Annotated in this window: 43 protein-coding genes and 2 pseudogenes (1 of these 45 only partly in view); 21 read left to right on the top strand and 24 right to left on the bottom strand. The window is 32.8% G+C overall.

Going from position 1 to position 46,991, the window contains the following annotated elements:
• The 4 genes from DUZ96_RS13215 to uvrB all read left to right on the top strand — a co-directional run.
• Positions 1 to 106 (top strand): T9SS type B sorting domain-containing protein (locus DUZ96_RS13215; protein WP_147267033.1); only part of this gene is annotated, 106 nt, incomplete at its 5' end.
• Between the two features lie 35 nt (positions 107 to 141).
• The gene (locus DUZ96_RS01165) at positions 142 to 1,923 is read left to right on the top strand and encodes a gliding motility-associated C-terminal domain-containing protein (protein ID WP_258774283.1); all 1,782 of its coding nucleotides are present in this window, start codon (positions 142 to 144) and stop codon (positions 1,921 to 1,923) included.
• Positions 1,924 to 2,157: 234 nt separating this feature from the next.
• Positions 2,158 to 6,984 (top strand): T9SS type B sorting domain-containing protein, encoded by a 4,827-nt coding sequence (locus tag DUZ96_RS01160; protein ID WP_114299588.1) that lies wholly within the window; start codon positions 2,158 to 2,160, stop codon positions 6,982 to 6,984.
• A gap of 35 nt (positions 6,985 to 7,019) precedes the next feature.
• Positions 7,020 to 9,026, top strand: coding sequence for an excinuclease ABC subunit UvrB (gene uvrB / locus DUZ96_RS01155; protein WP_114299586.1), 2,007 nt, complete (start codon positions 7,020 to 7,022; stop codon positions 9,024 to 9,026).
• 4 nt (positions 9,027 to 9,030) lie between these two features.
• On the opposite strand, the gene DUZ96_RS01150 is transcribed toward uvrB, so the two are convergent.
• On the bottom strand, positions 9,031 to 9,432 hold the full coding sequence (locus DUZ96_RS01150; protein ID WP_114299584.1) for a TerB family tellurite resistance protein: 402 nt from the start codon (positions 9,430 to 9,432) through the stop codon (positions 9,031 to 9,033).
• 184 nt (positions 9,433 to 9,616) lie between these two features.
• On the opposite strand from DUZ96_RS01150, the gene DUZ96_RS01145 reads away from it, so the two are divergent.
• The 3 genes from DUZ96_RS01145 (at position 9,617) to DUZ96_RS01135 (ending at position 11,306) form a co-directional block, all read left to right on the top strand.
• Positions 9,617 to 10,222: an alpha/beta hydrolase gene (locus DUZ96_RS01145; RefSeq protein WP_258774282.1), complete on the top strand. Its 606-nt coding sequence runs from the start codon at positions 9,617 to 9,619 to the stop codon at positions 10,220 to 10,222.
• Positions 10,223 to 10,276: 54 nt separating this feature from the next.
• Positions 10,277 to 10,513 carry a DUF1456 family protein gene (locus tag DUZ96_RS01140; protein WP_114299582.1) on the top strand — a complete coding sequence of 79 codons (237 nt, stop codon included), beginning with the start codon at positions 10,277 to 10,279 and terminating at the stop codon, positions 10,511 to 10,513.
• 91 nt (positions 10,514 to 10,604) lie between these two features.
• Positions 10,605 to 11,306 (top strand): phosphoadenylyl-sulfate reductase, encoded by a 702-nt coding sequence (locus DUZ96_RS01135; RefSeq protein ID WP_114299580.1) that lies wholly within the window; start codon positions 10,605 to 10,607, stop codon positions 11,304 to 11,306.
• Between the two features lie 44 nt (positions 11,307 to 11,350).
• Here the strand turns inward: DUZ96_RS01135 and DUZ96_RS01130 are convergent, their stop codons facing one another.
• Positions 11,351 to 11,695: a hypothetical protein gene (locus DUZ96_RS01130; protein ID WP_114299577.1), complete on the bottom strand. Its 345-nt coding sequence runs from the start codon at positions 11,693 to 11,695 to the stop codon at positions 11,351 to 11,353.
• A 158-nt stretch (positions 11,696 to 11,853) separates the two neighbouring features.
• Positions 11,854 to 13,044 (bottom strand): ADP-forming succinate--CoA ligase subunit beta, encoded by a 1,191-nt coding sequence (gene sucC / locus DUZ96_RS01125; RefSeq protein WP_114299575.1) that lies wholly within the window; start codon positions 13,042 to 13,044, stop codon positions 11,854 to 11,856.
• A 223-nt stretch (positions 13,045 to 13,267) separates the two neighbouring features.
• On the opposite strand from sucC, the gene lysA reads away from it, so the two are divergent.
• Positions 13,268 to 14,470: a diaminopimelate decarboxylase gene (gene lysA, locus DUZ96_RS01120; RefSeq protein WP_114299573.1), complete on the top strand. Its 1,203-nt coding sequence runs from the start codon at positions 13,268 to 13,270 to the stop codon at positions 14,468 to 14,470.
• 313 nt (positions 14,471 to 14,783) lie between these two features.
• On the opposite strand, the gene DUZ96_RS01115 is transcribed toward lysA, so the two are convergent.
• Both DUZ96_RS01115 and DUZ96_RS01110 read right to left on the bottom strand, forming a co-directional pair.
• Complete coding sequence (locus DUZ96_RS01115; protein ID WP_114299571.1) at positions 14,784 to 16,187, bottom strand: M20/M25/M40 family metallo-hydrolase; 1,404 nt, start codon at positions 16,185 to 16,187, stop codon at positions 14,784 to 14,786.
• Positions 16,177 to 17,058, bottom strand: a complete 882-nt coding sequence (locus DUZ96_RS01110) for a PPK2 family polyphosphate kinase (RefSeq protein ID WP_114299569.1) — start codon at positions 17,056 to 17,058, stop codon at positions 16,177 to 16,179. Before DUZ96_RS01110 ends, DUZ96_RS01115 begins: the two co-directional genes overlap by 11 nt.
• A gap of 73 nt (positions 17,059 to 17,131) precedes the next feature.
• Here DUZ96_RS01110 and DUZ96_RS01105 point away from each other — a divergent pair, with 73 nt between their 5' ends.
• The gene (locus DUZ96_RS01105) at positions 17,132 to 18,340 is read left to right on the top strand and encodes a hypothetical protein (RefSeq protein ID WP_114299567.1); all 1,209 of its coding nucleotides are present in this window, start codon (positions 17,132 to 17,134) and stop codon (positions 18,338 to 18,340) included.
• Positions 18,341 to 18,342: 2 nt separating this feature from the next.
• Here the strand turns inward: DUZ96_RS01105 and DUZ96_RS01100 are convergent.
• From DUZ96_RS01100 to DUZ96_RS01070, 7 genes and pseudogenes are all read right to left on the bottom strand, one after another.
• A pseudogene (locus tag DUZ96_RS01100) lies at positions 18,343 to 19,505 on the bottom strand (sigma-54-dependent transcriptional regulator).
• Positions 19,506 to 19,507: 2 nt separating this feature from the next.
• On the bottom strand, positions 19,508 to 20,398 hold the full coding sequence (locus DUZ96_RS01095) for a DUF6268 family outer membrane beta-barrel protein (RefSeq protein WP_258774281.1): 891 nt from the start codon (positions 20,396 to 20,398) through the stop codon (positions 19,508 to 19,510).
• 7 nt (positions 20,399 to 20,405) lie between these two features.
• A complete protein-coding gene (locus DUZ96_RS01090) occupies positions 20,406 to 21,230 on the bottom strand; it encodes a mechanosensitive ion channel family protein (protein WP_114299564.1) in 825 nt (274 codons plus the stop codon).
• A complete protein-coding gene (locus DUZ96_RS01085) occupies positions 21,231 to 22,553 on the bottom strand; it encodes an ABC transporter permease (RefSeq protein WP_114299594.1) in 1,323 nt (440 codons plus the stop codon).
• Position 22,554: 1 nt separating this feature from the next.
• A complete protein-coding gene (locus tag DUZ96_RS01080; protein ID WP_114299562.1) occupies positions 22,555 to 23,481 on the bottom strand; it encodes an ABC transporter ATP-binding protein in 927 nt (308 codons plus the stop codon).
• Positions 23,482 to 23,725: 244 nt separating this feature from the next.
• Entirely contained in the window at positions 23,726 to 24,838 is a 1,113-nt protein-coding gene (dnaJ, locus tag DUZ96_RS01075; RefSeq protein ID WP_114299560.1) for a molecular chaperone DnaJ, read from the bottom strand.
• Positions 24,839 to 24,900: 62 nt separating this feature from the next.
• The gene (locus tag DUZ96_RS01070; protein WP_114299558.1) at positions 24,901 to 25,458 is read right to left on the bottom strand and encodes a nucleotide exchange factor GrpE; all 558 of its coding nucleotides are present in this window, start codon (positions 25,456 to 25,458) and stop codon (positions 24,901 to 24,903) included.
• 153 nt (positions 25,459 to 25,611) lie between these two features.
• Between DUZ96_RS01070 and DUZ96_RS01065 the strand changes: the two genes are divergently transcribed.
• The 4 genes from DUZ96_RS01065 (at position 25,612) to DUZ96_RS01045 (ending at position 29,002) form a co-directional block, all read left to right on the top strand.
• A complete protein-coding gene (locus DUZ96_RS01065) occupies positions 25,612 to 26,268 on the top strand; it encodes a YceI family protein (protein WP_114299556.1) in 657 nt (218 codons plus the stop codon).
• A gap of 254 nt (positions 26,269 to 26,522) precedes the next feature.
• A complete protein-coding gene (locus tag DUZ96_RS01060) occupies positions 26,523 to 27,065 on the top strand; it encodes a DUF7010 family protein (RefSeq protein WP_114299554.1) in 543 nt (180 codons plus the stop codon).
• Positions 27,066 to 27,196: 131 nt separating this feature from the next.
• A complete protein-coding gene (locus DUZ96_RS01055) occupies positions 27,197 to 27,844 on the top strand; it encodes a hypothetical protein (RefSeq protein WP_114299552.1) in 648 nt (215 codons plus the stop codon).
• Between the two features lie 363 nt (positions 27,845 to 28,207).
• Positions 28,208 to 29,002, top strand: a complete 795-nt coding sequence (locus tag DUZ96_RS01045; protein WP_114299548.1) for a DUF3050 domain-containing protein — start codon at positions 28,208 to 28,210, stop codon at positions 29,000 to 29,002.
• 203 nt (positions 29,003 to 29,205) lie between these two features.
• On the opposite strand, the gene DUZ96_RS01040 is transcribed toward DUZ96_RS01045, so the two are convergent.
• From DUZ96_RS01040 to DUZ96_RS01025, 4 genes are all read right to left on the bottom strand, one after another.
• The gene (locus DUZ96_RS01040) at positions 29,206 to 30,111 is read right to left on the bottom strand and encodes a TIGR01777 family oxidoreductase (protein WP_114299546.1); all 906 of its coding nucleotides are present in this window, start codon (positions 30,109 to 30,111) and stop codon (positions 29,206 to 29,208) included.
• A 92-nt stretch (positions 30,112 to 30,203) separates the two neighbouring features.
• Positions 30,204 to 30,887, bottom strand: coding sequence for a tRNA (5-methylaminomethyl-2-thiouridine)(34)-methyltransferase MnmD (gene mnmD, locus DUZ96_RS01035; protein ID WP_114299544.1), 684 nt, complete (start codon positions 30,885 to 30,887; stop codon positions 30,204 to 30,206).
• Positions 30,888 to 30,889: 2 nt separating this feature from the next.
• Positions 30,890 to 31,258: a hypothetical protein gene (locus DUZ96_RS01030; protein ID WP_147267042.1), complete on the bottom strand. Its 369-nt coding sequence runs from the start codon at positions 31,256 to 31,258 to the stop codon at positions 30,890 to 30,892.
• A gap of 67 nt (positions 31,259 to 31,325) precedes the next feature.
• On the bottom strand, positions 31,326 to 31,829 hold the full coding sequence (locus DUZ96_RS01025; protein WP_114299540.1) for a DUF4920 domain-containing protein: 504 nt from the start codon (positions 31,827 to 31,829) through the stop codon (positions 31,326 to 31,328).
• A gap of 117 nt (positions 31,830 to 31,946) precedes the next feature.
• Here DUZ96_RS01025 and DUZ96_RS01020 point away from each other — a divergent pair, with 117 nt between their 5' ends.
• Complete coding sequence (locus tag DUZ96_RS01020; protein WP_114299538.1) at positions 31,947 to 33,017, top strand: branched-chain amino acid aminotransferase; 1,071 nt, start codon at positions 31,947 to 31,949, stop codon at positions 33,015 to 33,017.
• 8 nt (positions 33,018 to 33,025) lie between these two features.
• On the opposite strand, the gene DUZ96_RS01015 is transcribed toward DUZ96_RS01020, so the two are convergent.
• On the bottom strand, positions 33,026 to 33,412 hold the full coding sequence (locus DUZ96_RS01015; protein ID WP_114299536.1) for a nucleoside triphosphate pyrophosphohydrolase family protein: 387 nt from the start codon (positions 33,410 to 33,412) through the stop codon (positions 33,026 to 33,028).
• 52 nt (positions 33,413 to 33,464) lie between these two features.
• On the opposite strand from DUZ96_RS01015, the gene DUZ96_RS01010 reads away from it, so the two are divergent.
• Positions 33,465 to 33,650 carry a hypothetical protein gene (locus tag DUZ96_RS01010; RefSeq protein WP_114299534.1) on the top strand — a complete coding sequence of 62 codons (186 nt, stop codon included), beginning with the start codon at positions 33,465 to 33,467 and terminating at the stop codon, positions 33,648 to 33,650.
• Positions 33,651 to 33,718: 68 nt separating this feature from the next.
• On the opposite strand, the gene DUZ96_RS01005 is transcribed toward DUZ96_RS01010, so the two are convergent.
• Positions 33,719 to 35,746, bottom strand: coding sequence for a dipeptidyl-peptidase 3 family protein (locus tag DUZ96_RS01005; protein ID WP_114299532.1), 2,028 nt, complete (start codon positions 35,744 to 35,746; stop codon positions 33,719 to 33,721).
• Positions 35,747 to 35,840: 94 nt separating this feature from the next.
• Here DUZ96_RS01005 and DUZ96_RS01000 point away from each other — a divergent pair, with 94 nt between their 5' ends.
• Together DUZ96_RS01000 and crcB are read left to right on the top strand one after the other, a co-directional pair.
• Positions 35,841 to 36,860, top strand: coding sequence for an SRPBCC family protein (locus DUZ96_RS01000; protein ID WP_114299530.1), 1,020 nt, complete (start codon positions 35,841 to 35,843; stop codon positions 36,858 to 36,860).
• Positions 36,861 to 37,226 carry a fluoride efflux transporter CrcB gene (crcB, locus tag DUZ96_RS00995; protein WP_114299528.1) on the top strand — a complete coding sequence of 122 codons (366 nt, stop codon included), beginning with the start codon at positions 36,861 to 36,863 and terminating at the stop codon, positions 37,224 to 37,226.
• 7 nt (positions 37,227 to 37,233) lie between these two features.
• Here the strand turns inward: crcB and DUZ96_RS00990 are convergent, their stop codons facing one another.
• Complete coding sequence (locus tag DUZ96_RS00990; protein WP_114299526.1) at positions 37,234 to 37,830, bottom strand: DUF1684 domain-containing protein; 597 nt, start codon at positions 37,828 to 37,830, stop codon at positions 37,234 to 37,236.
• A gap of 165 nt (positions 37,831 to 37,995) precedes the next feature.
• Here DUZ96_RS00990 and DUZ96_RS13020 point away from each other — a divergent pair.
• Positions 37,996 to 38,184, top strand: a pseudogene (locus DUZ96_RS13020) (amidohydrolase); the annotation flags it as partial.
• A 1-nt stretch (position 38,185) separates the two neighbouring features.
• On the opposite strand, the gene DUZ96_RS00980 reads toward DUZ96_RS13020, so the two are convergent.
• A complete protein-coding gene (locus DUZ96_RS00980) occupies positions 38,186 to 38,626 on the bottom strand; it encodes an Lrp/AsnC family transcriptional regulator (RefSeq protein ID WP_409010755.1) in 441 nt (146 codons plus the stop codon).
• Between the two features lie 120 nt (positions 38,627 to 38,746).
• On the opposite strand from DUZ96_RS00980, the gene DUZ96_RS00975 reads away from it, so the two are divergent.
• The gene (locus DUZ96_RS00975; protein WP_114299522.1) at positions 38,747 to 39,142 is read left to right on the top strand and encodes a hypothetical protein; all 396 of its coding nucleotides are present in this window, start codon (positions 38,747 to 38,749) and stop codon (positions 39,140 to 39,142) included.
• Between the two features lie 12 nt (positions 39,143 to 39,154).
• Here the strand turns inward: DUZ96_RS00975 and DUZ96_RS00970 are convergent, their stop codons facing one another.
• Positions 39,155 to 42,562, bottom strand: coding sequence for a methylmalonyl-CoA mutase family protein (locus tag DUZ96_RS00970; RefSeq protein WP_114299520.1), 3,408 nt, complete (start codon positions 42,560 to 42,562; stop codon positions 39,155 to 39,157).
• A gap of 144 nt (positions 42,563 to 42,706) precedes the next feature.
• Here DUZ96_RS00970 and purU point away from each other — a divergent pair, with 144 nt between their 5' ends.
• On the top strand, positions 42,707 to 43,561 hold the full coding sequence (gene purU, locus DUZ96_RS00965) for a formyltetrahydrofolate deformylase (protein WP_114299518.1): 855 nt from the start codon (positions 42,707 to 42,709) through the stop codon (positions 43,559 to 43,561).
• Positions 43,562 to 43,576: 15 nt separating this feature from the next.
• On the opposite strand, the gene DUZ96_RS00960 is transcribed toward purU, so the two are convergent.
• Positions 43,577 to 44,497, bottom strand: a complete 921-nt coding sequence (locus tag DUZ96_RS00960) for an MBL fold metallo-hydrolase (protein WP_258774280.1) — start codon at positions 44,495 to 44,497, stop codon at positions 43,577 to 43,579.
• Between the two features lie 148 nt (positions 44,498 to 44,645).
• Here DUZ96_RS00960 and DUZ96_RS13180 point away from each other — a divergent pair, with 148 nt between their 5' ends.
• Positions 44,646 to 44,861 carry a DUF4197 family protein gene (locus DUZ96_RS13180; RefSeq protein ID WP_309484642.1) on the top strand — a complete coding sequence of 72 codons (216 nt, stop codon included), beginning with the start codon at positions 44,646 to 44,648 and terminating at the stop codon, positions 44,859 to 44,861.
• Positions 44,862 to 45,461: 600 nt separating this feature from the next.
• Here the strand turns inward: DUZ96_RS13180 and pyrF are convergent.
• Positions 45,462 to 46,277, bottom strand: a complete 816-nt coding sequence (gene pyrF / locus DUZ96_RS00950; RefSeq protein ID WP_114299514.1) for an orotidine-5'-phosphate decarboxylase — start codon at positions 46,275 to 46,277, stop codon at positions 45,462 to 45,464.
• A 32-nt stretch (positions 46,278 to 46,309) separates the two neighbouring features.
• On the bottom strand, positions 46,310 to 46,991 hold the 3' portion of the coding sequence (gene prfA / locus DUZ96_RS00945) for a peptide chain release factor 1 (RefSeq protein ID WP_114299512.1). It continues 395 nt past the right edge of the window; 682 of the gene's 1,077 nt are visible here — the last part of the coding sequence; its start codon lies beyond the right edge, outside the window; it ends in the stop codon at positions 46,310 to 46,312.

Below are 46,991 nucleotides of genomic sequence, written 5' to 3'. Positions count from 1 at the left end.
GGACGGAACTTTCAACGGCAACAAAATGCCAACATCGGACTATTGGTTCAGGGTTAAACTCCAAGATGGAAGAACCTTTTCAAGTCACTTTACATTGAAGCGATAAAAAATATGTAACTTAGTTATGCCAAACTATCGTACTTGAAACAGATTCAATACATAATGATTTTGCTTTTGTTTGGTGTATCTATCCCTCTATTTGCGCAAGATGTTACACTTTTTCAACAATTTAATGGAAGGTATGATTATACAGCAATTGGAAACACATTAAACGTATTTGAAAATGGCCCAGGAACTCCATGTACCATTCAATCTTCATCGTCTGCAAGCCTAAACTTATTAACAAATCAAAATATTGTAGCAGCTTATTTATATTGGGCTGGCTCTGGTACTGGCGATTTCAATATTTTGTTAAATGGTGAAGCGATAACAGCAGAACGTACCTTCAGTGACGCTTTGGATGAAAACCGAATCTTTTTTGCTGCTTTTGCCAATATTACGGAAGTAATTATTTCACAAGGAAACTCAAATTACACTGTATCAGATTTTGATCTTTCTAGTATAATTTCACCCTATTGTCCTACAGGAACAAATTTCGGTGGGTGGGCAATTACTATCATTTATGAAGACCAAAATTTACCTTTAAATCAGCTAAATGTTTATGATGGTTTACAGAGTGTACCAACCATCCTAAATATAACATTAGACAATCTTAATGTACTAGATAATGAAGACGCAAAAATTGGATTTATTGCATGGGAAGGTGATCGTTCAATAGCGGTTAATGAACAACTCACAATCAATGATAATGTAATTAGCAACTTACCTTTAAATCCGGCTAATAATGCATTCAATGGCACAAATTCTTTTACAGGTGCAACGGACCTCTATAATATGGATATTGATGTTTATAATATCCAAGACAACATTTCTATAGGAGATACTTCTGCATCAATAACCCTTACATCTGGGCAAGATTTTGTTATGATAAATAATATTATCACTGTCCTCAATAGTCAACTACCTGATGCTACATTGATTATAGATGGTAACATAGTACAATGCGGTAATAATAGTGTAGAATTATTTTATACTGTAAATAATTTTAATAGTACGGCGATTCTACCAGCTAATACTCCCATTGCATTTTATCTAGATGGTTTATTAATTGGACAAAGTCAAACAGTAAATGACATTCAAATAAATGAAAGTGAAAGTAACTCTACAATAATAACAATACCTGAAGGAACTGATTCGGATTTAACCATAGTAGGCATTGTTGATGATGATGGCACTATGAATGGCACAATTACCGAAACTAATGAGGACAATAACATCACATTTGAGGATGTTGAATTACTCATTATTCCCGATATAATTGAATTACCTGAGTTAATTGAATGCAATGAAGGCTTTGAAATTTCAACCTTTAACTTATTTGAAGCACTGGAATCATTGGACTATAATGAGGAGGACGTTTCTTTTTTCACTGAATTAGATGATTTAGAAAATCAATCCAATGAAATTCTTATTCCTACCAATTATAATAATGTCTCAGCTCCTGATGTCATCTATGTAAGGCTATCTAGTCCTCCATGTTATGAGGTTTATCAATTCAATTTGAATATCGAAAATTGTCCGCCAACAATACCAAATGGATTTTCACCTAATGACGACAATGCCAATGATTGGTTTAATATACAAGGGCTATATGATATATTTACTGAACATGAACTCTTGATATTTAATAGATATGGTGATCTAATCTTCAAAGGTAATAATGACAAACTATGGTCTGGCGTTGTAAATAAGGGTATAAATGCGAACGGAAATATTGTACCCGTTGGCACCTACTATTATGTTCTCAATTTAAATGACCCAAATTTTGAATCTATTGTAGGTTGGGTCTATGTCAACTATTAAAACGAATAAGAATTTTTAAGATACTTTTTCCTTATTTAAATTATAAAATTGAAATAAACAGACTATTTGGCTAATAATTTCTCCCTATTTAGTGCAATATGTTAACATTTTATGTATTTCGTCGTATTTATTTGTATTTTATCTAGTTTATATCTAATTTTCCGCCTAATTAAAGGTAAAATTAAGTTTGGGACCCAAATTAATCTAATTACACTTTTAGCTTAACCGAAATATATGGACCGCATTAACCGCATTATCCTTATCTTTTTATGTACTATAAGTACAGTAAATTTTGCTCAACAAATAACTGTAGACAATTCTGTTTCACCACAAAGTTTAGTTGAAAATACTCTTATTCAAGGTTGTGTCGAGGTTTCTAATATATCATCTTCAATAAATGGAAGTGTTTCAGGTATAGGAAGCTATGGTTATTTTGAACGGGCCGGATCTTCTTTTCCATTTGAAAATGGCATTGTACTTACAACAGGTAATGCACTTTCCGCAGGAAATGGGCAAAATAATGCAGTACTTAATGAAGGTGATGATGCATGGACAACAGATATGGATCTTGAAACAGCATTAGGTATTACAGGCACATTAAATGCAACTTCAATTGAATTTGATTTTGTTTCAATATCAAATCAAATTCAATTTAATTTTATACTTGCCTCAGAAGAATACTTTGGTAATTTCCCGTGTCAATATTCGGATGGTTTTGCACTTTTGATTAGAGAAGCTGGTAGTGTGAATCCTTACACCAATATTGCATTAGTTCCTGATACATCTACTCCTATAAATACAAATACTGTACATGATCAGATCGTTGGTTTTTGTGATGCCTCAAATGATCAATACTTTGAAGGTTATAATCTTGGAGACACTAACTATAACGGAAGAACAACTGTATTAACCGCAACTGCTTCTATAGAGCCTAATATTCAATATCAGATTAAACTTGTAATTGCAGATCAAACTGATGAAAATTATGACTCTGCAGTTTTTATCGAAGGAAGTAGTTTTAATGCATCTGTTGATTTAGGTGATGATATTGAAACATGTGCTAGTAGTATATTATTAAATGGAGACATTCAAAACTCTCAGGCAACCTATAATTGGTTTTTTAATAATGCGCTTATCCCTGGTGCTAACTCAACAACATTTGAAGCTGTTCAATCAGGTAATTACCGTGTAGAAATTGAAATACCACTTCCAAATGGTGTTTGTATCATTGAAAATGATATCAATATAACATTAAGTAATACGCAGTCTTCTGAGCCAATTTCAAATTATGAAATTTGTGATGACATAAGCAATGATGGGATAGAAACTTTTGATTTAAACACAAAAGATTCTGAAGTTTTTGGATCAGTTCCTGCCGGAAACTACAGCATATCATATTACCTTTCTATTGCTGATGCCGAAAATGGAAATAATGCAATTTCAGGATTAATTCAAAATTCATCAAATCCTCAATCAATTTTTGTGAGGATTGAAGATGTTGATAATGGTTGTCTTGCTTTCTCTGGTTTTAATTTGGTAGTCAATGAATTGCCAAACATAGTTGACCCTACTCCTTTAGATGTTTGTGACGACCAGACTTCAGATGGATATACCACAATTGAATTAAGCATCAAAGACAATGAAATTACGAATGGTCAAAATAATTTAATAGTTACTTATCATAGTAATGCCAATGATGCTTCAAATGGAATTAATCCATTACCTATGCCATACGTTAATACAAATACGAATGAAACAGTTTATGTTAGTGTACAAAATCCTCAAACAGGTTGTTTAAGTACAACTTCTTTAGACATAAGTGTATTAGATAATCCTGTTATTAATACTGACGATCACTACATTGATGCATGCGATCCAGATCATGATGGGTTTTCGGAATTTGACTTAACTACAATAATTCCTGAAGTATTGGAAGGATTGACTGATGTCACTGTTACATTTTATGAAACTTATGATGACGCAATATCTGGAATAAACCCAATAAACAATAGTACTAATTATGATAATATAGATCAAAATGTTCAGATTGTTTTTATTAGAGTAGAAAGCAATGCTAGAGGTTGTGCTTCAATAACTCCAATAGAATTACACACCAATTTATTATTAACCAGAACGAATATTAGAGATTTCTCTCAATGTGATATAGGCAATGATGATTTAGAAGAATTTAATCTTATTAATATTGCAAATGGAATAATTAATGATTTGGAAGGTGTTTCAATTGAATTTTATGAATCTGAGTACGACAGGGATAATTTAATTAATTCTTTAGACCAAACAATACCTTATACACCATCTAATGTTCCACAGACTTTATATTTAAATTTAGAAAATTCAAATTGTCAAGAAATTGCCGAAATATCATTAATATTAGTTGAAGTTCAGGAATTTGATCCTATTGATAATCAAATTGTTTGTGATGAAGACCAAGACGGTTTTACTACAATTGACTTATCTCAATTTGACAATCAAGTAACTCAAGGTCAACCTAATTTTGGTGTAACTTATTACTTATCTCAAAGTGATGCAATATCCAATACTAATCCTTTACCAAACTTTTATACAAATACTGCGAATCCCTTTACGATTTATCCTAGGATTCAATCCTTGGATACGGGATGTCATGATATTAATAATTTCGAAATCACAATATTGGAAGCTCCTGTAACCAGCACTCCATCTTCAATTATTATATGCGATGATGACCAGGACGCATTTTCAATTATTAATTTAACCAATATAATTTCTGAAGTTGTAAGCGACACCAATGACCGAACAATCAGTTTTCATAATAGTCAACAAAATGCGGATAACGGAACAAATTCAATTAGCAATACTGTATCATACAATGCAGAAACAGAATCAATATTTGTAAGAGTTGAAAATACAATTACAGGTTGTCATTCAGTTGAGACGCTGTCAATAATTGTAAATACTCCTCCGGTTTTTAACCCAATTAATAATTATAAGATTTGTGAAGAAAGTAGTGATGGAATAGGCGATTTTATTTTTAATACAAGGGATACAGAAATCCTAAATGGGCAAACCGGTAAACAAGTTTTATATTATCTAAATCAGAATGATGCAGATAATCGTGTTAATGCAATTAACAAAAATTCAATCTATCAAAATACAAGCAACCCACAAACAATTTTTGCTAGAGTAGAAAACCTAACTGATCAAGATTGTTATGGTACTACAAGTTTTATAATCGAGGTAGGAACTAATCCTACTTACAATATACCTACAGATTGGTTTGTATGTGATGACATATCAAATGATGGATCTGAAACTTTCGATTTCTCTATTAAAATCAATGAAATTACTCAAGGTATTCCAGATAATTTAAATGTTACTTTTTATACTACTCAATTTAACGCTGAAAACGGAATAAATCCATTACCAGAACAATTCACAAATACAACTAATCCGCAACAGATTTATGTTCAAATAGATAATGGTACAATTTGTAATTCTATCACATCATTTGAAGTAAATGTGATTCAAGTACCTCAGGTCAGTCCTTCGCAACCTATTGTACAATGTGACGCAGATTATGATGGGTCTACCACTTTTGATTTGACAATTGCTGAATTTGATATACTAGATGTTAGACAAGATAATATTGAAATATCATATTTTAGATCATTAACCGATGTTGAAAATCATACTAATGCAATTGTAGATCCTGAAAATTTCACGAATAATAACAATCCGCAAACTATTTACTTAAAGGTTACGAATACAATCTCAAATTGTTTCGTAGCAGTACCTGTAGAATTAATTGTTTACCTCCCACCTGTAATAAATGATTTTCAGGTATATGACATTTGTGAAAATAACACTAATAGTTTTGATCTAAATGAGATAAACTCTGTTATTACTGATTCTAACTTCAATGTAGAGTTTAGTTACTATTCCAATGCAATTGATGCCGAATCAGAATCAAATCCGCTAGATACAAATTATGTTTATCAATCTAACTTTGATACAATATTTGCTAGAGCTGCATTTACAACAACACATTGTTATGCCATTTATGAGTTTAATTTAAACGTTAACCCTTCACCTACAGTTAATCATCTTAATGACTTGGTTGCATGTGATGATGATTTTGATGGACTATTAGATTTTGACCTCACTCTTCAAAATAACGATATACTTGGTCTACTTAATCCTTCTCAATATACCATAAGTTATTTTAATACCGAAGATGATGCTAATGGTAATACCTCATTTGTGGATACCGATTATATTGCGTTCGACGGTGAAGTAATCTATGTAAGGCTTGAAAATAACAATACAGGGTGTTTTACTATTGATCAATTCTCTGTTGAAATAAATCCTCTACCAGTAATAGATATTCCAGACCAAGTAATTTGTTTGGATGATCTTCCACTAATTGTATCAGCAAATACAAACGTTGGAAATGATCAATATTTATGGTCAACAGGAGAAACCACTCCAGAAATACAGATTGATAATATTGGCACGTATTGGGTAACAGTAACTACTGCCTTTGGTTGTGAAAACACACAAGTTTTTAATGTGTCTGAATCTGAAGCTGCCAATATTGAATTTACTGAAACTGTTGATTTCTCAGACCCTAATAACATTACAATTACCGTAAGTGGTATTGGAGATTATTTATATCAGTTAGATGATTTTGAGCCACAAGAATCGAACATTTTTGAAAATGTTGGGTTAGGTTATCATACCATTACTGTAATAGATCTTAACGGTTGTTCTGAAGTAACCGAAGAAGTTATTGTCATAGATACACCAAAACACATGACACCAAATAACGATGGTGATTTTGACACATGGCATATTGTTGGTATTGAAACATTACCTGGAAGTACAGTTAACATTTTTGACCGCTACGGTAAAGTTCTCAAACAACTAGGATCAAGCACTCCAGGATGGGACGGAACTTATAACGGAAATAAAATGCCTTCAAGTGACTATTGGTATATAGCTGATGTTGTACAAGACGGTGTAACCTTTCAAATTAAAGGACATTTTGCGCTTAGACGATAATTGATTTAGAGTCTTCTTTATCGTAACTTTGCGCTATGCGTTTCACAATTGAATCAGAATTTAAACCAACTGGAGATCAGCCCGAAGCTATTAAACAATTGGCTAATGGAATTAACCAAAATGAAAAATACCAAACATTACTCGGTGTAACAGGTTCTGGTAAAACTTTTACCGTTGCAAATGTTATTGAAGAGGTACAAAGACCTACATTAGTTCTGGCGCACAATAAAACATTGGCAGCACAATTATATTCGGAGTTTAAACAGTTTTTTCCAAATAATGCTGTAGAATACTTTGTTTCTTATTATGACTATTACCAACCCGAAGCATATATTCCTGTTTCCGGTGTTTATATAGAAAAAGATCTTTCTATTAATGAAGAGATCGAGAAAATGAGATTAAGCACTACTTCTTCACTCCTATCTGGACGTAGAGATGTATTGGTTGTTGCTTCTGTATCATGTCTTTATGGCATTGGAAATCCAGTTGAATTTCAAAAAAATGTTATTACTATAAAACGTGATCAGGTCATCTCAAGAACAAAATTACTTCACCAACTTGTACAAAGTTTATATTCTCGTACAGAAGCAGATTTTAAAAATGGAAACTTTAGAATTAAAGGAGATACAGTAGACGTGTTTCCAGGTTATTCTAATAATGCGTTTAGAATTCACTTTTTTGGAGATGAAATAGAAGAAATTGAAGCATTTGATGTTTTAACTAATGAGGTGATTGAGCGTTATGATAGACTAAACATATATCCAGCAAATATGTTTGTAACCTCGCCAGATGTTTTGCAAAATGCGATTATTGAAATTCAAGACGATCTAGTAAAACAGCACGATTATTTTAAAGACATAGGTAAACATCTTGAAGCAAAACGTTTAAAAGAACGTACGGAATTTGATCTAGAAATGATTAGAGAATTAGGGTACTGTTCGGGTATCGAGAATTATTCAAGATACCTAGATGGAAGAGCTCCAGGAACTCGCCCATTTTGCTTATTGGATTATTTTCCTGATGATTATTTAATGGTTGTAGACGAGAGCCATGTTACAATTTCACAAGTGCATGCCATGTATGGTGGAGACAGAAGTCGCAAAGAAAACTTAGTAGAATATGGCTTTAGACTGCCTGCTGCAATGGACAACAGACCATTGAAATTTGAAGAATTTGAAGCATTGCAAAATCAAGTTATTTATGTAAGTGCTACACCTGCTGATTATGAAATGCAAAAGACTGGCGGAGTTTATGTAGAACAGGTAATCAGACCTACAGGACTATTAGATCCTATTATTGAAGTCCGACCAAGTTTAAATCAAATTGATGATTTAATTGAGGAAATACAGAACCGTGTTGATAAAGACGAACGTACTCTGGTAACTACCCTTACAAAACGAATGGCAGAAGAGCTTGTTAAATATTTAACTAGAATATCTATAAGATGTCGCTACATACATAGCGATGTTGACACTTTAGAACGAGTAGAAATAATGCAAGATTTACGAAAAGGATTATTTGATGTCTTAGTTGGTGTTAATCTACTTAGAGAAGGTCTTGATTTACCTGAGGTTTCATTAGTTGCAATTTTAGATGCTGATAAAGAGGGGTTTTTGCGTTCAAATAGATCATTAACACAAACCGTTGGTAGAGCCGCCAGAAATTTAAATGGAATGGCAATTATGTATGCTGATAAAATTACGAATAGCATGCAAAAAACAATTGATGAAACCAATTATAGAAGAGAAAAACAAATTGCCTATAATACTGCGAATAATATCGCTCCTAAGGCATTAAACAAAAGTTTGGATAGTGCTCTTGCCAAAAATTCGGTAAGTACATATAAAACCGAATTAGATTTGAAATTAGCGTCAGAACCAGAAAGTGAATATTTAACTAAGAGTCAGTTAGAAAAAAAAATAAGGGAAAAACGTAGGCTAATGGAACAAGCTGCAAAAGCGCTTGATTTTATGGAGGCAGCGCATTTCAGAGATGAAATTACGGCTTATCAGGAAAAACTTGAAAAATTAAAGATTAAATAAAATCTTAATTATACTGCACCTTAAACAAATCTATTAAAAAGTCTGGTGGTACAATCTTGTTTGGGAAACTATCCATTAAATCCAATACTCTATTAATTGATTCATGGCTTAATCCCATGCGAAGACCAAAATTATGAATCTTTACCAATTGTTTGTTAGAAATTTTATGGTCTAGGTTCATTAATAAAACGAGTCTGTGAAATTGCACGATACGTTCACTATGAGATTTAAGATGAACATAAGTAACAGGATGTTGAAATAAATATTCAAAATCTTCTTTTGAAATATCTAGTTGCCGAGCTATACTTAGCAAAAAGTTATATTCAATAGTCTTTATATTGTCGTCCTTCTGAGCGAATGCAATCATCTCAGAAAGTAGGCTTAATTTTTCAGCTCGGTTAATCATTGTAGAGAGATTATATTAACAGGGTAAAGTTAAGGAGGTAAGAAAATTTGTTGTCGTGGATATAGTGTATCTTGTCGAAAAATTACGTGTACTTAGTCGTGTTTTTTACACGTTCATCATTTTAAATCCTAACTATAGCATGCCATTCAAGCGTTTTTTAATGTTTTTTTCTTTAGTTTTTTTGATGAAAATTAATGGTCAAAGTACTGCTTCTAAACAAGTTATCACCTTTACAATTGAAGCACCTCAACTAGATACTGCTAAAAAAATCTGGTTGTATCTAGCAAAAGATTATGAAAATTCTAAAAAAGCATATCCAGTCATTTACATGCACGATACTCAAAATTTATTTAATATTAAAACTTTATGTTTTGGAGAATGGCGAGTAGATGAATACCTAGATTCATTTACCACCAATAAAAGTACAAGCCTAGGCATAAATCATGTTGGGGAAAAGCGAATTGATGAATTGACACCTTATTCACATGAAAAGTATAGCGGTGGGAAGGGAGACTACTATTTATCGTTTATAAAAAAAATATTGAAACTACATATTCACCAAAATTATAGAATACTTTCACAGCCTAACCATACTAATTTGTTTGATTTATCTCTAGGAGGTTTGATTTCATTTTATGCAGTTATAAAATATCCCGAATCATTTAGTAAAGCAGGTATATTTTCATCGGTATTTTGGACTAACCTAGAAGTTTTTGAACTCGTTGAAAATTTAGATATCTCAAATAACATTATTACAAATTGTGAGCATAATGAAAAGTTTTGGCCCTAACATTTCAGAGAGGCATACCAATCGCTTGATAAAACTAATTAAAAATTAAAATTAATGACTAATAATGACATTTTTAAAAAACTTAGAGTAGCACACAAATTGAGAGATGATGATATTGTGAAAATTTTGGCTTTGGTTGATTTTAGAATATCAAAAAGTGAATTAAATGCATTCTTCAGAAGAGAAGATCATCCAAAATATATGGAATGTGGCGACCAAATATTAAGAAATTTTCTTAATGGATTAATCATTCATTTAAGGGGGCCAATGCCAAAAAAGCAAAAAAAGTAACCTGAAATTATGAAGTTCATAAAAATGGACTTTGAATTTTTTAATTAAGAAACTAGCATCTACATTGTAGGACCTTTAAACGGTTCAATGTATGTTTGAAACAACTAGTAATATTTCTTCAAAGCGGACTTTTACATCTCAGGAAATTGAGATTTTAAATGATGTTTATAAACCGCTCACTGCAAGGCAACGCATTGAGAAATTGTACCATGATTTTCAAATAACAGATGTAATGCTCACTAGCTCATTTGCAGCAACTTCAGCATTTCTTTTAAAACTGGTTTCTGATGTTAACCTCAAACAAGAAGTATTTTTTATTGATACTGGTTATCATTTTGAAGAAACTTTGAATTACAAAAAAACACTAGAGGAGAAATACAACTTAAATATTACTTCTATTTCGGCAATAAAAGAAGAACATGTCTTTACTACCAAAGATCAAACTTGGAGCAAAAATCCGGACTTTTGTTGTTCAATTAACAAAGTAAGGCCTCTTGATCGTATCAAAGCACAATATAATATTTGGATGTCAGGATTAATGGAATGGCAAAGTGACCATAGATCAAGCTTAAATATTTTTGAACAACGCGGAAATATATTAAAGTTTTATCCCCTTTTAGATATTTCCAAGGAACTACGGGATGCATATATTCAAGAACATCAATTGCCATTTCATCCATTAGTTGCAAAGGGATATCAGTCCATTGGTTGTACACATTGTACCGTTCCTGGTGAAGACAGAAGTGGACGATGGAACAATAACCCAAAGACCGAATGTGGTTTACATTTATAAAAAAAGCGCCTCAAATAAGGCGCTTCTTTAAATTTTACTAATTATTAATAGTTTGTATTAATTATTTTCACCGGTACCTTAAAAGACCTATTCTTACCAATTGCCTCTTTAGATAACTTCTTATAGTTTAAGCGATATTTAATGTAATTCTCTACATTTTCGTGAGTTGTATCAACATTTAATACAACCATTTCATTGTCTTCATTAATAACTAAATCTACAATGGCATAAACTTCAGAACTAATCTGTAAGTCAGGGTTCTTTAGCAATTCACCTACAGTTTGAGTAACTGTTTTTGGCTCAACTTTTTTGGTGGGGTTTGTACTTGCTGAAAGTACAGAGCTAAACGTAATTGCTACGGCTAGCACAAACATTTTTAATGCTTTCATAATTTTTCGTTTTTGTAAGATTGATACCTAATAGACTGCAAAAATTATATTATGTTACACATATTAACAGTGTTTAACTTTGATTAGCAGAACATTAACATTAGAGCAAAAAAAAGCACCTACTAAATAGGTGCTCAATATTTATAATTAAAATAGCTTTATGACAGGACTTCTTGAACTTTATCTGCAGCTTCTTGAAACTCAGTAGCACTCAAAACGTCTAAACCAGAATTATCAATCAGTTCTTTCGCAATATCTGCATTAGTACCTTGCAGTCTAACAATAATAGGCACATTGATATTTCCTAAATTTTTATATGCATCTATAACGCCTTGTGCTACTCTATCACAACGCACAATGCCTCCAAATATGTTTATTAAAATGGCTTTTACATTAGGATCTTTTAAAATAATCTTAAATGCCGCTTCAACTCTAGATGCGTCTGCAGTTCCCCCAACATCAAGAAAGTTTGCTGGCTCACCACCAGAATGCTTAATCAAATCCATTGTCGCCATTGCAAGACCAGCACCATTAACCATACATCCTACATTACCATCTAAGTCAACATAGTTTAATCCTAAAGAACCAGCTTCAACTTCAATCGGATTTTCTTCACGTAAATCTCTTAATTCAGCTAAATCTCTATGTCTGTACAAAGCATTCTCATCTAAAGTAACTTTAGAATCTACAGCCAAAATCTTGTCATCACTTGTCTTAAGGACAGGGTTTATCTCAAACAAAGAAGCATCAGACTTAACATAAGCGGTATATAAAGCGGTAACAAATTTTGTCATTTCTTTAAATGCTGTACCTGATAATCCTAAATTAAACGCAACACGCCTTGCCTGAAATGGTAGAATTCCTACTGCAGGATCAATTTCTTCCGTGAAAATTAAATGAGGTGTTTCCTCTGCAACCTGTTCAATATCCATTCCTCCTTCTGTGGAATACATTATCATATTTCTACCAACTCCACGATTCAAAAGAACTGACATATAATATTCTTCTGGTTCGCTATCACCAGGATAGTACACGTCTTCTGCAACAAGAACCTGATGAACCTTTTTACCTTCAGCAGATGTCTGAGGAGTAACTAAATTCATACCTATAATATTACCTGCTATTTCTTCTACTTCTTGTAAATTTTTAGCAAGTTTTACTCCACCGCCTTTACCACGTCCACCTGCATGAACTTGGGCTTTTATTACATGCCATGAAGTTCCTGTTTCTTTGGTTAATTGTTTTGCAACATCAACTGCCTCATTAGCGCTATGTGCTACTATACCTCGTTGTATACGTACACCAAAACTATTTAGTAATTCTTTTCCTTGATATTCGTGTAAATTCATTTGTTATCAGAAATTTATTTCGAGGCACAAAAATAAGGAACCTAAAACGTTTCTCAAATTAATTTACCTAATGATTAGTCTAGGATTTTAAAATGAATTTTTATCTATGGAATACAACAAAATAGAATGTTATATAATTAACAAAATGTTTAAATAGTGATATTTATAATCACTTTTATGTGTTTAATTAATCTATAAAATATATTTGAAAAAAACACTTTTTATGTCTGAACAACTTTTAAAAATAGCTTCTAAATTCGGGAGTCCGCTCTATGTATATGATTCAGAAACTATCATTAATCAATATAATAGACTTACTAAGGCATTTAGTAAAGTAAAAAATCTTAAGGTAAACTATGCAGTAAAAGCACTTTCAAATATATCTATATTAAAATTATTTAAATCACTAGGATCTGGTTTAGACACTGTTTCAATACAAGAGGTACAACTTGGACTAAAAGCAGGTTTCAATCCAGAAGATATAATTTATACACCCAATGGTGTTTCCTTAGAGGAAATAGAAAATGTTGCGAAACTAGGTGTTCAGATTAATATAGATAACTTATCTATTCTAGAGCAATTTGGAACTAAGCATCCAAACATACCTGTCTGCATCAGAATTAATCCTCATGTTATGGCCGGAGGCAATACCAATATTTCTGTAGGACATATTGATAGTAAATTTGGCATTTCAATTCATCAAATCCCCTTACTATTGCGTATTGTTGAAAATACCAAGATGAATATTAATGGTATTCACATGCATACAGGTAGCGACATACTAGATATTGATGTGTTCTTATATGCTAGTGAAATTTTATTTGAAACTGCAAAGCAATTCAAAAACTTAGAGTTTATAGATTTTGGATCTGGTTTTAAAGTACCTTATAAAGAAGGTGATATTGAAACCAACATTGAAGAACTTGGTAAAAAGCTGACTCATAGATTTAATGAATTTTGTAAAACCTATGGTAAAGAATTAACCTTGGCTTTTGAGCCAGGAAAGTTCCTAGTAAGTCAATCTGGTGTATTTTTAGCAAAAGTAAATGTCGTAAAACAAACAACCTCAACTGTTTTCGCTCAAATAGACTCTGGCTTTAACCATCTCATTAGACCGATGCTTTATGGTTCTCAACATGAAATTATTAATATTACTAATCCAAGCGGAAGGGAGCGTTTCTACTCTATTGTAGGTTACATTTGTGAAACTGATACGTTTGCGAACAACAGACGCATCAATGAAATTAAAGAAGGTGATATTCTTTGTTTCAAAAATGCTGGTGCATATTGTTTTACAATGGCAAGTAATTATAACTCGCGCTATAGACCTGCAGAAGTACTAATACATAATGGTAAACCTAATCTTATTAGAAAACGTGAAACTTTCGAGGACATTCTACAGAATCAAGTAGAAATTTCAATATAAAGGGTTACTATTAGCAAGTTTTATATTCCATTTCTTCGGATTTTTAAAATAATATAAACCTAAATATATTTAATCGTTTCCTTTGTAGTACGACCTTCTTCATTAGCTTTAAATTTCAAATCCTGCTAGGTAGGACTATTAGTTGTCCAATAAAACCTGAAACCCAAGACGTCAGCTATTCTTGCTGTATTGTACCTGTAGTAAATTCCTCTGAATATTTAGGGATTTCATAATAGGGTAATTGCTCTTCTGATTGACAAAGCAAAAAATTACTAAAACCTTACATGATAAAAACGAATATACTTTTCATGTTCTAATCTTTAAAATTTGATGATTTAGGCACTGGATTCACACCATACTTATCATACAAATAAACCAAGGACGTCATTGTTGCTGCGCCCAATTCTAATTCTCGTTTATTAACATGCTCAAACGTATCGTTTGATGCATGATGATGATCAAAATAGCGTTGAGAATCTGGTCTTAAACCAGCCAAAACATTAGATTCTGATCGCAACGGACCAATATCTGCACCACTACCACCTAATTCAAAATAATGGATAAGATATGGTTTAAATAATGGTTTCCAGTCGAGGATTTGACTATAATTGGCTTCATTTGTAGTAAAAGAAAATCCACGTGGCGTAAATCCTCCAGCATCACTTTCTAATGCAAAAATGTGATTCTCCCCTTTTTCCTTTGCAACTTCAGCATACTTTCTTGCTCCTCTTAAACCATTTTCTTCATTCATAAACAAAACAACCCTTATACTTCTTTTTGGTGTAATCCCACTTTCCTTCATTAATCTAAGCACATCCATTGACTGCACAACACCTGCACCATCATCGTGAGTTCCGTCTCCTAAATCCCAAGAATCTAAATGACCTCCAACCAAAATTATTTCATTTGGAAATTCAGAGCCTGTAATTTCACCTATAACATTGTATGACAAAACATCTTCAAATTGTTGGCAACTTTGCTCTAGGAAAAACTCAAGATTAGGATTCTTTTTAAGCGTCTCACTTAACTTAACCGCATCGTTAGTACTTATAGCAGCAGAAGGTATTCTTTGAGCTACTGGTAAATCACCATAACTCATACTACCTGTATGAGGGTAATCATCTTGTCTAGAACTCAAGGAGCGTACAATAGTGCCAACAGCACCATACTTTGCTGCCTCAGCCGCTCCTCTATAGCGTTCTGAAGAACAACCTCCATATGCTTGAAACGTATTAATTAACTCTGGTTGTAGGGCTCTATTAATAAAAACGATTTTACCCTCTATCTTTTCTTCGCCCAAGCCAGCTATATCCTTGTATGTGCTTACCTCAATAACTTGTGCTTTTGTCCCACCATCTGGTGTTGCTATTGAACCTCCCAAAGCACAGATATTTACTTTATGAAATCCATCAGATGATTCGAAATAAGCCATTTCTTTCTCTCCTCTCACCCACTTTGGAACCATTACTGGTTGTAGCCATACTTTATCTAATCCTAATTTCTCAAGTTCGGATTTAGTGTACTGTACAGCCAATTCGGCATTGGTAGAGCCAGATAATCGCCCTCCAATGGTATTAGATAAATAGTCTAACCACTGATAACTGTGGCCATTAGTAAGGGAGGTTGTATAAATTGTTTTGAGGACATCTTCATCTGTCTGACCGAATCCAAATGTCAATGCACCACTGATGAATAGTATTAATAGTTTAATTTTCATTTTCTAATTCTTGTTTATATAGACCAATATTTGCCTTTTCTTTGGCAGGTAATTCTGGTTCTTTAATATCCGCGTATTGTTTTAATGTATCATATAGAATTTTAGCCACAATATATCTTGCTGCTGGTTTATCATCTGCAGGTATATTAAACCATGGTGCATGTACTTTTGAGCTTCTATTTAAAACCTCTTCATAGCACATTTGATATTTATCCCACAGCTTTCGTTCCTTTAAATCATCTGAAGAAAATTTCCATTGCTTATCTGGCCTATTTAGTCTCCTTAAAAGTCTATTTTTTTGTTCGTCTTTGGATAGATTTAAAAAGAATTTGAAAATAATTGTTCCATTGTCGGCAATGTGTTTTTCAAATGCATTAATTTCTTCAAATCGTCGATCCCAAAATGCATCATTTACATCTTCTACAGAATCTATACCTGGCATATTTTCATACATCAAATAATTTGGATGTACCCTAGTTACCAAAACATTTTCATAATGCGTTCGATTAAAAATGCCAAATTTACCTCTAGCTGGTAAGGCAATATAATGCCTCCATAAATAGTCGTGCTTTAATTCTAAATCTGTAGGCTTTTTGAAACTATGGGCAACTATTCCTCTAACATTAAATTCTTTAAATACTTCTCGAATTAGACTATCCTTTCCAGCAGTATCCATGCCTTGAATACAAAACAGAACTGAATATTTTCCATACGCATACATCGCGTTTTGGATTTCGGCCAAATCCTTACTAACGTCCCGAAGTGCAGCTTTTAACTCTTTTTTATTTGATTGGATATCTACAGTAGTTGGCAGATCTTTAATGTTGATTTTAGAGGTAATTCTAAAATCATCTGTTTTGATAGTCTTCATAATTTAATTCTATCCTCTAAATATAATGAACATTTTGTAGATTTAGGGCTGGTAATATGATCTGTCCTAAACTTTGAATTACAAGTCCTTTTTATTTGCTGCAATATTAATTTTTTCTCAATTTTCATTTTCTCAAGATTTAATTTCTGACCCTAGTCTTGATGAGAATATTATTAAAAAAGCAAGTGTTGTTTCAACACATCCTTTTGGAATATTTTTTTCAAGGTGGCAAGGTAATTTTCAAACTAAACCTCTTGGAGATCAAAATATGAGTGTAAACTTAGAAAGTGGTAATGTATGGTCTCCTCTTGTGACTGCTTATATTCCAAACAACTCTGAAGATCGAAATTTTGTTAGTCAATATCCTTGGCACAATAGAGAATTCCGTGTCGATGTGGACACATTAGACGCCCAGACTTTGGAGGTACAAAATGATGGTGTAATAAAAGGTTTGCGCATTAATCTTAACCTACCTATCAATTCTAAAAGTGAGTTGAAAGTTGGTATTCGTTCATTTTTACTAACTGGAGGTAAATTTCCATTTTCTATTCTTACTAGTGATGATACTATCGAATATTTTCATGAAAATATTGCTGGTGGAGAAGACCCTTTTGACAGACAACTTTACCCCTTGAATGAGGCCCAAATAAGATATAAAGACAGAAATAATAGAGTCATGAATATTAACAAAGGTGACTTTATCTTGAGTGGATTTGAATTGAGTTACTATCGTTATCCAAAAGAAATATTGAAAGGTTTTGATTTTAATTATGGTGCCCACATTGGTATCAATACGACAAAGTATAATGCCTCCTTAGACCTAGGTGCCTCACTCAATATTATGAAAGGATTTCAATTAAAAAATAAGCGCTCATTTGATATTGGATTGAGTATAGGGAGTACTAAAAACAATCTTGTAGATTTTCAAGATGATAATATGGATTTTAGTAATAACACCTTCTTAGGGTATCTAGAAACAATAATTCAATATAGTTTTCTATCTAAAAGCAAAAAAGTCCGTCATAGCTTCGGTGCAGACTTCTATGTGCAAACTAGTTTGAACAAAAAAAGTGAATTTGATTATCTTATTCCAACTAAAAATGTAACCTCATTTAAGTCATGGAATTCTGGAACATCTAATCTTTACAATAAGAATAATTATTGGACTTTGATGTATTCATTCACAAGAAAAATGACTACCACATTCTACATTCAACAAGACTTTACCGTCAATAACAACCCAGATATTCAAACTGGAATATCAGTCTCATTTGGGATATAGTTTTATTTTGATGCAAAAGACTTAACATCTGATTCGCTAACTTCCTTACCTCCTAGAATAATTAATCGTTCAACAACATTTCGCAACTCTCTAATATTTCCTGTCCAGTCATAGTTTTGCAATAACTTAAGGGCTTCGGCAGAAAACGATTTCTTCACCGTTCCTTGCTCCTTCGAAATTTTATCAGTAAAATAATCTACCAATAATGGTATATCTTCTCTCCTATCATTTAGAGCTGGAACCTTTATTAAAATTACAGCCAATCTATGATACAAATCTTCTCTAAATTTACCCTCTTCTATTTCCTTTTTTAAGTTTTTATTAGTTGCCGCAACAACTCTAACATTTACTTTAATGTCTTTATCGCTACCAACACGTTGAATGCGACTTTCTTGTAAGGCTCGCAGTACTTTAGCCTGAGCAGAAAGACTCATGTCACCAATTTCGTCAAGAAAAATAGTACCGCCATTTGCTGCTTCAAACTTACCAGCTCTATCTTTGTTTGCAGAGGTAAAAGCACCTTTAACATGACCAAACAATTCGCTTTCAATTAATTCTGAAGGGATTGCTGCACAATTAACCTCAATCATTGGACCTTTAGAGCGGTCACTCTTTTGATGAAGCCAATGAGCAACAAGTTCTTTACCTGTACCATTTGGTCCTGTAATTAAAACTCTGGCATCTGTTGGTGCAACTTTATCAATCATTTCTTTGATATTTTCAATTGCATTACTTTCACCAATCATTTCGTAGTTTTTACTTACTTTTTTCTTAAGCCTTTTATTTTCTACAACGAGCTCTTTTCTATCTAAGGCAATCCTTACCGTATTTAAAAGCCTATTTAAATCCGGAGGCTTGGAAATATAATCGAATGCACCTAAACGCATTGTATTTACAGCGGTATCTAAATCGCCATGACCGGAGATCATAACAACTGGCGTTTCTGGCTTTATTTTCTTAATGGCTTCAAAACCTCAACACCATCCATTTTAGGCATTTTTATATCGCATAGTACCAAATCAAAATCATCCTTCTTAATCTTTTCAATTCCGGCTAAACCATCCTCAGCTTCATCAACCGTATAGGTATCATTTTCTTCAGATAGTATTTTGACTAATACTCTTCTAATTGCCGATTCATCTTCTATTATTAAAATTTTTGGCATATCTATAATTTAAATTTAATTCCTGTTCTTAAATAAAACGCATTTAATTCGTTTAATCCAAATATTTCATCTCTATCGCTATTTCGTAGTACATTGTTTAACCTAAAGGTATATCCTGAATACACATAAGCAACTAAATGTTTGGTAAAACAATATTCATACCCAAGTCCTGCAACTGCAACAGAAAGTGATATGTTATTAACCTTTTGCCCATCAACATCAATAGGTTTTTGAATGTTAGCAAAATATCCATCTAGTGTGGCAAATACTTGTAACATACTTTTATCGCTGAAAAAATACTTTAAGTTTGATTTTGGTATACCTGCATTATAAGACCATTTTTCATTTACTCTTCTATAATAACTAATAAATGGAAGTGGATAAGGCACACCAGCAGTAGTATTATACGTTATACCTAAAATAAATCTATAAGGTTTATCAATATCAGTTGCATTAGTTCTATCTCTTATTGCAAAGATCCCACCATTTAAAAACAGGTCGTCTGAAGTCATTGAGTTGGTCAATGTGGACGCAATTCTTGGGTTAATATTTATTCCAACTCTCCAATCATTTTTAACTTTAATTGTATATCCAAGACTAAAATCAATAATATGCAAAGTTTCCAAAGACCCAGTATCAAAAGGATATTCTTCTTCAAGATTTAAAATTATTCTATTATACTCTCCGCCGATAATTAAATAGTCTTTATCTTTTAGTTTAATCGGGAAATTTAAAGATGCCCTTAGTCTGGTATATTGATCTTCAGATTTACTACTAGGTATAAACGAATATTCTAACCTGACCAAATCAGTTAATTGGGCCTGCACAAAATGCATACAGCAAAATCCAAAGAAGAATTGCAAAATTATACATTTTGGAAGCCAAATTTTCATTTAATATTTATTTGTTTTTAATATGTATATCTCTTTGAGGAAATGGAATGGTAATATTATTTTCTCTAAATAAACGATCAATTTCAAATCTTATATCACTTTTAGGAAATGTGGCTTTAAAACTATCATTTAAAGTAAAAATCAACTTAAAATTTAATGAGCTGTCACCAAACTCAGTAAATACAACAAGTGGTTCAGGCACTTTAATTACATCAGGATGATTATTTGCTGCTTCTAAAAGTAGTTTTTTTACCAATTGCACATTACTACCGTATGCTACTCCAACTTGAACATTTTCTCTAGTAAGCGTTCCATTTTGTGTCCAGTTAAACAGTGAGTTTGTTAAATACAAATGATTTGGTATTACCAGAACTTTATTGTCAATTGTAACAGCTCTTGTTGTTCTAAGTTTAATTTCTTCTACTCGTCCTACCTTACCATCTAATTCTATTATATCACCAACATGAACGGATTGATCTAACAAAATAAATATACCTGAAATTATATCTTGAAAAAGTGTTTGTAATGCAAGCCCAACACCAATCAATAATGCGGCTGAAGCAGCAAAAACGCCTGTCACATTAAAGCCTATGGTATTAAGTGTAATTAATAGGAAAACAAGGTATACTATCCACTTACCATATGAAAAAACTGTATTAAATTTTGCCTTATCCTCTTTTGGTAAGTTTCTAGTTAGAATTCTTTTAATAATTTTTAATACTATCCAAGTAAGAATTATTACTAGAATTACAAACAACAATCCCTTTACACTGATGGATATATCATCAGAGAATGACAATTTATAATTAAGTATTTCTTTTATTCTAGACATCTAATATTTTAGCCATTTAAACAATTCCTTATAGGTTGCTTTTTTACCATACATTAAAATACCAACTCTATAAATTTTAGCCGCAAACCATACCGCGAAAATAAATGTACCAATTAATAACAACAGTGATAGTCCCTGTTGCCATAGTGGAACTCCAAAAGGTATGCGCATTAGCATTACTACTGGAGATGTTAATGGTATAAAAGAAAACACCGTTGATACAGTTCCGTGAGGATCTTCAATCACAGTAAAAACACCAACATAGACTGCCAAAATTAACGGCATCAAAATAGGCAACATAAATTGTTGCGTATCCGTTTCATTATCAACGGCCGCACCAATCGCAGCATAAAGTGAACTATATAAAAGATAACCACCAATAAAAAAGAAAATAAAGGCAACTACTAAATTACCTATAGGTAAATTATTTATAGCCGTTATTATATTTTCTGCCATGGCTTGCACTTCATCCGACCCTTGCGCAGACATCGCTTGATTAACTATTTCCTGTTGTGGTGTATTAACTTGGGCCATATCAATACCAAAGATGGCTGAGACTATTGTAAGCATGACACCTCCTAAAATTACCCAAATAGCAAATTGTGTTACACCTGCCAATGAGGTACCTATAATTTTACCCATCATTAATTGAATAGGCTTAACGGAAGATATAATAACTTCAATGATTCTACTGGTTTTTTCTTCAATAACGCTGCGCATAATCATATTGCCGTAAATAATTATAAACATAAACAATAAATAACCTGCAATACCACCAAATGCCAGTTTAATAATGTTATCAATTTTAGAACTTTTCTCACCATCAAAACTTTCTTGTGCAATATCAATACTTGTTTTAGAGGCGTCTATTTGCTCAAGTGAAACACCATCTTTTTGCAATTTCATCTCTTGCAACCTCTTCTCAACTTTTCTCTCTAATCCTGATATGATGGTTAAGGAAGGTGATTCTTCTGAATAAAATTTTATATTCTTACCAACATCATCTAATGATGTCACATTACCAATGTGCAGTAAACCATAGTCTTCTTTCTCCTTAACTATTTCCTTTGCGTCATCTAAATTTAATCCAGTTAGTTTTAAATAGGTTGTATTGTCAGTGCTTTCAAAAATATCTATTAAATATCCGGTTTCATCCAAGACTGAAATGGTTCGTTTTTTATCACTATTAATTTGGGATAAATAAGAAACCAATGCAATTAGGGCAATCATTATCAATGGACTCAAAAAGGTCATGATTATGAATGATTTGTTTTTAACCTTGGTTAAATATTCACGCTTTATTATGAGGGGTAAATGATTCATGTTAATTATTTTGTACGGTTTGGATAAAAATATCATTTGCCGTAGGTATTACCTCAACAAAATGGTGCACCTCAGCCTTAGAGGTTAAAAATGATAATAAGTCGTTTGGCGAAGTAGATTCGTTTATTTTAATGTTCAATTTAATATCATCATTAAGGTTTTTAAACGTCGCAGGTAAAACCTCAAATGAATTTTTAATTTCAGAAAGCACAGACTCACTTTTTGATGATTGCAGACCTATCTCAAAAGTGTTTGTTTTAAAGTTGCGCTTTATATCATTGAGCTTACCATCTAATATTTTATTGGATTTGTGCAACAAGGCAATATGGTCACACAATTCTTCAACGGATTCCATTCTGTGCGTAGAAAAAATTACGGTTGCGCCTTCGTCTCTTAACTTTAGGATTTCGTCTTTAATTAAATTGGCATTTATAGGATCAAATCCAGAAAAAGGCTCATCAAAAATCAATAATTTAGGTCGATGTAAAACTGTAACAATAAATTGAATTTTCTGGGCTTGACCTTTACTTAGCTCCTGGATCTTTTTATTCCACCAATCACCAATTTCCAGTTTCTCAAACCAATATTTCAATCTATTCTTGGCCTCGGATTTTGACATGCCTTTTAATTGGGCTAGGTAAAGTGCTTGTTCTCCAACTTTCATAGATTTATACAAACCCCTTTCCTCTGGAAGGTATCCGATATCTTTTATATGCTCTGGTTTTAAAGATTGACCATCTAAATAAACATGCCCTTCATCTGGCATGGTTATTTGATTAATAATTCTGATAAGTGTTGTTTTACCAGCTCCATTTGGACCTAATAATCCAAATATACTGCCCATTGGTACACCAATAGACACTTGATTTAGTGCTTTGAATTTTCCGAAATTTTTTGAGACGGAATCAGCAACTAATAAATTGTTCATTTAGTCTGGAGTTTATATTTAGGTTAGAAAGTAAATATATTAAATGTTAAAGAGTTTTGCATTATTAATTTAATACTAATTGATATAGAATTACTTAATCTCAAATGTGCAAACTCCATAAAAAACAAAACCCACCCTTATAACTAAATAAGGATGGGAAAAAATTGCTATGAAAAAGAAAAATTACCGCTAATTAGCATTAGCGATAATTCAAAGATAGTATTTTTTATTAAACAAGGTAATTTTACGAGAACATATCTTTTACCTTTTCAAAAAAAGATTTGTCAGAACTTTCTGGTTTAGGTTCAAAATGCTCATCATTCTTCATTTCTTCAAAAAATTCTTTTTGTTTTTTACTCAAAGTCTTTGGTGTCCAAACATTTATATGAACCAATAAATCGCCTTTACCATAACCATTAATACTTGGAATACCCTTACCTCTGAGCCTTAATATTTTTCCAGATTGAACTCCTGCATCTATTTTTATTCTAACCTTGCCTGTAACGGTATCTATTTCCTTTGATGTACCCAAAACAGCATCAGGTAAACTTACATACATATCGTAATGTAAATTATCACCCTCACGCTTCAAGGTAGGATGATCTTCCTCTTGAATTAAAACTAATAAATCACCTGAAATTCCATTACCAGGTGCATCATTACCTTTTCCGGTAACCTTAAGTTGCATACCATCTACAACACCTGTAGGAATTTTTACAGAAACTGTTTCTTCAGTAACTTTTAAACCTTGTGCATCAGCATCTGCAGGCTTTTTATCTATCACCTGACCAGCACCACCACAGGTTTGACAAGCACTTGCTGTTTGCATACGCCCAAGAATAGTATTGGTGACTCTTGTTACTTGGCCAGTACCGTTACATGTTCCACAAGTTTTATAGGTTGTACCAGGCGCCTGCTTTTTACGCTTTACTTTTATCTTCTTCTCAACACCATTTGCTACCTCTTCCAAAGAAAGTTTAACTCTTATACGTAAATTACTGCCTTTAACCACACGTTGTCTTCCACCGCCACCAAAGCCACTAAATCCGCCACCGAAAGCACCACCAAATATATCGCCAAATTGACTGAATATGTCATCCATATTCATACCGCCACCACCAAAGCCGCCTGCGCCTTCAAATGCCTGATGACCAAACTGATCGTAACGTGCTTTTTTATCTGAGTTACTCAATACCTCATAGGCCTCAGCTGCTTTCTTAAACTTCTCTTCAGCTTCCTTATCGTCCGGATTTTTATCTGGATGATATTTTAAAGCCATTTTACGATAAGCTTTTTTTATTTCTGATTCAGAAGCACCTTTGCTTATGCCTAAAATGTCGTAATAATCTTCTTTCATACTAATTACCCTAAATAATTGGGTTGTTTTTTATTCCCGTATTTTTTGGAAACATGTTGAATTTATTGCCCTATAACCACTTTTGGGAAGCGAATTACTTTGTCACCTAACTTATAACCACGTTCAATGACATCGATAATTTTCCCTTTTAAATCATCACTCGGAGCTGGAATTTGTGTCACTGCCTCATGATCATCCGCATTAAACGTGTCCCCTTGCTTAACTTCAATTTTAGATAAACCTTTTTGCTCTAAAGTAGTCACCAACTTATTGTAAATAAGCAATACTCCTTTTCTCAACTCTTCAGCTTCTTTGTCTTCTTCTATATGCATTAAGGCACGCTCAAAATCATCTAAAACCGGCAACATAGCTGTCATTACATCTTGCCCTGCAGTTTTAAATAACTCTATACGCTCTTTATTGGTACGCTTTTTATAGTTTTCAAACTCTGCGAACAAACGCATAAATTTATCCTTCTCTTCGGCCAATTGATCTTGCAATTGTTCCTCTGGAGTTTTAGTTTCTTTTTCTTGGGTTTTCACTTCAGTCTCTGCAGTTGCAGTTGCAGCTTCGTCTATTTGTGGTTCTTTAGCTTTTTTATTCTTATCTTTTTTACTCATTTTGAGTTCAATTTTTAAATCTTCGATTTAGTTGTGGCAAAAGTACTGCCATTCTAATAATAATGTCAAAATGTCATTAACATTTTTTTATAATTCTTAGTGTATAGATATAGCTACCTTTGTAATTTCAAATAAAACACCTAAAACATTAACATGAAAACATCATTTATTAAAATTTTCGCGGTTTTAGCATTAATTAGTTTTACTAGTTGTGGTAATGACAAAGCGAAAGAAGCTGAAACAAAAGCTACTGAAGAAGCTGCTGTGGCAGAACAAACTGCTATAACCTTTAATGCCAATACTGAAAACTCCATGATTGAATGGAAAGGGTTTAAGCCAACAGGCTCTCATACAGGAACAATTTCGATTTCTGAAGGTTCTGTAAGTGTAAACGAAGGTAATATTGAAAGTGGAAACTTTACAATTGAAATGGGCAGTATAGTGGTTACCGATATACCAGTAGAGGAAGAAGGAAATGCTAAATTAAGAGGCCATCTTACTAGCGCTGACTTTTTTGATGTTGAAAAATTCCCAACTGCTAAATTTGAAGTAACAGGCATCTCTGTAGTTGAAGGAAAAACAATGCTTTCAGGAAACTTAACCATGAAAGAAAAAACTAATAATATTAGTATTCCTGTGAGTACATCTATAGAAGGTGATACAATGAAATTAACAAGTGAAACATTTACCATTGATCGTTCTAAGTGGAATGTTCAATATGGTTCTAAATCTTTCTTTGATAATTTAGGTGATAAATTTATCAATGATGCCATTGAGTTAAAGGTAACTTTAGTTGCTAATAAAGCTTAATTAAAAAACTATTGTCATACAAAAAGCACTTACCAAAAAGTAAGTGCTTTTCTCTTTCATAGCAATTTCGCCGGCAATAGGCTATGGTAGTTTAGCTTAATAATCATTAAAAACAAACAGTGTTAGGCACTGCCACTAACATAGGGTAAAGCGAATAACGTCTAAAGGCTTATATTGCTTATATTTATAAATAAATAGCGCAACTCGCCTTACCCGTCTAGCCGTTGTGGTGCATTTAAGAAAAAACGAAACAAATGAAAAGAACGCTTGAAGAACAACGAATAGAATTTTCAAATCAAAAATTTCTCGCTACCCCTTTAGCAGGACTAATTGTCTGGACAATTATTGGAATTACTGGTGTGTTTTTCTCTGATTTTGTATCGGTATGGTCAATTTTTATTGGAACAGGAAGTATAGTTTATTTAGGATTATTCCTATCAAAATATACAGGTGAAAATTTTCTAGATAAAACTAAGCCTAAAAACGAATTTGATACACTTTTTCTCTTTACTGCTGGACAAGCCATTCTTGTGTATTCAATAGCTATTCCGTTTTTTCTTGTGGATTATTCTTCCTTACCAATGACAGTAGGAATTTTAACTGGATTAATGTGGATACCATTTTCTTGGATTATAAAACATTGGAGTGGCATTTTTCACGCATTGACAAGAACAATTTTGGTTCTTATTCTTTGGTATATACTGCCTGAATATAGATTTACCGCCATTCCGTTTGGAATCGTTTTGATTTATATAATCACATTAATAATTTTAAAAAAGAGGAAGAAAACTGGATAAAAACGACACCACAACACGATGTATAATGCATATCCTTCGGGATACGCACCATACAAAAACGTTGGCAAACATTTTGAAAAAACATTGCTCTATTGAACAAACCATATAAAAACCTTACCAATTAATAAAAGATGAATTTACGGAATCAATTAAAATCAAACAAAACAACATTTTTAAGGATATTTATTATTTCAACATTTTTTATTGGATGTGTTTTATTACTTAATAAATGGAAAGGAATCCCTATAGGCTCCATGACAAGAGATATAACTACTACCGCTGGAGTTGAGATATATGTGGGGTTTTTTTCTCAGGTGGGATTTTTTTTCTGGATCGCAGCGGCAACACTTTGTATGTTTACTTCCTTTATAAATCATAAAAGTCGAGGCAATATAATTTTTACAGAGTTTCTGTTTTTATTTGGACTCTTGACATTACTACTCTGTTTAGATGATATGTTTTTGTTACACGAATCAGTATTCCCATACATTTTTGGTATACCGCAAAAAGGAGTCTTTATGGTTTATGGAATTTTAATTTTTTTTATTCTTTTAAGGTATTACCAAATAATATTAAAAACAAACTACATCATTCTAGCAATGTCCTTTATTTTCTTTGCCATCTCGATTTCTCTAGATGTAATTCACCCACCAAATTTAAATCCATACCTAATGGAAGATAGTGTAAAAATGTTTGGTATAGTAAGCTGGTTTTTTTATTTCTACAGTAATGCAACATCTATAGTCTCTAACCTAACCACAGCAATTAACAGCAAATAAGAATAGTACTATTTAAATCATCTCAAAAAGGTTTAAAAAAAATAAAAAAAGAAAGAGAAAAAATAGATGTAATAATTACTGAAATAATAAAACTGTGCCTAACAATGCCTGTAAGTAATTGCTTGTTCTCGCCTACTTCTAAAAATCCTTGCGGATTTTCAGTTTGGTGTGTACTTGCAAAATTATGTGCTAAACCACGCAACTACTCATAGCCGAGACCGTTATATGCAAGCCTATAAAAAATCTGGTTTCATCCATAACATAATGAATTGTTGACAAAACAAATTTTAACAATTGAGTAATTCTATTTATTAATTGATGTTTGTATTTTTGTTTAAAATTTATTAAATATATTTAAACGGAATGCATAGGATAGCGTATATAGAAAAAGAGGTCCAAAACTTAAAAAGGGAGTTGCAAAACCACATTTTATATAAAAATTTAAATACTATTGAAGACATAAAGGTATTTATGGAAAATCACGTCTATGCTGTTTGGGACTTTATGTCATTATTAAAATCACTTCAAATTGCGTTGACAAATGTTGAAGTTCCTTGGACACCTGTGAAAAACCCAACTATTTCAAGATTCATAAATGAAATTGTACATGGAGAAGAAAGTGATATCAATGAATTAGGGGAACCAAAAAGTCATTTTGAAATGTATTTGGATGCTATGAAGCAAATCAATGCAGACACAAATGAAGTTAATCGTTTCATAAAGTTGATGGAAGCAGGTTACCCTCTGAACTATTCCTTAAATGAGACTGCAATTGACGAAAGAGTGAAAGACTTCGTAAAATTCACCTTTTCTGTAATAAACACTAATAAACCTTACCTTGTTGCTTCTGCATTTACATTCGGACGTGAAGACCTTATACCCGATATGTTCATTGAAATTATCAAAAAGGCTGATTCCGAAAACTTAAAATACAACAAACTAACCTACTATCTTCAAAGGCACATCGAGTTAGATGGGGACGAACACGGTCCGTTATCCCTTGAAATGATTTCTGAATTATGTGGTAATGATAGTACAAAATGGGCGGAAGCTTTAGTAGTTGCAAAACAATCTTTAGAAAAGAGAATTTCTCTTTGGGATGCAATCAATGACATCATTCAAAAGAAAAAGCTAGCATATAACACCGTGTATAATTAATTACTAGATCACGGCCGACTTACGAAAATTAGGCTGGAATTTCCAACTTGGTGTGTACTTGTAAAGTTAAGTGCTAACCCATGCAACTACTCATAGCCGAGACTATTGTGCGTAATAAAATCAACCTATATAATATAAACAACATATTTCTCTTTAGGGAGATTATGTTGCAGGGTAACAGATAGACTAGTTTTAATACATTGTCATAATAAAATATCAATAAGTGCAGGTTTTAAATTAGCATACTTAAAATAAAAGCCTTTTGCTTTAATTTTATCAGAACTAACACGTTGACTTTCAAAAAGGAGCATATGCATCTCACCAAGAATTAGCTTCATTAATGGTTTTGGAATATTTGGCATTATCAGCGGTCTGTGCAATACTTTTGCCACGGTCTTAGTAAGTTCGGAATTTGTAACTGCATTTGGTGCAACTCCATTATAAACACCTTCTAATTTATGTGCTACCACATGAAGAAAAATATTCGCTAAATCTGTAACATGTATCCAACTTTGCCATTGTTTACCATTTCCAAAGGCTGCACCTGCACCAAACTTAATTGGTTTTATAATTTCAGGCAAAGCACCACCTTGTCGAGCCAAAACTAATCCAATTCTAATTTTGGCTACCTTACAACCTAACTCTTTAAAACCGTCTATTGCATCTTCCCATTGTGCAACAACCATTCCTAAGAATGAATCTGAGTTTTGGTCGTATGCTTCATCATAATAATTGGTAAAACTCGAAGGATAAATTCCAATTGCACTTGCAGAGACCACATGTTTTATATTATAATTATACAACCTTATAGTATCTTGAAGCAACTGAGCAGTTTTGGTGCGACTTTCTAAGATTTCTTTTTTGTTTGATTTTGTCCATCGTTTAGAAATAGATGCACCCACCAAATTTATGATGGTTGAAACACCATCGAAGCACGAGTGGTCAATTTCATTATTGTTTGGATTCCAAAAAAAGCCTTTGTAATTAGATTCAGTTACTAGCTTTGATTTTGAAGTCGTTAAATAATGTACATTAAATCCCTTATCATGACATTGTTTTACAATCTCCCTACCAATTAAACCTGTAGCGCCTGTAATTAAGACTGTCATTCTACTTTTTTACAAAGATACTAAAGGCTCAACCTACAAGAACAGACTTTAAATTGGATTTAACGTTTAATTGCTCTAACATTTAACTCATTTCATATCGTTGAATGCTTCGTTGCTCTCAGCATTTCCCTCTTACCAGGAGGTCCAGGCAATCTTTCAACCTCAAAACCAACGGCTTGCATAGCTCGCCTAACGCTACCTTTTGCAGAGTAGGTAACTAATACACCATTTAATTTTAGTGCCTTGTACATTATTTCAAAGATTTCTTCGGACCATAAATCTGGTTGAACACGAGCACCGAAGGCATCAAAATAAACAATGTTATATTTACTAATATCGCTGATATCCTTAAAGAATTTTTGCTGCTTCTCTAATTTGAAATCTGGCGAAATATATGTAGGTTTTTCCCATTCTATATTATGCATCTCAAAAAACATGGATGCATGATCCTTTGAAATCAATTCTCCGTAATTGAGTTGCTCAATCTCTTTCGCTAAAACAGGATAAGCCTCTACTCCAACATAATCAATATTAAGGCTCTGTTTTTCACCTTCAATTAATGTCAAAAATGAATTTAATCCTGTACCAAACCCAATCTCTAATATTGAAATAGGTTTAGCCTCGAGTTTGTTCTGAGAATAAAAAAGCAAACCATGTTTAAGAAAAACATGGTTTGCTTCGTTTATCGCGCCATGAATGGAATGATATTGTTCATTCCAATCTTCAATTTGTATGGTTTTAGAACCGTCTGCCGTTGTTATTATATTCCTTTTCAAACCTACTGTATCAATAATTTTTTGATCTTAGGTATCGGTCCCATACATTCTGTTTTATGACATGCCAAACAATTATTAATGGCATGGTTAAAACGCTCCTTTAATTCTACATTAGATAAGGTGTCTGCAACAGATTTTTGAGCTTCAATAAAAACATTGATAAAGCTATTCCAAACTGGTGTTCGACCATGTCCGTTGCTCATTTCTGCTGAATGCAGTTTCATTAAATCTAAAGGCATAACAACTGGTGTTTTGCCTTTAATAATTTGTTGCTTTAACTGCACATTATAGGCATACATAGCATTCATGAAATTAGCCATTTCAGAAGGCCTATAAATTTCGTATTCTACAGTTTCCTTTTTTGGTTGCACCTCAACTTTTTCTTTGTTTTTACAACTCGATGCAAGAATTACAACCAGTAGAAAAACAACTAGAAATCTATTGTTGTAAAAGGACACCATCAGCTTCAAAATGATATTCTAACTTAGGCTCTGTAATAGCCTCAATCTTCTCTTTAGACTTACCCGCATCCTCAGCATAATGTCTTAATTCATCAACAGAAGTTTCAGCAACATAGGCTTTACCATTTATAATCACATCACCTTCTGCATTTAATGGCATGAAAAAACCATAGTCTTTAAATTTTACCATAACAGTTTTATCACCACCAGCATCTAAGGTCATCCAACATCCTTTTTTAGAACATACCTCAACAATTTTCCCTTTCATTTTAGCATTTACTGTATCACCTGCTTTTAAGCCTTTATAATGTTCCATCATGCGTTCAGTAGATAGTGCATCTACATCATTAATTTCCATTCCGAAAGAAGCATATGCCAATTCATCTTTTACAACCTCTACTTCGCTCTCTGTAGTCTTAGTTTCATTTTTACATGAAACAATCATTAAACCTATTACGAAAATCCAGATTAATTTTTTCATTTTATAAAAATTTTTATTGATTTATTGTCGCGTGGCAAATTTACGAAATTAAAGGATATATTACCTTTTTTTAAAGGTATTGATTGCGTATTTTTGCACCATAAATCGAACGTTTTTATGGCTATTACATATTCTGAAGAAATACAGTTAGAAAGAGCTAAAACAACTAAAATCGATAGTGTTGATTTTAATAATTTAGCATTCGGTAAAATATTTTCTGATCACATGTTTGTATGCGATTTTGAGGATGGTAAGTGGCAAACACCTAAGATTTTGCCATACCAACCGATTACATTACAACCTTCTTCAAAGATATTTCATTATGGCCAGTCCATTTTTGAGGGTATGAAAGCCTACAAGGATGAGAATGGTGGTGTATTCCTTTTCAGACCAATTGATAATTGCAAGCGATTAAATATTTCTGCAAAGCGCCTTGCTATGCCAGAAATACCAGAAGACTATTTTATGAATGGTTTAAAAGAATTGCTTAAAATTGAAAAGGATTGGATCCCAACTTCTGAAGGTAGTGCACTCTATATAAGACCTTTTATGTTTGCTACAAGTGAAGGATTCCATGCCTCTCCGGCAGATTCTTACAAATTAGTTATTGCATTTGCGCCATCTGGTCCATATTTTTCAGGAGATGTTAAAGTATTGATAGAAGAAAAATATTCTCGATCTGCCAATGGCGGTGTTGGTTTTGCAAAAGCAGGTGGTAATTATGCAGGTCAGTTCTATCCAACTCAATTAGCTAAAGAAAAAGGATATCAGCAAGTTATTTGGACTGATGATAATACGCATGAGTATATTGAAGAAGCTGGTGCTATGAATATTTTTGTACGTATAAAGGATACTTTATTAACCGTCCCAACTAGCGACAGAATATTAGATGGTATTACAAGAAAAAGCATCCTTAAAATTGCTGAAGATGAAGGTATTAAAACCGAGGTACGCAAGATAAAAGTATCTGAACTCATTGAGGCCTCTGAAAATGGTAGCCTTAAGGAATTATTTGGTGCTGGTACTGCCGCGGTTGTATCACCAATTTCTGGTTTTGGTTTTAAAGGCAAAAACTATGTATTACCTAAATTAGAAGAGACCTTTGGAGCTAGACTTAAGAAGCGAATTACGGATATCCAGACTAATAAAGCTGAAGACCCATTTGGTTGGCGTATTAAGGTTTGTTAAGACTAGTTTTATCTGTCTAAAATTTCTTTTATGTGTGGCTTGAAGTAATTTGGGCCTTTTAAAACTTTGCCATCCTCGCGGTAAATAGGCTCTCCATTATCACCAAGTTTGCTCATATTGCTACGCTGAATTTCTTCAAAGACCTCTTCAATTTTATATTGTAGTCCATGTTCTATAATGGTACCACACAAAATATAAAGCATATCACCTAGAGCATCCGCAACCTCAACCAAATCATTGTCATTAGCTGCTTCAAGATACTCTTCATTCTCTTCACGCATTAATTTATAACGAAGCATATTTTTTTCTATTCCCAAGTTAGCTTTAGGTGTTTCTCTATGGCCAATTTTAAAGGCCGTATGAAAGGCTTTAACAGCATTGATTTTATCTTGCATTGTCACTAGTTTATAAATTCAGTAATTATTATTTTTGCATAAAAATAAGCAGATGTTTAGTACTGGTCAATTGATTTTTGGAATATTATTTTTTATTGTATTTGTAATTGTTATCGCTTACCAGTATCGCAAGGATTTACCACTTCATAAAAGATACTATAAAGGTACTGTTTGGATCTTAATAGCCTTTATTGGCTTTATCGCTCTTATCGCTACAGTAAAGTTTATGTTTATGTAGTATAGAAATAATTAGATATAAAAAAAGCAGTTGTTTTCACAACTGCTTTTTTTATAAGAATTGAATCATTAATTCACATCTGGTAAATGATTGTATGTCTTGCTGTATTCTAACATTTGTTCTGGGAACCCTTTTGGTTGAATTACTTTTATAGCAGTAATCTCGCCTGCATCGTTGGTTTCAGGTACTAGAACCGGATTTACAAATCCACTATATGGTGCAGATGTAAATTGCTTATTTCGCTCAAGCACCTCAGCATGTATGTCTCGATCTACTTTAACGCCATAGCCTTCAACTAATGCTTCACAGGCTTCGTAATCACCCTCAGATTTAATACGCTGTGTTTCTCTTAATAACTGGCCAAATAATTCATGTAACTTATCATAATCATTAATATTGTAATAGGTCTTTCCATCTCTTGTTACCTTTTCAATGATATTTTCTTTTTTACCTTGTTCATAAACCCAAGCAGATACCCATTGTCTATTTCTCATATGAGCCTCTTCAACATCATCACCAAGGTTTAATCTAATAAGTTGTGTCATTAAGCCATTTCTGATATAACCGTCAAAAGCTGCCATACCAACTTCTTTCCAATTTTCAACAAGACCTAATTCTTCTAATTTAGAATCATATAAGTAATATAAACCAACTAAGTCGGCTCTACCCTCTTCTAATGTAGAAGCATAATTTTTTAGAGTCTCTTTTGTTTCACCAACACCTGGGTTTAATTGTCCCGAGGCATGTCCAATTACTTCATGCAATGCAGTGTGTAGTTTGTCTGCCAGTTGCCCGTGAGCTTCTTCTAATTTTAATTCTTCCTCATCATGAACAAACTCTTTTAAACGTCCTGAACTTCCTGAATTATTATATGCGTCAATAATGTTACCTAATGAAACAGATTTACTGCCAACTTCCTTTCTAATCCAATTCGCATTAGGTAGATTAACACCTATTGGTGTACTAGGAGATGCATCTCCCGCTTCTCCAGCCACAGTAACTACCTTATATGTTACACCAACAACATTTTTCTTTTTATGATCATCTATTAATGGTGAATTATCTTCAAACCATTGCGCATTTTCTGATAAAACCGCCATTTTTTGTGACATATCGAAGTCATTAATTTGCACTATAGTTTCATAAGAACCGCGATATCCTAATGGATCATTATATACCTCAATGAAACTATTAATGTAATCTACATTACCATCGGTTGCAGCCGTCCAAGCAACATTATAATCATCCCAAGTTTGAAGATCTCCTGTCATATAATACTTTATAAGTAAATCTATGGCATTTCCTTGTGCCTCATTTTCTGCTACCTCTCGAGCTTTACCTAACCATTCAATAATTTTGTCAATTGCCTGCCCATAAAGGCCTTCAGATTTATATACTCGCTCCTTTAGCACTCCATCTTCCTTAACTAATTGAGAATTTAAACCATATGATAATGGTCTGTTTGGATTAGTTGATGTCTTTGCCTTATAGAAATTAATGACATCTTCGTTTGTTACATCAGGACCATAAAAATTGACTGCAGAAAGAGCTACGTTATCAACGCCTTTTGACTGATTAACTTTTTTAGAATCTTTATCATTGAAAATCACATCGAGAGCTTCTCCTTCTAGTTTTGTATTAGTTGCAAGAAATAGTTCATTTAAATATTCTTTTGAAAAATCTGGTTTTAACTTATCATTTGAATAATGATGGTGAATTCCATTACTAAACCAAACACGCTTCAGGTAAATCTCAAAATTTTTCCAGTCATCAGTTGTTTTATCACCAGTATACTCCTTATATACATTTTCTAATGCACGTCTAATCTTAAGATTATGTCTGTAATTTTGATCCCACATAATGTCTCTACCTGCAAGACCTGCCTCAGTTAAATAGTATACTAATTTTTGTTCCTTCAACGTAAGATTTTGCCATCCAGGGATTTTATAACGTAGAATTTTAATATCAGCAAATTGCTCTACATTATAATCAAATTTTGTATCGGTTTCTTTAAAAGTTGATTCTTTTGTATCGTCCTTACACGCAACTATAACTAGTGCTAAAAGACAATATTTTAATATTGATTTAATTTTCATGAGTTAGTTGATTTTAGGTTTCCTGCAAAGGTAATACTTAAATGACATATCATAAAATTACTATCTTTGAGAAACAACTAAACTATATCAATCAATGAAAGCTTTTAAGTACATCTTATTATTGCTACTTGTATTTATTATCGGATTTTCAATTTACGTAGCTGTTCAGCCAAATGAATTTAGTTTTGATAGAAGCAGAACTATAAATGCACCGGCATCCTTATTGTATCAAAAAGTAAATGACTATAAAGAATGGCCTTCATTTTCACCCTGGATTGAACAAGAACCTGAAGCTAGCTTAACATATAGCGATAAAACAATTGGTGAAGGTGCCTTTTACTCCTGGAAAGGTGAAATCCTCGGAGAAGGTAAAATGACTACGAAAAGCACAGAAGTAAATAAGTCAATTAAACAATTAATAGAATTTACAGCACCATTTGAGGCACATTCCGATATTAATTGGACATTTGAACCAAGTGATGAAGGTACTACAGTAACTTGGGCCATGGAGGGCAAACAAGATTTTGTTTCTAAGCTGTTTACTACAATTATGGGTTCTATTGAAACTGAAACAGGGCCAAATTTTGAACGTGGTTTATTTAAATTGGATAGTTTAATAACTGAAGATATGGCGCGCTACAATATTGAAATCAACGGTATTTCTGAATATGGCGGAAGCTTCTACTTGTTTAAAACTACGAATGCAAAATCTACAAATATCAGTGCCAAAATGGGAGAAAACTTTGGTGCTGTAATGCAATTTATGGGAAGTAATGGTATTGTACCTTATGGAATGCCAATGACAGTCTATAACACAATGGAAGAGAACAATGTAATTATGAGCAATGGCCTACCAGTCAATGAAAGACATTCCATACCTGATGGATCTGATATTTCAATTGGATATATTCCAAAAACTAAAGTGCTAAAGACAACACTTTTGGGTAATTATAACTATCTTTCTAAAGCTTGGGAAGCTACTATGGATCATATAAAGGAAAATAATTTAGTTCAATCCGAATTGAAACCGTTCGAAATATATGTAACCGATCCTGGTAATTTTCCTAACCCAGCGGATTGGAAAACAGAAATCTATATTCCACTAGAAGAATAAATGAAACATATATTACTAGTTTTTTTTGGTGGAGGCATTGGAAGTGTCTTAAGATATTTAATTGGCAAATGGCTCAACAGTTCAAGTGATGGTGTACCATACGGTACTTTTATGGCAAACATTTTGGGTAGTTTATTAATTGGTGTGATATTAGGACTAGCAAGCAAAAATAATAGCCTTACTCAAAGTCAGACACTTCTATTAGCAACAGGATTTTGTGGTGGATTTACGACCTTTTCAACCTTTGCCTACGAAAACCATGTGTTTCTAAAATCAGGAGATTTTACCAGTTTTGCTTTATATACTATTGGAAGCTTTATTATAGGATTTCTAGCAGTGTTCTTAGGTATTTTTCTTGTGAAATAAATTAAGACTATTTAAACTTTTTCATTCCTGCCTCAATTTCAATATTTAAATAATTTATTCTCGGAACTATAGGGCAAGAATACTTCTCATTGTATACACAAAGTGGGTTATAAGCCTTATTAAAGTTAATTACAATAGTATCACCTTTAGGAATTCTAAGATCAATATATCGTCCACCTCCATATGAAGTAACACCATTGGTATTATCTAAAAATGGTAGGAACAAATAATCCTCATAGCCTTTTGTTTGCATGTTTTCTTCACCTTGATAAATGTTTAATTGATAAGGATTGTCCTTTATTTGAAATTTTAAAATCCCATAAACGCGCTCCTTTGATAAACGATCATCAGTAGTTTTCATGTTAAACCATTCTGAATCTGGAGTTCGTTCAAGATACGCACTAACCACAAATAGAGAATCCTCCTTAAAAAAATCTAACCCTTTAAAATTTTTTAAATCATCTGGTTTTAGCGGTGATACAGATGCATCTTTATAAATCGCATTCTTTTCTCTTTGCCATTCTGTTTCACCTTTAAGACTCTGCTTTTTTTCAGAACAACCAAATACTATAAAAACACCAATTGAAAGAAATATGTATTTCATTGAAAGCATAAATTCTATGAGTCAAAAATACAAATTATCAATTTTTATTGTAGTGTTAATTCTAACAATAAATCAAAATCGTCGGACCTTTTATTTTTATAATAACAAACTAGATGAAAAATCTCTATCTAAATTATATCCAATCTTTTAAAGGATTACCAAAAGAGATATGGCACAGGCGCTATCAAGCTAACTCAAGATAATGAAGTAGTTCGAGTTGGTGGCATAAAATATACCATTAAAGACGGCATCATTTATGATGCAAAAGAACTTCTTAAAGAGGCAAAAGAGATGGTTGATGCGGAAAAAGCGAAAACAAACTGGTACTTAAAACAACCAGGAGTAAAAAATTAATTTACGATATTATTGGTTTAATCTCACTGTGCTTAACTACATGAGATAGCACGATCTGTGTTTTAGTTTCACCGTAAATAATAAGTTGATCAATAAAGGACTCAAGGTGTTCTTGATTTTTTAACACTACTTCCATCACAATATTTTCATTACCGGTAATCCTGTAACAGTTAACTACTTCATCGTATGTTTTAACCTTTTCTAAAAAAGGCTTTAGCATTCCCATAAAAGCTCTAAGAGTTATTAAAGCCTTAAGTTGATAGCCTGATTTAAACGGAGATACAAATGTTTTATACCCTTCAATTATTTCTGCATCTTCCATTTTTTTTATACGTTCACTTACAGCAGGTGAAGACATACCTACTCTTCTACCAATTTCAGAATTTGACATTCTTGCATTTTCTTGAAGGCACTTTAATATCATTGAATTAACAGTATCCATAATTATTTAAATATTTATGAAATATTAATATATTTTTTAAAGTAAAAATACACTTTAAATTTAAAATTTAAATTAAACTATTATTATTAGTCCGTAATTTCGTGATAATTGCTATTACAAATGAATTACAACCTACCATCCCATTTATCTGATTTGCCTATCTATAGAAAGGCTATGGATATTATCATGCTATCTCGTAGCATTTCTACATATATAAACCATGATTTATCGTATTTAAACGCTGATGGTACTGAAGATTCTAATATTTATTTTTCTGGAGATATTGTACAGCAATCGTCTAGTCTTGCTCCGGAAATTATAAATGCAGAACGTGAGCGTCATTCTGATAAAAAACATAAACACTTAGAAAGTTTGGATAAATTGACTTATAAGTTGTACAGTAATTGTAAGCGATTAGAAAGTTCTAAAAGTAATGGTAGGGACTATTTACCAATCTTGCGTGGAGAACTTAAAAAATTCAGAAAGTTACAACGTAGTTGGATGCTGACTTTATAATTTAGTCGATTCCTACATATTTCTCCTGTACTGACCTCCTACTTCAAATAATGCCGAAGTAATCTGACCTAAAGAACACACCTTGCACGCTTCCATTAAAGCTTCAAATATATTCTTATTGTTTATCGCCTTATGCTGTAAATCCTTTAATAATTCATCTGTTTCATTTGCACGATGAAGATTCTTTAATGTTTGAATCTGGAATTCTTTTTCCTCCTCAGTTGCCCTAATTACTTCTGCTGGCTGAACTGTTGGCGATCCTTTGCTGCTCAAAAATGTATTAACTCCAATAATTGGAAATTGACCATTGTGCTTTAAAGTTTCATAGTATAGGCTTTCTTCTTGAATTTTTGAGCGTTGATACATGGTTTCCATAGCACCTAATACACCACCACGCTCTGTAATCCTATCAAATTCAGTCAATACTGCTTCCTCTACCAAATCTGTTAATTCTTCAATAATAAATGAACCTTGAATAGGATTTTCATTCTTTGCTAATCCTAGCTCCTTATTTATTATTAGTTGAATTGCCATTGCACGTCTAACAGACTCTTCAGTTGGTGTTGTTATGGCCTCGTCATAAGCATTTGTGTGCAATGAGTTACAGTTATCATAAATAGCATAAAGTGCTTGAAGCGTTGTTCTTATATCATTAAAATCAATCTCTTGAGCATGCAAACTACGGCCAGAAGTTTGAATATGATATTTTAACATTTGTGCCCTAGGGTTGGCGCCATATTTATATTTAAGTGCCTTTGCCCAAATGCGCCTCGCTACTCTCCCAATTACGGCATATTCTGGATCGATACCATTTGAGAAAAAGAAGGATAAATTAGGTCCGAATTTATTAATATCCATAGCTCTACTCAAGTAGTATTCTACATAAGTAAATCCATTAGAAAGTGTAAGGGCCAACTGAGTTATAGGGTTCGCGCCAGCCTCAGCTATATGGTATCCAGAAATAGACACTGAGTAGAAATTCCTAACATTGTTATTTATGAAATACTCTTGGACATCACCCATTAATCTAAGGGCAAATTCAGTAGAAAAAATACAGGTATTCTGAGCCTGATCTTCTTTTAAGATATCTGCCTGAACCGTACCTCTTACTTGGGCAATTGTCTTGACTTTAATACTTTCATATACATCTTGTGGTAAAACTTGATCACCCGTAACACCTAAAAGCATTAGACCTAAGCCATCATTGCCTTTTGGCAAATCACCGTTATATTTCGGTCTTACTTTACCCTGATATATAGTTTCAATTTTCTTCTTGATTTCTTTTTCTAAACCATTTTCCTTTATGTAAATTTCACATTGTTGATCTATGGCGGCATTCATAAAAAATCCCAGCAACATAGGTGCAGGACCATTTATAGTCATACTTACCGATGTCATAGAGTCTGCTAAATTGAAACCTGAGTAAAGTTTTTTAGCATCGTCCAAACAACAAATACTTACACCTGCATTACCAATTTTACCATAAATATCAGGTCTGTAGTCTGGGTCGTTTCCATAGAGTGTTACACTATCAAAAGCTGTAGATAATCGCTTTGCTGGCATTCCTAAGCTTACGTAGTGAAACCTTCTATTGGTGCGTTCTGGTCCACCTTCTCCAGCAAACATACGTGTTGGATCTTCACCTGTTCTTTTAAATGGATACAAACCAGAAGTATAAGGGAATTCACCTGGAACATTCTCTTGTAAACTCCATTTTAATATATCACCCCAGGCTGAATACTTTGGCAATGCCACTTTTGGAATATCAGTATGAGACAATGACTTGGTATGTGTTTCAATTTTAATTTCTTTATCTCTTACTTTGAAGGCATAAGTTGGTACTTTGTATTTGTTCACCTTTTTATCCCAACCTGTTATTATCTCCCAATTATAAGGATCTAAATCCATCTTAACACGATCAAACTCATCAACCAATAATTTTACAAAATCTTCATTCTCATCATATGCACCAATTATTTCCAAACCAGATTTGTTTAAATTTGGAACATTATCAGTAACAGATTCTATGGTTTTAAATATACCGTATAGCTTCTGAGCTACTATTATCTGGGAATTTGCTTTGTCATCATAAGCTCTATTATTTTCAGCAATTTCAGACAAATATCTAGTACGAGCTGGTGGGATAACAAAAATCTTTTCGCTCATTTCTCTTGAAATCTCAAAAGTAGATTTCAAATCTGCCTGAGTTTTTTCAACAATCTCATCCATTATCGCTTTGTAAAGCGTATTCATTCCCGGATCATTGAATTGGGAAGCTATTGTACCAAATACAGGCATCGTATCAGGATCAGCATACCATAGATTATGATTACGCATATATTGCTTTTTCACATCTCGTAAGGCATCTAAAGCTCCTCTTTTGTCGAATTTATTTATAGCTACTAAGTCGGCAAAATCTAGCATATCTATTTTTTCCAATTGCGTAGCAGCACCAAATTCTGGAGTCATTACATATAAAGACACATCACTGTGCTCTAATATCTCAGTATCTGATTGTCCGATACCTGAAGTCTCCAAAATTATTAAATCATACTCGGCCGCTTTTAAAACTTCAACAGCCTCATTTACATATTTAGATAGTGCCAAGTTAGATTGTCTTGTTGCCAAACTCCTCATGTATACTCTCGGTGAGTTTATGGCATTCATACGAATTCTGTCACCTAATAATGCACCACCAGTTTTACGTTTAGAAGGGTCAACAGAAATTAAACCAACTGTTTTTTTAGGAAAATCAATTAAAAAGCGTCTTACCAGCTCATCAACTAAAGATGATTTTCCAGCTCCACCAGTTCCTGTTATACCAAGTACAGGAGTTTTAGAATCTTTATTTTTATTATGAATTCTTTCTAATGCATCCTTTGCAACATCAGGAAAATTTTCTGCCGAAGAAATCACACGAGCAATTGACTTTGGGTCTTTTTCATGCAATATATTAACTTCACCGTTTAGAGAATCACCAATAGCAAAGTCAGCCTTTTGAACAAGATCATTAATCATTCCTTGTAAGCCCATTTCCCTACCATCATCTGGAGAATATATTCTGGTTATACCATAGGCCATTAAATCTTTAATCTCCTCAGGCAGTATTACCCCACCTCCTCCTCCAAAGATTTTAATATGACCTGCACCTTTCTCTTGCAACAGATCATACATGTATTTAAAATACTCATTGTGGCCTCCTTGATAAGATGTCATGGCAATAGCATTTGCATCTTCTTGTATTGCAGTATTTACCACCTCCTCAACACTTCGGTCATGGCCTAAATGAATCACTTCAACACCAGTTGCCTGGATTATTCTGCGCATGATATTTATAGAGGCATCATGGCCATCAAAAAGGGATGCCGCAGTAACAATTCTTACTTTATTTTTTGGCTTATAAGGAGCAACTTGTTCCATTCGTAAAAAAATGACTTATTTGAATAGCAAATTTACGGAATATTCAAAAAAATACATTAAAAATTATCAATAATCTAAAATTGAATATTTATCTTCTTATGGTTGTATTTTAACTAATTTTGAATCGTCAGATTGAACTATTTTATGAATAAAATAACGCTATTAATTCACTGTAAGGATCAACCCAATATTATTGCGTCAGTCACTAATTTCATGGCGAAAAATGATGGGAATATTGTCTATATAGATCAGCATGTAGATAGAGAGCAAGACATATTTTTTATGAGGTTAGAATGTGAGTTTATTTCAGACTCATTTTCGATAGAAGAATTTAAATATTCATTCAGCAAATCGTTAGCTGAAAAATTCAATCTTAAATGGCGTATCTATTCTGCGGAGCGCAAACCTAAAATGGCGTTGTTTGTTTCTAAATATGATCATTGTCTATATGATATTCTGGGACGTTACAACTCTGGTGAATTATTTTTAGAGATTCCATTTATATTAAGCAATCATGATGATTTAAGACCAATTGCCGAAAGTTTTAATATTCCATATTATCATGTACCTGTTACCAAGGACAATAAACATACTGCTGAACAGAAACAATTAGAATTGTTAGAACAATACAATATTGATTTTATAGTGCTCGCGCGTTATATGCAAATTGTGTCTAACTTTTTAATCAACAAATTCCCTAATAAAATTATTAACATTCACCATTCATTTTTACCAGCGTTTGTTGGAGCAAAACCTTACCATTCGGCTTTTAAAAGAGGGGTGAAAATTATTGGCGCTACCAGTCATTACATTACAGAAGAATTAGATGCTGGCCCAATAATTGAACAAGATGTCACCCATGTTTCTCACACACATTCAATTGACGACCTTATTGCTAAAGGTAGAGATTTAGAAAAAATCGTATTATCTAATGCAATTAAACTTCATGCTAATAGAAAAGTAATGGTATTCAATAATAAAACAGTGATTTTTTCTTAGTTCACTGAATATTTCCTATAATTCAAAATTGTCACCTTGTTTTGCAAAATTAAATCCAAGGTTTTGGATACTATCTTTTAAGGGGTGATTATCTTTAATAGTTGGATTGGTATGATTAAAATGAATAAAATAAATTTTTGCTTTTGTTTCCCTCGATTCATTTTGAAAAAGACTGGTTGTCTGTGTTGTGAATGGATGTGGTATTTTACTCATATCTCTTTCTAACTCACCATCTCTAAAGAACGAAGCGTCTAAAAATGCATAATCTACTTTTTTTACTTCCTCAATAATCGATCTTTCCCAAGTTTCCCATTTATCAATATCAGGAATATATAGTGCCGATTTATTATTGCCATCAATTTTGTAACCAACCGTTTCAGAATACTCATCTCTATGTGGTACTAAAAACGGTGTGACTTTGAGTGAATTTTCGAGGTGAATTGTTGTATCATTTTCGAGTTGGTTAATCTTAATATTATTTAACTTTACTAATTGACCCCAAGGACCATTTTTTTCTAAATAAGTTTTCATTCGTGGCATGGCGAAAACCGGAATGTTCTTTCCGCCAAGCGCTTCTCTTCCCAAATGAATTAAGCCGGTATAATGTCCTATGTGCGCGTGGGTTAAAAAGATTCCATCTATAATTCGATCTGTTTGTACATGGTCTCTCAACACTTTAGTCTGCTCAACAATGTCTGGTGTCGCATCAAAAAGCCATTTACTTTTACTATTTGTATCGATTAAACCCAGACAAGAAACCATTTTTTTGGTTTCTTCATTATCATAATACGCCTTACAGCAACTTTTAAAACAGTTTAGTTGAGGATAACCTGCATCTTGAGCAATACCCAATACCGTAATATATTGATTTAAAGAATTACCTTTAATTTTGACTGAATTATTGGTTTTATCATTTTCACAATTAAAAACAAACAAAAAACAACATATTAAAGTCCTAGCAAACACATTCATCATTTATTATCTAAGTTTTGTTAAAGATATAAAACCTAAATCCATGAAAAGGCAAATAATGCTACTACTATCTATTTTCACTCTTGTTTCTTGTGCAGAATAACAAGAAGTCGTGAATCAGCTTCCACAATCTGATGGTATCTCAAGTAATACAGATATAGCATCTGGATTAAGAGAAGCATTAAATAATATAATTGATAAACAAGTGACCAAATTAACGCTGAAAGATGGCTTCTATAGGAATGATTTGATTAAAATATTATTACCTGAAAAACTTCATAAAGTAGATACTGCTTTGAGAACAATTGGCTTTGGTAATCTTGCTTGATAAGGTTTGAAAGTTATAAACAGAGTCGCTGAAGATACTGTAAAAGAAGTGATACTAATATTTGTCAATGCTGTAAAAGACATAACTTTTTAATGATGCCAAAATATTTTACTTGGAGAAGATAATACAGCGACACAATACTTAAATAGAAAAACTATTACTTGTACCTGTGTATCCGGGTGTAGCGCTAGTCAAATTTTCCTGTAATACGCAATTATCTTCTACTTTGGCAAGTATATTGTCTCCAACCTTTTTACCATTAGGACCTGTAACTTCCCAATTTCCTATCCAAAAATCAAACTCAGAATGTTTTTCGGTACAACAAGCGCAGGACTTACCCCGACCAAATCGAAAATTAATAGTAATCAGAACAATTAAAATTGATGTAAAATTCCTTATGATTAATAAAGTTTACTATAAGTTATTAAACTACATTTAATTATATGCTAATATTTGCATAACATTCTTAAGAATAAAATTTTAGATCTTTGTACAGTAAAAGATGAGTTAGATAAGTCTTTTAGAGATTAGTATAGTTAGCTAAAAAGTCGATACGGTTTGTATCGACTTTTTATTTTTTCTCAAAAATCAACTAAGAATTTATTGTGATAAAATTTCTTGCATCTGCCTTTGTAATTCACTTGCTTTTTCTGCTGATGCTTTTGCAAAGTCTCGATCCTGGGACGCATAAATAATACCTCGCGAAGAATTAATTAGCAATCCTACTTGATCATTCATGCCATATTTACAAACATCTTGTAAATTACCTCCTTGAGCACCAACTCCAGGAACAAGTATAAAACTATCTGGAATAATTTTGCGTATATCACCTAAATATTCCGTTTTTGTTGCTCCAACTACATACATTAAGTTTTGAGAATTAGTCCAAGTTTTTGAAGTTTCCAAAACTTGTTTGTACAATTCTTTTCCTTCCATAATTTCAGTTTGAAAATCGAATGCACCTTTATTAGAAGTAAGTGCAAGTAGAATCGTATGTTTATTTTTAAATGCTAAAAATGGTTCGACAGAATCCTTGCCCATGTAAGGTGCAACGGTAACACTATCAAATCCTAGATCCTCAAAAAAAGCCTTGGCATACATTGTACTCGTATTACCAATATCTCCACGTTTAGCATCACCAATGGTGTATATTTCTGGAAAGTTAGTATTCAAATAATTGATCGTCTTTTCTAAAGCTTTCCAACCATTTAGACCATACGCCTCATAAAATGCCGTATTAGGCTTGTAGGCAACACACAACTGATGTGTCGCATCTATTATAGCTTTATTAAATGCAAATATTGGATCATCTTCCGCCAATAAATGCTTTGGAATTTTATTCAAATCCACGTCTAACCCTATACATAGGAAAGATCTTTTTTTGTGGATTTGTTCAATTAATTGAGTAGTTGTCATATATTAAAAAAGCCTCTCACGGAGGCTTAAAATTAAATTACATCACCACTAGCTTTTAATAGCTCAGTATTTTCAGCTAGCATTAATTCGTCTATAATTTTCTGAATATCTCCATTAATAATGTTCGAAAGATCATATAAGGTTAACCCAATTCTGTGGTCAGTAACACGTCCTTGTGGATAATTATAAGTTCTAATTTTAGCACTCCTATCACCAGAACTCACCATACTTTTACGTTTTTCTGAATCAGCTTTTCTCTGCTTCTCTAATTCTAAATCATAAAGTCTAGTTCTGAGTACCTTCAATGCTTTTTCGAGGTTTTTATGTGATGATTTTTGGTCTTGGCAACTTACAATCATACCAGTAGGTTCATGGTGAAGCTTTATGGCAGAATATGTTGTATTAACAGATTGACCTCCAGGTCCAGTAGAAGTTGTACGTTCAATTCTAACCTCAGTCATATCCAATTCAAAATCTATATCCTCAGCTTCAGGTAATACCATAACCGTCGCTGCACTAGTATGAACTCGTCCTTGTGTTTCAGTTTGAGGAACCCTCTGCACACGATGTACTCCGGCTTCAAATTTTAAGGTGCCATAAACATCCTCACCAGAAACTTCAAATATAATTTCTTTAAATCCACCTGATGTTCCGTCACTTTGACTCACCACATCAACTTTCCAACCTTTATCACTGCAGTATTTAGAGTACATC

Origin of the sequence: Winogradskyella sp. KYW1333 (assembly GCF_003335675.1) — a bacterium.
GTDB lineage: Bacteria > Bacteroidota > Bacteroidia > Flavobacteriales > Flavobacteriaceae > Winogradskyella.
The sequence above is the reverse complement of the archived record's forward strand: the minus strand, read 5'-3'. Positions and strand labels throughout refer to the sequence as shown.

Bases quoted from the DNA above. Each gene is read 5' to 3' on its own strand.
- crcB (WP_114299528.1), top strand. From the start codon at position 36,861: ATGAAACATATATTACTAGTTTTTTTTGGTGGAGGCATTGGAAGTGTC.
- uvrB (WP_114299586.1), top strand. From the start codon at position 7,020: ATGCGTTTCACAATTGAATCAGAATTTAAACCAACTGGAGATCAGCCC.
- DUZ96_RS01045 (WP_114299548.1), top strand. From the start codon at position 28,208: ATGCATAGGATAGCGTATATAGAAAAAGAGGTCCAAAACTTAAAAAGG.
- DUZ96_RS01150 (WP_114299584.1), bottom strand. From the start codon at position 9,432: ATGATTAACCGAGCTGAAAAATTAAGCCTACTTTCTGAGATGATTGCA.
- DUZ96_RS01040 (WP_114299546.1), bottom strand. From the start codon at position 30,111: ATGACAGTCTTAATTACAGGCGCTACAGGTTTAATTGGTAGGGAGATT.
- DUZ96_RS01090 (WP_114299564.1), bottom strand. From the start codon at position 21,230: ATGTCTAGAATAAAAGAAATACTTAATTATAAATTGTCATTCTCTGAT.
- DUZ96_RS01160 (WP_114299588.1), top strand. From the start codon at position 2,158: ATGGACCGCATTAACCGCATTATCCTTATCTTTTTATGTACTATAAGT.
- DUZ96_RS00990 (WP_114299526.1), bottom strand. From the start codon at position 37,830: ATGAAATACATATTTCTTTCAATTGGTGTTTTTATAGTATTTGGTTGT.
- DUZ96_RS01055 (WP_114299552.1), top strand. From the start codon at position 27,197: ATGAATTTACGGAATCAATTAAAATCAAACAAAACAACATTTTTAAGG.
- DUZ96_RS01025 (WP_114299540.1), bottom strand. From the start codon at position 31,829: ATGAAAAAATTAATCTGGATTTTCGTAATAGGTTTAATGATTGTTTCA.
- DUZ96_RS01020 (WP_114299538.1), top strand. From the start codon at position 31,947: ATGGCTATTACATATTCTGAAGAAATACAGTTAGAAAGAGCTAAAACA.
- lysA (WP_114299573.1), top strand. From the start codon at position 13,268: ATGTCTGAACAACTTTTAAAAATAGCTTCTAAATTCGGGAGTCCGCTC.
- DUZ96_RS01065 (WP_114299556.1), top strand. From the start codon at position 25,612: ATGAAAACATCATTTATTAAAATTTTCGCGGTTTTAGCATTAATTAGT.
- DUZ96_RS01140 (WP_114299582.1), top strand. From the start codon at position 10,277: ATGACTAATAATGACATTTTTAAAAAACTTAGAGTAGCACACAAATTG.
- pyrF (WP_114299514.1), bottom strand. From the start codon at position 46,277: ATGACAACTACTCAATTAATTGAACAAATCCACAAAAAAAGATCTTTC.
- DUZ96_RS00970 (WP_114299520.1), bottom strand. From the start codon at position 42,562: ATGGAACAAGTTGCTCCTTATAAGCCAAAAAATAAAGTAAGAATTGTT.
- DUZ96_RS01115 (WP_114299571.1), bottom strand. From the start codon at position 16,187: ATGAAAATTAAACTATTAATACTATTCATCAGTGGTGCATTGACATTT.
- DUZ96_RS01000 (WP_114299530.1), top strand. From the start codon at position 35,841: ATGAAAGCTTTTAAGTACATCTTATTATTGCTACTTGTATTTATTATC.
- DUZ96_RS01060 (WP_114299554.1), top strand. From the start codon at position 26,523: ATGAAAAGAACGCTTGAAGAACAACGAATAGAATTTTCAAATCAAAAA.
- DUZ96_RS01145 (WP_258774282.1), top strand. From the start codon at position 9,617: ATGAAAATTAATGGTCAAAGTACTGCTTCTAAACAAGTTATCACCTTT.
- DUZ96_RS01005 (WP_114299532.1), bottom strand. From the start codon at position 35,746: ATGAAAATTAAATCAATATTAAAATATTGTCTTTTAGCACTAGTTATA.
- DUZ96_RS01130 (WP_114299577.1), bottom strand. From the start codon at position 11,695: ATGAAAGCATTAAAAATGTTTGTGCTAGCCGTAGCAATTACGTTTAGC.
- DUZ96_RS00975 (WP_114299522.1), top strand. From the start codon at position 38,747: ATGAATTACAACCTACCATCCCATTTATCTGATTTGCCTATCTATAGA.
- DUZ96_RS01135 (WP_114299580.1), top strand. From the start codon at position 10,605: ATGTTTGAAACAACTAGTAATATTTCTTCAAAGCGGACTTTTACATCT.
- DUZ96_RS01015 (WP_114299536.1), bottom strand. From the start codon at position 33,412: ATGCAAGATAAAATCAATGCTGTTAAAGCCTTTCATACGGCCTTTAAA.
- sucC (WP_114299575.1), bottom strand. From the start codon at position 13,044: ATGAATTTACACGAATATCAAGGAAAAGAATTACTAAATAGTTTTGGT.
- DUZ96_RS01070 (WP_114299558.1), bottom strand. From the start codon at position 25,458: ATGAGTAAAAAAGATAAGAATAAAAAAGCTAAAGAACCACAAATAGAC.
- purU (WP_114299518.1), top strand. From the start codon at position 42,707: ATGAATAAAATAACGCTATTAATTCACTGTAAGGATCAACCCAATATT.
- DUZ96_RS01085 (WP_114299594.1), bottom strand. From the start codon at position 22,553: ATGAATCATTTACCCCTCATAATAAAGCGTGAATATTTAACCAAGGTT.
- DUZ96_RS01080 (WP_114299562.1), bottom strand. From the start codon at position 23,481: ATGAACAATTTATTAGTTGCTGATTCCGTCTCAAAAAATTTCGGAAAA.
- DUZ96_RS01095 (WP_258774281.1), bottom strand. From the start codon at position 20,398: ATGAAAATTTGGCTTCCAAAATGTATAATTTTGCAATTCTTCTTTGGA.
- DUZ96_RS01010 (WP_114299534.1), top strand. From the start codon at position 33,465: ATGTTTAGTACTGGTCAATTGATTTTTGGAATATTATTTTTTATTGTA.
- DUZ96_RS01110 (WP_114299569.1), bottom strand. From the start codon at position 17,058: ATGAAGACTATCAAAACAGATGATTTTAGAATTACCTCTAAAATCAAC.
- dnaJ (WP_114299560.1), bottom strand. From the start codon at position 24,838: ATGAAAGAAGATTATTACGACATTTTAGGCATAAGCAAAGGTGCTTCT.
- DUZ96_RS00980 (WP_409010755.1), bottom strand. From the start codon at position 38,626: ATGGATACTGTTAATTCAATGATATTAAAGTGCCTTCAAGAAAATGCA.